The organism is uncultured Kushneria sp., assembly GCF_947497025.1.
Classification (GTDB): domain Bacteria; phylum Pseudomonadota; class Gammaproteobacteria; order Pseudomonadales; family Halomonadaceae; genus Kushneria.
This window is the reverse complement of sequence record NZ_CANMFC010000006.1, coordinates 1-56,824: the sequence shown is the minus strand read 5'-3', so window position 1 is coordinate 56,824 and position 56,824 is coordinate 1. Positions and strand designations below refer to the sequence as shown.

The window sequence follows — 56,824 nt, the reverse complement described above, 5'->3', positions numbered from 1 at the left end:
TGGTCAGTGACAACGGCCAGGTATTGCGCCGGCTGATGCTGGATCTGGCCGGTGAGCATTACGCCGATGATGCCTTCACGAGCTGGCTCAAAACTCGCTGTCTGTGGGTGGACACCCTGGTGGACCGCATCGTCTCCGAGGCCATCGAACCGGTTGGTGCCGTGGCCGAGCCCTACGCGCTGTGGGCGGTGCGCCGCACGCCGGGGCTGGAAATGCCCTGCTGCCATCCGGATGTGAACCTGGTGGATGACATCGAGCCATTCGAAAAACAAAAGCTTCATATCCTCAATCTTTCCCACACCTTTCTGGTGCATCAGTGGCAGTCGCTGTCACTGACTGACGAGATCGCGTTCGTGCGTGAAGCGATTGTTGAACCTCGACTGCGTGCACCACTTGAAGCGCTGCTGGATGAGGTCGTCGTACTGCTGGCACGCGCCTTCCCGATGCTGGAACCGGCGGCGTATCGCACCACCACCCTCGAGCGTTTTGAAAACCCCTTTCTGGACCATCGGTTGGCAGATATCGCCGAAAACCACGAAGCCAAGTGCCAGCGTCGCGTTATCCCGCTGCTGGCGCTGGCCGAGCATCACGACATGAATATTCCGCTGCTGCGTGCCTGGGCTGCGGAGATTGACGGCCGCCGGTAACTGCCTGCGCCTTCACCGACAAGGAGTCAGCATCATGCGTCATTTCATTCTGGGCTGTGTTGCCGTGGCATCGCTGGGCATGAGTGCCACGTCACTGGCGGCAACGGAAATCAAGGTGGCCTACGGCAATCAGCCGGGGGAGCCGATCGATGTGGCCGTGAAACAGTGGGCCGAATGGGTCAAGGAGGAGAGCAACGGGGATCTGGTGCTGCAGCCGTTTCCGGCCAGTCAGCTGGGCTCTGAAACCGAGGTCATGGAGCAGGCACGCTTTGGCTCGGCACTGATCGGCATTAATGCCTACAGCAACTTCATGGACTCGGTGCCGGATCTGAGCGTGCTTGATGCGCCTTATCTGTCGGAAACCTTCGACGACAAGCTCAAGGTGTTTGATTCGCCATGGTTTGCCGAGCAGAACCAGAAGCTCAATGCTCAGGGCTATCACATTGTGGTCCCCAACGTGGTCTACGGTGAGCGCCAGCTGCTGTCGAAAAACGCCGTGAAAACGCCCGAAGATCTGCAGGGCGTGAAGGTACGGGTCCAGAACTCGCCCATGTATGTGGCCGCCATTCGCGCCATGGGTGGCATCCCTACCCCGATGTCGCTGGGGGATGTCTATCCGGCGCTGGCCCAGGGCATGGTCTCCGGGGTCGAGAATCCGCCGTCGGTGCTCTATGGCGGCAAGTTTTATGAAGTGGTCAAGCAGCTCAACCTGACGCGTCACATGCAGACCGTGACCCCGTTTGTGACCGGGGAGGCCTTCTGGCAACAGCTTGATGACGACCAGCGTCGCATTCTGACCGAGACGGGTAAGCGCTTTGCCGACCACGCCAGCGAACTGGTCATGGCGCAAAACGACAAGGATATCGAGCGTCTGAAAGAAGCCGGTGTTCAGGTCAATGAAGTGGATATCGCCCCTTTCCAGGAACGTGCCCGCAAGGAAATTCCCGAGGCTTTCCCGCAGTGGTCGCCGGGTCTTTATGATCGTATCAGCGAGATCATCAATGGCTGAGGCCGTGTCGGGGTTGAAAGGCACCGCGCGCGCGGTGTCCCTTGACCACACCTGTTGCATCGCACAAGTACCGGGGGCTCAGCGCTCCCGGCCGGGAGAGAGAGGATGAAGACCATCATGGCCGGGCTGGATCGTCTGATGCATCTGGATGAGGTGCTGGGCAGTCTCGCCCTCTTTGCCCTTTTCGTGATTGTACTGGCCAATGCGCTGATGCGCTACTTCCTCAACACGCCGCTGGCCTGGGCGGAAGAGGTACTGCAGCTGCTGCTGGTCTGGGCGACCTTTCTGGGCGCCAGTGCGCTGGTACGGCGCAACGAGCACGTGTTGATCGATCTTTTCGGCGAGCGACTGCCCGGGCCGCTCGAGCGCTGGCGTGAGCGGATCTTCAACGTCGTCATGATCATGATGGCCGCCGGCGTCATGCTCTATTGGGGGCTCAAGCTTCTGCCCTTTGCCGCCTTTCGCAGTACCCCCATGCTTCAGATCCCCTATTTCTGGGTGTATCTCGTCATTCCATTGAGTGCCGCCATGATGCTCTATCACGGTGCGCGTCGGCTGTTCACGCGATAGGAGAGAGACGCTTATGGCAGTCCTTGCAGCCCTTGGCGCCCTGATGGTGCTGTTTTTCATGGGCACCCCGGTGGCCTTTTCCCTGTTTCTCTCGACATTTCTGTACTTTCTGATCGGCGCCGATCAACCGCTGGTGCTACTGATTCAGCGCCTGGCCGGCGGTCTTGAGTCGGTGTCGCTGCTGGCCATCCCCTTTTTCATCATGGCCGGCGTGTTCATGAACTATTCCGGCATTACCACCCGGCTTTTGAATCTGGCCGAGCTGTGTACCCGCCGCTTTCACGGTGGGCTGGCCCAGTCCAACGTGCTGCTGAGTACCTTCATGGGCGGGCTGTCCGGTTCCAACATTGCCGATGCCGCCATGAACGCCAAGCTGCTGGTGCCGCAGATGAACGCGCGCGGTTATCCCACGCCCTTTTCAGCGGCCATTACCGCGGCGTCGTCACTGATTACCTCAACCATTCCGCCCGGCATTGCGCTGATCATCTACGGCTATGTGAATAACGTCTCGATCGGGCGGCTGTTCATGGCCGGGGTGGTGCCCGGCATCGGGATGGCACTGGCCATGATGGTCATGGTGTCGATCATGTGTCGGCGTCATGGCTATCAGCCGCCGCGACGCGAACGGGTTTCACGTCAGGAGTGGATCAGCGTGACCCGTGCCGGACTGATTGCGCTGGCGCTGCCGGTGCTGGTGATTGGCGGCATTCGCATCGGTGTCTTTACGCCAACCGAAGCCGGGGCGATGGCGGTGGCCTACGCGCTGATCGTGGGGGTGTTTGTCTATCGCGAACTGCGCCCGACCACCATCGCGCTGGCCACGCGTGAATCGCTGCTGTCAGCGGTGAACGTTTTGTTCATCATCTGTGTGGCTTAGGGGTTTGCCCGTTTTCTCACCTGGGAGCAGGTGCCGCAAACCATCACCACTTTCCTGTCGGCGGAGGTGAGCAGTGCAGTGGCCTTTTTGTTACTGGCCAATGCCATTTTGCTGGTGCTGGGCATGTTTCTGGAGGGCAATGCCATCCTGATCGTGCTGTCACCGCTGCTGGCCCCGGTCGCTGCGCAGTTTGGTATTGATCCGGTGCACTTTGGCATCATTTTCATCTTCAATGCCGCCATCGGTACCATCACGCCGCCGCTGGGCACGGTCATGTTCACCACGTGCAGCATTACCGGGGTAAAACTGCCCGACTTTATTCGGGCGATGGTGCCTTTCTGGCTGCTGCTGGTGGCCATGCTGTTGCTGGTGACGTTTATTCCGGCGCTGTCACTGGCCCTGCCGGCGATGGTGTTCTGAACACATGGTGTTGTGAACAGTGTACCCCTGCATCGCTGAACGTGATGCAGGGGCACCGCGACACCGATCAACTCGAATGATGTGACCAGTCGTACTCGAGCCAGTGCTTGAGCTGTTCGTCAAACGAGCCGCTCTCCCTGAGCTGGCGCAGCCACTGATCGACAAAAAGCTTGAGGTCCATGTCCCTTGGCAGCAGAACGGCCTTTTCGGAAAAATTGAACGGCCGGTCGGGATGGATGGCGCACAGCTCGGGATGGAGATTGGCCTGCAGGCGCGTTTCGATGGCATCGGTCATCATCAGATCCGCCTTGCCCTGCACAATCTGGTCGAAAATGGTGACGTTGTCGTCGTAGTCGACAATCGTGGCCCTGTTCAGGTGCTCGCGCGCAAACCGCTCGTTGGTGCCACCGGGATTGACGATGACCCGCACGCCGGGCTGGTCGATCTGTTCAAGGGTCTGATAGTCGTCCTGGTGCTCACACAGGGCAATGGGGGTCTTGCCATCGCGTTGATAGGGCGCCGAGAACCAGGCCGCCTTCTGGCGATCAAGATTGACCGAGATACCGCTCATGGCGATGTCAAAACGGTGGTTTTGATAGTCCTGCATCAGGGTGAGCCAGCTGGTGGGCACCAGCTCGAGCTTCACGCCCAGTGCTCGGGCCAGGTCGGCCGCCAGGTCCGGATCAAGGCCGATGAAACGATCGTCTGTGGCGCGATAGCTGAAGGGCTTGTAGTCGCCGGTGGTGCCGACCCTGAGCGTGCCGCGCTCGATGATCCGGTCCAGTGCCGAGGCTTGCGGCGCGACAGCGGCTTCGGCATGCGGGGCCAGGCAGACGCCCAGCATCAGGGCCAGCGCCGCGAGCCACAGAATGGCGGCCACCAGAGCCGAAGAAAGACGACGCGCCGGCAGAGTGCGGGCATGGGTGCGCAGCAGTCGAACCATGAGATGTTCCATCGCAGAGGAAATCCGGTCACAAATACCGGACAGGCAGTGTGTTGACGCGGGAGGGTACGCTGATTACGCGCCGATGGCGACCCTGTTTGAGCCAATGGCAAATGTCTCACTCACTGGCGTTTTCAAAAGACATGACGGGCGAGGGCGGGCGTTATTTCGCGACACTTCATGGTCTGATCGGCAACGACTACAGCCCCTCGAATTCCACCGGGCGTTTGCCTGTCGGTTTATCCACCGTCACTGATCTACAAAAGGAGAGGCTCCATGCAGGATGTTGATATCTCACAGTGTCTGCCGAAGGATCACGAGGCGGCGGCCCTAGTCGGGCGTGTCTGGCGCGGTGACGGCCCACGAATCGTCGCCCTGCGCGGCGGCGAACTTGTCGATATCACTGCCCACGTGGGCACCATGAGCGCGCTGCTGGACCGCGATGATCGACTGACGTTGGCACGCGAGGCCAGCGGAATATCGCTGGGTGCCGTCAAGCCCTGGTTGACCCAGTCGCTGGCCGACAGCGCCACCACCCCCGATGAGCACGGCAACCGGCTGCTGGCTCCCTGCGATCTGCAGGTGGTGAAGGCGTGTGGGGTGACCTTTGCCGTCAGCCTGCTGGAGCGGGTGATCGAGGAGCAGGCCGCCGGTGATGCCTCGAAGGCCGGCGATATTCGTGCCCGCCTGCGCGAGCTGATCGGTCAGGATCTCTCCCGCATCGTGCCCGGCTCCGAGGCCGCCATGGCCCTGCGCAAAGAGCTGATGGCGCGCGGTCAGTGGTCGCCCTATCTGGAAGTCGGCATCGGGGCGGATGCCGAGGTGTTCAGCAAGGCGGCGCCCATGTCCTCAATAGGCTTTGGCGCCAACGTGGGCGTCCACGCCGCCTCGAACTGGAACAACCCGGAGCCCGAGGTAGTACTGGCCATGGACGGGCAGGGGCAGCCGCGAGGCGCCACGCTGGGCAATGACGTCAATCTGCGCGATGTCGAAGGGCGCAGTGCGCTGTTGCTGGGCAAGGCCAAGGACAATAACGGTGCTTGTGCCATCGGCCCGTTCATTCGATTGTTTGATGACCGCTTCACCATGGACACGATCCGTCAGGCGCAGGTCACGATGCGCATCGAGGGCAGCGACGATGACTTCGTGCTGGAAGGGCGCAGTGATATGCGCGAGATCAGCCGTGACCCGCTGGATCTCGTCCGCCAGACCTGCGGCAGCCATCACCAGTATCCTGATGGTTTCATGCTGTTTCTGGGGACCATGTTTTCCCCCGGGGAGGACCGTGACCTTCCCGGGCAGGGCTTTACCCACCATGTGGGGGATCGGGTCAGTATTCACACCCCGGCGCTGGGCACCCTGATCAATCGGGTCGACCGCAGTGATGCCATTGCCCCCTGGCAGTTCGGCCTCGGCGCCCTGATGCGCTATCTGGCGCGTTGAGCCGAAGGGATCAGCATCAATGAAAAGCGCCCCGCTACCAGCGGGGCGCTGTCGGTGGAGCCATCACGCCACCCGGAACTCGATCTCCTCCCCGCTTTCCGAGCAGCTGCCGATCTGTACCCGAAACAGCCCCGGCTCCTGCACGCGTTCAAGCTCGGCGTTCAAAAAGCAGCGCATGTCAGGGGTAATGCAGAAGGTCACCTCACGGCGCTCTTTTGGGGACAGCCGGAGGCGCTGAAAGTCCTTGAGCTCATAAAGCGGGCGCACGACGCTGGCGTGGACATCCTGCAGGTAGAGCTGGACCACCTCGGTACCCTCGCGCTCGCCGGTGTTGGTGAGTGTGAGGCTCACCTCGAGGGTGTCATCGAGCGCAATCTCCGTGCACGCCGGCTCGAGCGACCCATACTCAAACGTGGTGTAGGACAGCCCGAAGCCGAAGGGGTAGAGCGGGGCGTTGGGGATATCCAGATACTGCGAGGCGTATTTGGGATCAACGCCCTTTGGACGGCCAGTGTTGAAGGCGTTGTAGTAGACCGGGATCTGGCCGACGCTTGCCGGGAAGCTCATCGGCAGTTTCCCGGCGGGATTCACGTCGCCAAACAGCACATCAGAAACGGCATTGCCGGCCTCGGTGCCCGGCCACCAGGCTTCCAGAATGGCCGGCGCCATGTCATCGAGTTCGGTCAGCGCCAGCGGCCGACCGTTGAACAGCACCGTGGCGACCGGCGTATCACCGGCGATTTCCAGCACCCGGCGGGCCAGTTCGAGCTGCGCGCCGGGCAGGCCGATATCGGCGCGGCTGGCGGCCTCGTCGGCATCATCCTCATCTTCGCCCAGAGCCAGCACCACGGCGTCGGCCTGACGCACCAGCTCCAGCGCCTCCTCGATACCGGATGTGTCATTTTCACCGATCTGGTTGGAAGCGCCCTCGGCGTAGAGGATCACCGCGTCCTCGCCGAGCCGGTTGGCCAGACCTTCACGCAGGGTCACGGTGTCGTCGTGATCGCCGTTACCGTGCCAGGAGCCGAGCAGGCGCGGCGTGTTGCCCAGCGGGCCGATCAGGGCGATCTTTTGATGCTGATCGGACAGCGGCAGTACGTGGCCGTCGTTTTTCAGCAGCACCATGGACTCTGCGGCCTGTTCGCGGGCGGCGCGACGGTGTTCATCGGTCAAAAGACACTGTGCCTCGCGCGCCTCATCGGCGTAGCGATACGGGTCCTCGAACAGCCCGAGCGCGGCCTTGAGCCACAGGATGCGTCGCACCGCCTCGTCAATGCGCGCTTCCTCGACCTGACCGTCGTGGACCAGCGCTTCCAGAGTGTCGATGAAGTAGCCGGACTGCATGTCCATGTCGACACCGGCGTTGACCGCCTTGCATGAGGCCTCCGAGGCGTCGGCCGCCACGCCGTGCTGCTCAAGCTCCATGATGGCGGTGTAGTCGGTCACCACCATGCCCTCAAAGCACCATTCGCGGCGCAGGATCTGATCGAGCAGCAGCGGATGGCAGGTGGCCGGCAGGGCATTGAGGGTGTTGAATGCCGTCATGACGCTGGCGCAGCCTTCACTCAGTGCGGCCAGAAAGGGCGGTAGATAGATCGAGCGCAGGCGCCACTCGGACATGTCGACGGTGTTGTATTCTCGCCCGGCCTCCACCGCGCCGTAGGCGGCGTAGTGCTTGACGCAGGCGGCCAGCGTATCGGTGGCGCCCGGGTCACTGCCCTGAATGCCGCGGACCTGGGCACGCGCGATCAGCGACGTCAGATGCGTATCTTCTCCGGCGCCTTCCATCACCCGGCCCCAGCGCGGGTCGCGGGCGATGTCCACCATGGGGGCAAACGTCCAATGCACGCCGGAGGCCGCGCCTTCCACTGCCATGATGCGAGCGGCACGCTCGATGCCCTCCATGTGCCAGCTGGCTGCCTGAGCGAGCGGGATCGGAAAGATCGTTCGAAAGCCGTGAATGATGTCGTAACCAAAGAGCAGCGGAATGCCGAGCCTTGAATGCTCGACCGCCTGTCTTTGCAGCTCGCGGGTAAACTCGACGCCAAAGGCGTTAAACACCGAGCCGACCCGGCCTGTGCGCACGTCCTCCTCGATCTCGGTATTGGCAGGGGCCCCTGTGGTGTCACGACTGCCGGCCACCTGATTCATCTGACCGATCTTCTCTTCCAGCGTCATCTGCCCTAGCAGCACCTCTACCTGCCGGCACAGTGCCTGGTAGCGTGCCGGGCGGGTGCCGAAGGGCAGCAGGGCTCTCTGGTCTGACAACATCAACGACATCCTTCCCTCCTTCAGGCCGGGCGTTCGAAGTAGTGCACGTCAAAGAGTTCTTCCTCATCACACCAGTGCGCGCGGGTTTGAAAACCCGCGTGGCCGGCGAGCTTTTCAAAGCCTTCGCGGCTGTACTTCCAGGAGTTTTCGGTATGAATGTGCTCGCCGGCCGTCAGGGTGATGGTCTGACCGTCGAGGCTGAAGGTCTGATCGCGCTGGCTGACCAAGTGCATCTCGATGCGCGAGGCGGCCTCGTTGTAAAAGGCCAGATGCTCGAAATCGTCGGGTGACACTTCGGCACCCAGTTCATCGCGCAGGCGGTGGATCAGATTGAGGTTGAACTCGCGCGTCACGCCGGCGGCGTCGTTGTAGGCCGCCTCCAGACGGTCGCGATCCTTGATCCGATCCACTCCGATCAGGAGCCCGCCGCCGGGCGGCAGCTGATCATGAACCCGCTCCAGCAGCGCCATGGCCTCCCGCGGGGTGAAATTGCCGATCGAAGAGCCGGGAAAAAACACCACCGGATGGGCGTCGCCTTCAAGCTCGGGCAGGCTGAACGGGGCGGTGAAATCGGCACACAGGGCATGAACCGACAGCCACGGATAGTCATTGGCCAGGCGCTGGGTGCTTTCCAGCAGAAAGTCACGCGAGATATCCACACCCACATAGTGGTGCGGGCGCAGGGCATCCAGCAGCAGGCGGATCTTGTGGGAGGCGCCGCTGCCCAGCTCGATCAGGTCGATATCCCGACCGACGCAGGCGGCGATGGCGTCCACCGACTGCTCGAGAATGGCCTCCTCGGTGCGGGTAGGGTAGTACTCCGGCTGCTGGCAGATCCGGTCGAACAGCTCGGAGCCGCGGTGATCATAAAAGTGCTTGGGCGAGATCCAGCGCGGCGAATCGGTCAACCCGATCGTGAGTGCCTCCAGCAGGCTCTGCTCATCAGCAGGGTCTGCCAGCTGATCGTGAAACCATACCCGGTGACGGTTGCTCGGAGAGGAAAACGCAGAAGAGAGTGCCTGTGACATGACGGCCGGTCCTTTTTTCAGGAATTCCAGAGCTCGGGGAGCCCGGATCGGGCCGCCCGCCAGCGGGCGGCCCCTGCAGGTTCAGACATTGCGTGCCAGTCGAATGCCGGAAAAGGCCCAGCGCGCCTGAGGCGGGAAGAAGTTGCGATAGCTGGCCCGGATATGGTCACGGGGCGTGGCGCAGCAGCCCCCGCGCAGCACCATCTGGCCGGACATGAACTTGCCGTTGTACTCGCCAAGGCTGCCTTCCAGCGGCGTAAAGCCCGGGTAGGGCAGAAAGGCGCTGGCGGTCCACTCCCAGACATCACCATAAAGCTGCTGCGGGCCCTGGCCCTGTGTTCTGGAGGACGCCTGTGGTTGAAGCACCTCGTCTTCAACAAAGTGGCCCTCCAGCGGTTGATCCACCGCGGCGGTTTCCCACTCGGTCTCGGTCGGCAGACGGGCGCCGGCCCAGCGCGCGTAGGCATCGGCTTCATAGAAGCTGACGTGACACACCGGCGCGCTCGGATCGACCGGCACCAGCCCGCCCAGGGTCATGGTGTGCCAGCGCCCGTCGACCTTCTCCCAATACTCGGGGGCCTGCCAGCCGGTGTTATGGATCAGATGCCAGCCATCCGACAGCCACAGCTCGGTGCGCGAGTAGCCGCCATCCTCGATGAATTTGAGGAACTCGGCGTTGGTGACCGGGCGGTCGGCCAGTTCGAACTCGGCCACATACTGGCGATGGCGCGGTGTCTCGCTGTCAAAGACAAAACCCTTGCCGTCGTGATCAAGGGCGGACTCGGTGGGATAGTCCACGCCGATCTGGCGCACGCCGGCGGCATAGCGGTGCCAGCGTGCTTCAGGCGTTGCCGGGGCCTGGTCGGCCTGTGCCAGCAGCTGCTGGCGAATGTCGTCGCGATAGACCGGATGCAGTGGATTGCAGGAGAGAATGTGCTTGATGTCCATCACCAGCAGCTCCTGATGCTGCTGCTCGTGATGCAGGCCGATCTCGAGGCGGTCGATGATCTCGTCGAGATGCTCGGGCGGCGGGGCGCTCAAAAGCCGTTCCATCTCCTGATCGACATGGGCACGAAACTGATAGACCTGCGCCACCGTGGGGCGCGAGATGGTGCCGCGCAGGTTACGCGGAAACGGCTTGCCATGGGTTTCGTAATAGGAGTTGAACAGAAAGTCATATGCCGGGTCGGGCGTTTGATAATCCTTGAGCCAGGGGGTGAGGATAAAGGCTTCAAAGAACCAGCTGACATGGGCCAGGTGCCATTTGGGCGGACTGACATCCGCCATGCTCTGGACCATGTAATCCTCGGTCTCGAGCGGGGCACACAGGGTTTCACTGGCACGGCGCACGTGCTGGAAGCGGCGCAGCCATTCGCGGATGTGGGCGCCGTCGGCATTTTCAAGCGGCGCTCGAGTCGTCTGGGTCATGACGTGTCCTCGCGATGAGATCGCATCAAGCATTGAACAGGTGGCGGCCAGGGGCTGACATTCAACACGTGGTCCGCACGTTTCTTTAGCGTAGCAATGCCTCCACGGTGCGCTCGACTCACCACCAGAAAATTTGTGACGGTGGGTAAGGCGGTGTGACGTTCCGGGCGTGCCTGACAGTGCTAGACTGCGCCTTTCTCAAGCTTTCCTGCCGGTATTTGAGCACTCATGTCCTACACCCCACGCCTGTCCGCTTTCCTTTTGTGGCTGCTGGCCTTTGGTCTGGCCGCCCTCAATCTGCGTGCCCCCATCGTGGTCATCGGCCCGGTGCTGGAACCGATCATGGGCTCCCTGAACATCGGCGCCGGCGCTGCGAGTCTTCTCACTACCGGCATGATTCTCTGCTTCGGGCTGCTCTCGCCGTTTGCGCCGACGCTGGCGGCCCGGCTCGGGCTGGATCGGGCCATTGCGCTGGCACTTGTGGCGGTGGCGCTGGGCAGTGTGCTGCGCGGTATCGAGCATTTCCCCGTCATGCTGGTCGGGACGCTGTTGGCAGGTCTTGGCATCGCCTTTGGCAACGTCTTCATGCCGAGTCTGGTCAAGCGTGATCGCGCCGACCGTCTGGGGCAGACCATGGGGCTTTATACGGTGGTGATGGGCATCGGAGCGACGCTGGCGGCGGGCACGGCGGTGCCGCTGTTGCAGGCCAGCGGCCACTGGTCGACACCGATACAACTGTGGGCCGGACTTGCCGTGGTGGCGGCGCTTTGCTGGCTGTGGCTGGCCTTTCGACGGGCAGTGGCGCCGCCGGCGGGCGGACCGGTGCGCATGACGGCGCTGTTCACAAGCCCGGTCGCCTGGACGCTGACCATATTTATGGGCATGCAGTCGCTGGGTTTTTATACCCTGCAGACCTGGATGCCGTCGGTGGCCATCAGCGCAGGCGTCTCCAGCACGATGGCCGGCAACATGGTGTCACTGCTCAACCTGATCACCATTCCGGCCAGCTACGTGATCGCCCGCATCGCGGCGCGCATGCACCATCACAGTCTGCTGGTGCTGGGCATGTGTCTGCTGATTGGTACCGGTCTTTCGGGACTGTTACTGGCACCCACGCTGGCGCCGGCGCTGTGGGCCGTGCTGCTCGGCGCCGGGCAGGGCGGCTGTTTCAGCTTTGCGCTGACGATGATTGTCCTGCGCACCCGACAGTCGCAGCACGCCGCGATGCTCTCGGGCATGTCGCAGAGCGTGGGCTATCTGCTCGCCGCCAGCGGGCCGCTGCTGTTTGGCGCGCTCCACGGTGTGACCGGCGGCTGGGGGGTGTCGATGGGGCTGCTGCTAATACTTCTGGGCGTGCAGACCGTGACCGGCGTCATGGTCGGCCGGCCACGGATGGTGACGCTGCGCGGAGAAGGCTAGCTTGCCTGTTGCGCGCCGGTGCTCTCGGCGCACTCATCAATGCTCGTGGCAATGTGTGTGATGAGCTCGTCATACAGTGCCGGGCCGGGGGCGATGCCGGCGCCCAGCGGGTCCAGCACGATCGAGGTGTTGATCGGCATGTCGCCGAAGATGCTCTCGATCATGCGCGGATTGAACTGCGGTTCGGAAAAAACGCATTGCACGCCCAGCGATTTCACCCTGTCCTGCAATTCGCGTATCCGGGCCGGCCCCGGGCTTGAGGCGTCTCCGATCGAGATGGCGCCGACGGCGTGAACGTCAAAGCGCTCCTCAAAGTACTGATAGGCGTCGTGGAAGACGATGAAGCGGGTGTCATGGTCGTCTCTTAGGCGCTGATCGGTGTTCGCAATCAGCCGATCAAGACGCTGCTGCGCGCTTTTGGCGTTTTGGCGATAGGTGTCGGCGTGCTCGGGGTCGGCCTCGGCCAGCGCCTTCGCCATGACGTCCAGCCAGACTCGGGCGTTTTGCGGGTCGAGCCAGGCATGCGGGTTCAACCCGCTGTGGCCGTGATGGTCGTTATGGCCGTGACCGTCGTCGTGGGTGTGATTGTCATCGTGATCATGGCCGCTGTCGTGGCCATGGCCGTGATCATGGCTGTGCCCATGATCATGGGCCTCGAACGTGGCACCTTCGCGGTAGTTCAGTCGGGCCGTGCCGGGGGCGTCAAGCAGCACGACGGATTCGGCATCGCCGGCCAGGGTGTTGATGGAGTTGGCCAGCCACGGTGTCAGGGCCGGCCCGACCCAGAAGACCACGTCAGCGCTATCCAGCGTCGAGGCTTCCGACGGGCGCATTGAGTAGCCATGCGGCGAAGCGCCGGGTGGCATCACCATCTCGGGCGTGCCCAGATCGCCCATGACCTGCGCGGCCAGTGAATGAATGGGGGCGATATCCACCGCCACGCGGGGCACATCGGCCAGCGCCAGCGAGGGGGCAAACAGCAGCGGCAGCAGCCAGTAGCGAGGGTGCTTCATGAGGAGCTCTCTAAACAGGGGATGAGTCGACATTTAGTGTTATGTTATAACGTGACACATTAACGGCTGGCGTATGACCTGACAAGCGCCGTCCCTTTGTTACCGCCAGGAGGACGCATGTCCCTGTTAACGCTTGAAGATATCGGTGTGGTCCGAAATGGCAACGTCATCCTCAATGATGTGAGCCTTGCGCTCGGCCAAAGTGAGATCGTGACCATCGTGGGGCCCAACGGCTCGGGGAAATCCACCCTGCTGCGCATCATCATCGGCGCGCTTGAACCTTCCCGCGGGCGGATCACACGAGGCGAGCATCTGACTATCGGCTATGTACCTCAGCGTCTGCAGATCGATCCGACTCTGCCCATGACGGTCGCTCGGTTCATGGCGCTGCCGCATCGTCGCCGTCGTGGCGAGATCGAGGCGGCGCTTTCCAGTGCCGGCGCCAATGATCTGGCCAGGCAGCAGCTCTCGGCACTTTCGGGCGGACAGCTGCAGAAGGTGCTGCTGGCTCGGGCGCTGTTGGAGCGCCCCGGACTTTTGGTGCTCGATGAAGCCAACCAGGGGCTGGATCACCGCGCCACGGCGGAGTTTTACCGTCATATTGACCGGGTGCGCACTGAGCTGGGGTGTGCGGTCCTGATGGTCAGTCACGAGCTGCATGTTGTCATGAAGGCCTCGGATCGCGTGATCTGTCTTAACGGCACCATCTGCTGTCAGGGGCGCCCTGAAAATGTGGCCACATCGCCCGCCTGGCAGTCGCTGTTTGGCATCGAAGAGCGCGATGCGGTGGCGTTTTACCGTCACAGTGAATCGGGTCATGCCGAGCCGGACAACGACGCCCGGGAAACCCCGCAGGAAAAAAGGGCCTGCCACCATGCTGGATGATTTCATGATACGGGCGGCGCTGGCCGGCACCGGTGTGGCGCTGGCGGCGGCCCCGCTGGGCTGCTTCGTGGTGTGGCGGCGTATGGCCTATTTCGGTGATGCCACCGCTCATGCCGCGATGCTGGGTGTGGCGCTGTCGCTGGTGCTGTCGGTATCGCTGCTGGCAAGCGTTCTGGTGGTGGCGCTGATCATGGCGCTGGTGGTGTCGCTGCTCAGCGACCGCGGCTACACCATGGATACGCTGCTGGGGGTGATGGCGCATGCCGCACTCGCCTTCGGGCTGGTAGCAGTATCGCTGGTGCAGGTGGCCCGGCTGGATCTGATGAGTTACCTGATCGGCGACATTCTTGCCGTCGGCCGCCAGGACTTGATCCTGATCTGGGGCGGGGCGCTGCTGGTGGTGCTGATTGTCGCCCTGCGCTGGTCGGGCCTGCTGATATCGACGCTCAATCCTGATCTTGCCCGCGCCAGCGGCGTCGACCCGCGTCGCGAGCAGCTGTTGCTGACCCTGTCACTGGCCGTGGTAGTGGCCGTGGCGCTCAAGGTGGTCGGCGTGCTGTTGATCGCGGCCTTTTTGATCATTCCGGCTGCCGCCGCGCGCCCCTTCAGTCGCACACCGGAAGGCATGGCGGTGCTGGCCGCGGCGGTGGCCATCGTCTCCGCCAATGGCGGGTTGGCCATCGCCTGGCATTTCGATACGCCGGCCGGCCCGTCCATGGTCAGCCTGGCCGCCATCTGTTTTGTGCTCATGACGCTGGCGGGGCTGGTGCATCGCCGCCTCGGTGAGCGCCACACTCGCCCTGCCTGGCCGGAGAGACTTATGCCCCCGTTGAGTACTGTTGAAACGTCTGGGCCGGCCATGACGATGGCCCGCGAGCTTGCCACCATTTTTGACGCCGACCGGGATATCGCGATCGCCCCGCGCACGTTGCCCGCCGATCTGGAAGCCAGCGTGCTGGCGCAGTGTCAGGGCGTGCGCGGCTGGAGCCTTTCGCTGGAGGGCCCACCGGACAATGCGTTTGAACACGAGCTGCGCACACGGCTGCCGGTGCCTGCCGCCGCCGAGGCCCTCGTCGAGGATGTCATGACGCTGGCCCGGCTGATGGCTTCGATGCTGGAAGTGACCGAACTGCGGGTACGACTGCGGCGGCTGGAAGACACCATGTGCCCGCGCTTTCACTGCGACAACGTCACCGTGCGGCTGGTGACCAGCTGGCTGGGGCCGGGCAGCGAGTGGCTGCCTGAGCAGGCGCTGGATCGACGCGGACTGGGGGCGCCGTCACCGCACAAGCCCGAGATCGTGATGGATTCAAGTGCCGTTGAGCGTCTGGGCACCGGCGATGTGGCCCTGATCAAGGGCAGTGGCTGGCGCGGAAACGGTCGTGGCGGCCTGGTGCATCGAAGCCCGGCACTTGATTCCGGTCAGCGCCGCCTCATGATGAGCATCGATCCGCTCTGAGGGCGTGTGACACACGACCAAAGACCAGGCGCTATTGGTGGCGTAATTGATCACGATCAAGTTGAGCCGGTCCGCGTTGCGCCATGCTGATCGCCTCCGATGGTGCCTCCCGGCGCCGTCGATGCCACTGGAGGATGCGCCATGTTCACCTCACTGCTCGTACCCGTGGATGGTTCGGTCCATGCCCTGAAGGCACTCAGCATTGCGGCACAGCTGGCGTCCCCCGACGCTACCCTGCACCTTTTGCATGTGCGTGAACTGCTGCCGCATCTGCACTACGGCAGTCTGCTCAGTATTCAGGAGGCCATTCAGGCCTCCCCACCCGACACCGCCGAAAAAGAAATCAGGGAGATCCTCGATAAAGCGCAGGCGCATCTTCGCAGCCGCTTTACCGGCCGGATCGAAACCCACGGTCGTCATGGCGATGCGGCACGGATCATCGCTTATGAGGCCGAGTCGCTCGAGGTCGAGGTCATTGTCATCGGCAGCCGCGGCCTGAGCGACTGGAGCGGCATGCTCATGGGCAGCGTCTCCCACAAGGTCAGCCATATCGCCACCTGCATGGTCATCAGCGTGCATGATGACGAGGATGCCCCCATACCGGGCGGGGCCGTCGACAATAACCCTTACGCAGGGCTTTGACCGCAGGGCTTTGACAGCGTCGAAGAACGCCGGCTCAGTCGCGAGGTGCGCGCACCTCGCGAAGGACCATGCCGCTCTGGGGCAGGGCCGGCACCTCGCTTAAATCGATCTCGAGATTCTGCTCGGGCACCTGCCAGTGCATGCGGCCCAGCTGCCTGACCGTGTCCTCCATCAGGCGAAGGGTAATCCACTCACCGGGACAGCGATGATTGACGTGATGATCACCGCCGCCCTGCGGGATCAGCTGGAAGGCATCCACCTCACGCTGTAGAAAGCGCTCGGGATTGAAGGTCTCGGGCGCCTCCCAGCCACCGGGATCATGATTGGTACCGTAAAGATCCAGCAGCAGGCGCGTGCCGGCAGAGAGTGAGTAGCCCTGCCACTCGATATCGTGACGCAGCCGGGCGGCCGCCACCGGAAAGAAGGGATAATAGCGGCGCACTTCCTGTACGAAGCGGTGAACGGCCTCATCATCGTTGATATCCGGCCGGGTGGCCGGCCAGCAATGCAGAGCGTGGGCGATGAAGACCATGTAGCGCGATATGGCCAGCGTCGGGCGCAGCACGTTGAGAATTTCAACAGAAACCGTGTGAATCGGCAGCAGTTCCCCCTGCTCATCGCGGTGCAGTGAAAAGCGGATCAACGCGCTTTGGGTCTCACTGTCCTCGTAATCGTCGGGGGCGCGGCGAATCTTCTCCACCAGCTTCCCGATCCAGTTTTCGGCGTCATGGCGACTGCGGCGCGCCTGCCAGTGGCGCGGCCCGACAGTGCCGGCGCCGTCGATCATCGCGGCCAGCTGATGGGTGCGTCGCTCGACGTCTTCCTCCGGCAGCGGCACGCCGGCCCAGGCGCATACGGCACGACAGAGAATGAACTGACACTCCTTGAACAGCAGGACCTCCTCCATCGCTTCCCACTGTGGCAGCGCGCGCTGCCACTCGGTATTGACCCGCTCGGCCAGTTGATCGATACCCTGCGGTGACATCAGATCCATGAACATCGCCTTGCGGTGACGATGCGCACTGTCATCGAGCCCCTGAACGCCGCCCACGCCAAAGAGCGTCTTCTGCAGACGAACCGGCGCGGCGCCTTCACGTCGGCAGTTCTCGGTGTTGTAGAAAAGCCGGGCCGCCTCGGCACCGCGCAGACACAGCGTGTTTTCAAACAGGATGCGGGCCTTGAAGAGGGGGCTTTGGTGGGTCTGGCAATGATTACCGATGTAGAGATAACCCTCGCTCATCAGATCCAGCGTGCTGTCCAGACGGTGTTCGGCAGGAATGTCGGTCATGGCATGCCCCTGTGGCAACAGGTAGGGAATCAGCAGGGCGGCATCCGGGCAGCCACCCGCAGATGGCCCCGTCTGCCTTTCAGCCCCGTTTGTCTTTAAGCATAGAAAGGCTGCCTGAAAAGCGCGCCAACATGGGCCGATTTCTGCCCATGTCATGGCACAAAGGCCTGCCTCCGGCCCCTGATCCCGGCCATCAGGCAGGGCGCGACAGGCCCAGTGCTTTTAGACAGCTTGCCAGCGATCGCTCGCTGCGGTGCTCATACAGGGCGAACTCGTCCTCGACCGCCACGCCGAGTGCCGCTTCAAAATCGGCGCGGCTGTCGGTGGTGGCGTAGTGCTGTGGACCATTATCGCCCAGGTTGGAGCGAAAGATGCCCGCAGCGCTGACCGGCAGAAAATCCTCGTAGGTGATGGGCCGCGCCCGAATCACGCCCTGTGTGATCAGGGCCTCGACCAGCGCGTCCCGATCACGCGGCAGTGCCTCCACGTCGGTCACGCTCGCGCCCTCGTTTGGCTGATAATCAAACCAGGCCAGCCCTTCACGGCGCAGGGTCGCCTCGTCATCGGGGAAGTCCTGAAAGGCCTCCCTTAGCGCGCGCTGCTGATCTTCCCCTTCCAGACCGTGGGTCACCTCACGCGAGGCGGCCAGCAGCTGGTCATACAGCTTGCGTCCGCGCCGGGTGAGCGCGGCGCCGCGCTGTTCGATCTCGCCAAAGCGTGCCGTATGGGTGCCGCTTTTTTCGCCACTTTCTCCACCTTCATCGGCAGGAAAGAGAATCGGCTCCTCCAGCGCCTTGAAGCTGGTCTGGCGCAAAAGAATCGGACAGTGGCGCCGCGGCGGGCCTTCGATGGTGGCCTTCGGCGTAATGCCCCATTCCGGCATGGCCTGCTGGGTGGCATCAATGTCCAGCGTGCGCGGGGTGAGATGGTTGATATGCGGCCCGCGAAAGCACACCACATCGGCGATCAGCCGGTGCGCCTGGTGAAAGGCGTGGTAGGTCTCGGCATCCACCGTGGCGTAGCTGTGCCAGCGAAAGGTCTCCAGCGCCTCGATGACAAAGGCGGTGGCATCCTCATCATTCAGCCCGCCCTCCCTGTCAAACCGGTCCAGCAGCGTCATCAATCGATCGGTGAAGATCTGCCGGCGCTCGAGAATGTTTGCGGCCCGGGCGCGCAGGTCTTCGTCCTCGATCAGCTCCAGGCGCAGCAGCGAGGTGAATACCCGAAACGGATTGCGGGCCAGTGCCTCGTCATCCACCGGGCGAAAGGCGGTGGCGTGGACCGGCATACCGGCAGGCGCCAGATCGTAATAGCCCACCGGCGACATGCCCATGACTGCAAACACGCGTCGCATGGTGTGAAGCTCGTTTGGGGTGCCCAGGCGAATCGCGCCGTGACGCTCGATCTCGATGCGTGCCATCTCGCTGCCGCCCCGATTGGTCAGGGCATCCTCACCTCGGGTGTTGTGATAAAGCGTCTGCGCGTTGATATCAGCGACCAGCTTCAACAGCGTGCCGTACTGGGGCACCTCGGTGCGATACATGTCGGACATGGCGTGGGAAAAACGGGTGCGAATATCATCAGGACGGACGTGCCGGGCCATGAGGGTGCTCCGTGACGGCAATGAACATGTCCCGATTTAACGCCCGTCGATGGTCGGGGTTCAAGCGCCGTGATGGCACGCTGAACGTCCTTTAGTGCACAAGGGCACTGATATGCTCAATCAGCCGGCCGTGATAAAGCACGCTGCCTGCCACGGCCAGCCCCACCAGTGCGATAATCAGCGCCGTGGCGCGCATGACCCAGGTGGCCGAGGCCGTCACCGGGGCAGCACTTGTCGTGGCACTGGTCGTCATGCGCAGACGCCACCCCGCCCAGCCATACATGGCGCCGGTCGCGATCAGCAACGCCATGCCGGCCCAGGCAAGTCCGGGTTCGTGATGGACAATCCCCCCGCGCAGCAGCAGCGCCGAGAGCAACAGCGCTACAAAGGCGGTGCGTGACCAGGCAAGTGCAGTACGCTCGGGTTGAAGGCCCGGGTCACGGACAGGTTCGGTCATGCGGCTAGCCCCATACCAGCAGCAGGCCCAGCACAATAGCCACGGCCGTGACAAACAGCGCCAGAATCAGTAATAGCCGCGTATAGGGCAGGGCGGCGTCGCTTCGCATGGCGCGTTCGTTACCGGCCCAGCGGCGATAGGCCGCAAGCGACAGCAGGGCCGCGGCCAAAGAGAGCAGCACCGCCATTGCCTCGCGCGCCCAGGGCGTGGCGATATCCGGAGCGAACTGATAGATGCCCACCGCGCCGGCCATGAACGCCAGTGCGGTGCGAATCCATGCCAGGAAGGTGCGTTCATTGGCCAGCGAAAAGCGATAGTCCGGATGGCGGCCGAGGCGCTGCCAGCGTGGTCGGAAGGCGCGTCGGCGACTATGGTCTGGAGACGGTGTGGTCATGTTCGGGGCTTTGTGATCATGAGACATGGAAACCGTGCGCTGACACGGACGGTCACTGGAAAGGCGGCTGCCGGGCAGACACCCACCGCGCAATGAGTATTCATGGTAGCAGGAGACAGGCATGACCCTGGTGACAAGAAGCTGCGCCCTTGGGGCGCTGGTACTGCTGGGCGGCTATCTCTTTGGCGCCGTGCTGCAAAATGATCCGGCCTTCATGCACTGGCCGCTGCCGGTACGGCTGACGGTGATCGTGTTTGCACTCGCCGTCGTGGTGGTATGGCTGCTGGTGCATCTGTTCATTCGCGATCAGGACTGAGAGGAATAGCCCACCATGATGATCAGCGCCCCGGCCAGCGCCAGGCCCCCGCCCAGATAGTCGGTCAGCTGCAGCGGCTGACCATCCACCACACGCAGCCACCCCAGCGCCGTGATGAGGTAAACGCCGGCGTAGGCCGCATAGATGCGCCCGCTGGCGGCTGGATGCAGGGTCAAAAGCCACGCAAACAGCGCCAGTGACGCCGCCGCCGGCACCAGCCACCAGGCACTTTTCGCCAGCACCCACCAGCGATAGACCAGATAGCAGCCGACGATCTCGGCCAGCGCCGTCACGATAAAAAGCAGGGTGGTCATAACAGGGGCCATGGCGGGCTCAGCGTGATGAAAAAGGAGTCGCTACTCTGCCACAGGGACTGGGCAGGGCAAAAAGGGATAGCTAGAATAATTCTCGGGTTCGCCGGTATAGCTCAGCTGGCAGAGCAACGCATTCGTAATGCGTAGGTCGGTGGTTCGAGTCCACTTACCGGCACCCGCAGAATCTTAAAGGCCCGGCGCATAAGCGCCGGGCTTTTTTGTGGGCAAAAATGAGCGCCTCAAAGTACCAAAACGTCTTCATTCGACGTTAGGCGTACTGGTTTCAAAAGCCATCGTAACTTCGTGTAAGCGTTGATGTTGTTATCTGCTAATCAATGGCCCCGGTGCACGTCTTGGCTCGTGACGGGTCAGGTAAACGAAGCAGCGTGACGGATGAGTCCTGAAGTTAAGAAGACGAGCCGCAAGCTTAAGCCAACAAACGCGGATACTAAGTAACATAAAATATTAAAAATAAATGATATTGCAGGGGGGGTGGGAAGGCAACGGCAATTATTTTAATATTTTTTAATATAGTCGGCAAAGCTATTTTTTATAAAAGCCAAATCTTTTTTCTTTGTCTGGATTTAGCCGATAGTAGGTTTCAAAGCTGAATCCAGAAACGGTAACAATCTTTTCTCTGTCTATTGAAATGCAGTCAACGTCAGAAGGCTTATGTAAATCGAAATCATACCTTGTTGTAAATTTTAAAGCTTTGTCATTATCTCTATACCCAGACATGACAGGTATGACAGAAATAGAGTTTGCAGATATAGCCTCCTCATCAGGAGGGGGTATAGTGAGCGGGAGGCATATGTATGTTTTTCCATTTTCAAGAGTTATTAGAGCATAATTCAACGCTCTTAATTTAAGCTCCTTCTTAACCTCCCTGATAGAATTCAATCTTTCAGCACGAACAAGACTGCCTTCTTCTTTTTCTTTCTTGTTCAACGAACTAAAAGACTCAGCTAACACGTGCCGATAAAATAAAACCTCTTTATTGTAGTTGAAGTCTTCTTTATATTTTTCAGATATTCTAACCAATTGATACTCGATGGGGGCTCTTTCACAAAAGACTTTTTCAATAGCCTTGCTTTTACTAAAAAATTTGCTGAAAAACCAAGCTTGGCGCTTACTGGCCATGCACTCCATGAGCTTATTAAAAGAGAAAGCTATAATTCCGGTTACTAATGACCAAAATGATATGGATGCTATAGTCAAACTAGATTCGGTAACATTCTTTTGATCATCTTGAGCATGCAGCAAGTTCCTCAAGAAACTTGAAGTCAAATCGAAAGGCTTCTTGTTTGGCAAAATCTTTATACTAAGATGATCCCCTAGCCAGAAACCAAAAGATGGAAGAAAATACCCCCATAAAAATAAGCTTAATGCTAATATAGACATGCCAAAGCAGGCTGCTCTTAAGTAGAGCGACCATCCTTGGTATAGACTCAACCTTATTTTTTCTCTTGGGTGCGAAATGATAGCCAAGTAGCCACAGATCAGCACCGGTATTATAAGTATGCCGATCACTGAATTTACTTACTTCTGATTCTTGTAAAATTTATCTATTTTTCTCTGGATATCAGAAAAGTAGTCCTTGTCAACATTATATTCGACAACTACAGTCCCTGAGCCGATAACTTTTATATCCCTGTTCTTACGTGCTTTTTTAATAATCTCTCTTTTTTTGTGTTTTACCGATTCGATAGAAAGATCGCGAGCAAAGGTTACGTTCATAAAGGTAACTCCTTTTTAATAGTCTTAAGCTATTAGAAGGGCTGGTTTTTATTATGTCGATTGTTACTTTCATGCTTTCAATGATAGTTTGAGTGACTTATTTATGTCCACAACCTGTCAACATAGAAGCAAAGGTGTATGGTCTAAAGAGCAAAAATAAAGGAATAATCTAAATAGAAACAAGAAGTTGTGTTGATATGGTGAGTCCTGAAGCGCCCTCGTGATCCCTTGATCCATGTTCCTTTCTACTGCACCTTCTTCAAAGTAACGATGGCAAGCAGCCACACCTTAATTTACCGGGCAGAAGGCGCCAGTCCAGCCCAGCCCTACGGCATTTCTCAAGCCGCGTTACCCACATTCGTCTGTCTCGTGTCCTCACGCCTGCACGCCGCCGCCAGTTCGATCACCACGTTTCTCTGATGGGTTCTGAGGCTGGTTTCCTTGTCCCGATAGTGCGCGTTGGCCAGCCAGTTGAAGCTGCCGACGATGGCGTAGCGTTTGTCCACAATCAGACACTTTTCATGCGTGGCGCGCTTCACAATGGTCAGCCGGCCTTTGTGACTTTGCGCCCCGGTTTCCTCCAAGCTGCTTAACGCTCTGAGCGCGGTATCGGAGAGCCGGTGCTGTCTGTCCCGATCGCTCGCGCCGTAGGCAATATGCACATTGACGCCGCGCTCGAGCGCGCTCGCCAGCAGCCCACAAAACCGATCGTTCACGACTCTGTCGGATAGCCAGCCGGAGACAATCATCAATTCCTTTTTGGCGATCTGCAGGGCATGGGTCAGCTCATTGTGATGATCGCGGCCCTGTACCAGAGAACTTTTAGCCGAGGTTCTTTTGGCATTGGGTGCTGCCTTGTTGTCGGCGGTTTGAGGCGCATTGCCGGCTCGCACTTTTTGCCTGAGGGAACACCACGTGCCGTACCAGCTCGTCCAGGCGGTGAAGGTCTGTACGGCGATAAAGCCCGGCCATTTGAGCGTCAGCACCGACCACAGTGTCCAGCCAAGGGCTGCGACCGCCCCCACCCTGCGATGGAGCCGGGTCAGACACAGCACCGAGATAAAAATCACCAGCTGGTAATGCAAAAACGTCATCAAAAATACTCATAAAAACAGTATTTTATCTGGCGCTGTCGCAATGGGCCATGCCCGATGGGGGCTGGCGATACGCCAATCCCTGCCTGTCTCTTCTGGGGTGACGACTACACTCCCTTCATGTGCGGACGATACGTATTTTTCACCCAGCGTCAGAAGGCAGCCCGGCAGCTGCCGTTTGGCGTGCGCGATCAAATTGATGGCGCCGAGCGGCCCCGCTATAACGTGGCGCCGGGCACGCATGTGCCCGTGATTCTGCATCGCGAAGACGCGGATGAGGCCAGTTTCGAGAACGTCTGGTGGGGCTACCACCCCCACTGGGCGGGCGAGGATGCGCCCACGCCGATCAACGCCAGGGCCGAGAAGGTCGCGACCTCGAAATACTACTCAGGCGCGTTTTCTCATCATCGCTGCCTGGTACCGGCTGATGGCTGGTATGAATGGCTCAATACCGATGAGGGCAAGCAGCCGCACTTTATCTGCCGTAAGGACCGGGCACTGATCTGGCTGGCCGGCATCTGGTCAACGCGTCAGGATGGCGAGGCAGGGCTGGCGATCATCACGCACGATGCGCGCGGTGCCGCCCGCGACGTGCATGATCGGATGCCGCTGGCGCTGAATGATGACTGTCTGGAGGATTGGCTTGATCCGCACATGACCGATCGGGAAACCATCCGCCAGCTGATCAAGCCGGTGCCGGCCAAACTGATCACGCATTGGGCGGTGTCGAAGGACGCCAACCGGGTGGGCAATGATCACGCCGAGCTGGTTGAGCCGATCAACCCTGCCTGATTACGGGCTGGTGCTGCGCCATGACCGTGATGGTACGCATGGCCCAGCTTTCAACTTCCAGCCATGCCCGCTCGGTCTTGTCGTGACGCGGCATGGGCTCCATCCAGATCCGTTCGTCGTTCCATTCGATGGCGCCGTGCCAGCCGCGGTTGTCCGGCCGGCGGACCAGCAAAATCGCGGCACTGGCGTGCCTGTAGGTGATCGCCTGCTTGTGCGTCTCGAAGGGGCGGTAGGCGGTGGTCATTGCAGCCTCACGGTGGGCAGTTCCTCCCATCGGGTCGACCAGCGCTTTGAGCGGTGGTTGCTGCGCAGCTGCCACGCCGCGTCCGGGCGCTGGACGCCTACGGTCACCGTGCCGCGACCATACTGCGCATTCAGCTGATCCAGCGCCGACATCAGTCGGTCGCTTTTGTCCCTTTCAACCGCAGGCTGTGGGGGCTGAAAGACATCGAGCTGCTGACCGGTTACGTCGATCAGATCCATCAGCTGCACGCCGCACTTTTGATACCGAATGCCGCGATCCTTCCAGAGGCGATGCAGGGCTTTTTGTGCGGTACGCACGATCTCGAAGGTGTTGTCGGTTGGAAAGGGCAGCGCCAGCGTGATGCTGTCGTGGTCCTGCGGCAGGTGCAGCATGTGCCTGTTGGTCCTGACCGTCACCCGCAGCGCGCAGGCCAGGCTGTGCTGTCGTCGCAGTTTTTCGGCGCTGCGGGCGGCGTGGGCGCGCACGGCTTCTTCGACCTCACGGCGATCGGCCGTCATCCGGCCGAATGAGCGGCTGGTCAGGATCATCTTCTTGCTGTCGTGATCGTCGTTCATGTGAATACAGCGAATGCCGGTCAGCTCCCGCACGGTGCGCTCGACCACCACGGAAAAGCGCCGGCGTATCCATTTTGGGTTGGCACGGGCGAGATCCAGCGCGGTGTGAATGCCCATCTCATACAGTCGGGTGGTCACGCGCCCGCCAATTCCCCAGACCTCGCCGACCGGCGTGCGCTCAAGCAGGGCGAGCGTGTCGGGGCTGTCCGCCGAGTCGATCACCAGCACGCCCCGGGTGGCCGTATGCTGCTTGGCGTGGCGATTGGCCAGCTTGGCCAGCGTGCGGGTGGGGGCCACGCCTACCGAGACCGGAATGCCGGTCCACTTGTAGACGATCCGCTGCATCTCCTGACAGTGGGCGGGCAGGGTGACGCGGTCAAAGCCTTCAAACCCCAGCCAGCTTTCATCAATCTAAAGGAAAGAAGACTAACTATGGACATGGCTCTACGCCAAGTCACACCGCTATTCAAAACAGCATCAGGCTGTCCATGGAAAGAAGCCGTTTTCATGCGACATAGCCTGGTTATGTCCATGGTATATCGATTAATTTAATTGTACTCACTGACCGTTTATATTTGCTTTGTCCACAAATTGCGCTCTGCCTCACTCCTGTCGACACCAGAAAGGCGATGGCCAGAGAAAATGACCAAGATCAGCCTCGAACCTTTCGCAATAGACGACGATTTGGAAACGGCAGTGGCCTACTGGGTCTACATTGATATACAGACTAGGTCGACTCGCGGAGTGTTCATTATTGGCGTGCATGTTTTAGATCAAACGTTCTATCTCATGGAGTTCCAATGCCGATTTGAGCACTGGTTGCGCCAGGTACTCTCTAGCGTGCGGCACGTTCAAGGGGGCGTCCAAAAGTTGGTGGGACGCTGCCTAGGCGGCGCTGATACTTTCAAGCACCCTAAATCCAAAAATGAACAGATATCCTGCGAAACCTCTGTACTGAATGTTTTTCGCAAGCTCGGTATTGCGCGCAGTGACTGGTGTAGGTGCTATATGCTTTTCTGACGATAAGCCAATGCTGCCAGCCTTCAGTGACGGACGAGGATCTTCGCTGCGATGGGCGAGGTGATCATCTGAATTACAGCAAAAAAGGCAGCTGGGATCGCGATTTCAGATGGTAAGCCAGAAGCAGCTACAAATGCTGCGGCAATGCTGAATTCCTTTTTGCTGACAGTGAAAAGATAAGTAATTATCTCTTTGCGATCGGAGGTAAGTAACCTTGAGGCCATGCCTACCAGGTACCCAATCAAATTAAGGCACAGCGCCACGCCCGCAATCACAAATGCATACCAGCCATAACCAATGATCGTGGTGGCATTCGGTCCTACCATGGCGAGCAGGATCAGCAGATACAGAATCGACCCTATACCTGCATACGCTGAATCATGCCATGCAAAAAAAGTCGTAAACCTTGTTCGCAAGCTCACACCGATAATGGTTGGGACAAGCACGATCAGCGTTAATTCGAGAATAATTGAGCCAAGCGGAACGTCTAGCTGGATACCGGTGAGCCATAAAAACAAGAACGGAACAATAAACGGACATAACGCGGTGTTAACCGCATTGAAAACAGCGGCAAGTGCCACATTGCCTCTCGCCATCAGTACCAGAAGAGGAGATGACACATCCGTAGGCAGAGTGCCGAGCAAGGTTTGGCCAGCAGCCAGCGAGCCGCTTCCAAAAAATAGACGGCCAGTCAGCCACCCGGCAATCGACATCGGCCCATAGACTAGTCCCAGGGCCAACAACTGGCGCGATGGCTTACGGAACACGATGCGAACTGCATGTGCGTCGAACGTGAGGCTGATGATCAACATCAGTAACGCCAGCAATGGCCCAATCGCGGACTCAAGCATTATTCCGGTGGCTGGAAAGAATAAGCCTACCCCCGCGACAGCCATCACAAACCAGACAAGGTGTGCCTCGACAAAATAAATGAATCTGCTCATGGTGGCTTTGACGTTACCGGTTGAAGTGAATGGTGCTCCCAAAACAAGGTCACTTTCTGCACCGCAAGCCCAAGGCGCTGCATAGCCGTCGCTTAACCAGGCTCTAGCAGAAGCCTCAATGATTACTATCTGCCCAGCATGCCATGACTCGTTTGGGAGCTGGGGCCGCTCCTCCTGATCAAGCAGTTCAAATAGACAATGCTCAAGGGTTGAAGCTTTAGTTGCTAGAGGTTTTATAGTAACAAGAACGGATAATTCGAGAGAGGGTAATAGATGGGACATCATCATGATCATCCCCACATTGATCCTGCTTCTGGCGACCGGCGCGTTAGCATCTCCATTTGGGCCAATGGACTCTTAACCATCGCTCAAATCGTCGGTGGTATTATGGCTGGAAGCCTATCGCTGATCGCTGATGCGTTACATAACTTTTCTGACATGGCAGCGTTGGTCATTGCCTTTGCCGCTCGTAAAATCGCCAGACGGCCTGCCGATGCGCACATGACCTTTGGCTATGGCCGCATCGAGATAGTGGCAGCACTTATCAACTACACCACTCTGATTATTGTTGGCGCCTACTTGATTTACGAAGGCGCTATGCGGATGATCAATCCCCCTGAGATAGAAGGTTGGACGATCGTTATTATTGGTGGCATCGCGCTTGTCATCGACGCCCTCACTGCGGTGCTTACTTGGTCAATGCAAAAAGAGAGTGTCAATATCCGTGCCCTTTTTCTGCATAACTTATCGGATGCGTTTGCCTCCATTGCCGTGATTATCGGTGGATCACTTATTTTACTGTACGACATGCGCTGGGTAGACCCCGCGATTACGATAGGGATTGCGCTATATATCCTTTACCTTGCTTTCTCTGAAATTGGTGGCCCTATCCGTACGCTAATGCTGGGGTCTCCCCCGGACATTGACGGTCAGTCAGTCATTGAGACCGTAAAAGATGTCGAGGGTGTCCAGAATATTCACCATGTGCATCTATGGCAGATGCAGGAAAACACGGCAGCCCTTGACTGCCACGTGGTCCTGACAGAAATAGGCTGGCATCAGATTGAATCAGTCAAGGCAGAGATCAAGGAACAGCTAAAAATGCGCTTCAATATTGCTCATTCCAGTCTGGAGTTTGAGCATAGTGACCACGCTCATCAAAATGCCAGCTTATATGGACATGAGTGACAGACAGAGGCTTGTTCTCCAGATCATATTTTTAGAGATTGGCTTCATCCCATAGCGATTGGCCTATTTTTCAACTCGGATTTTCCAACCATGGCTGAAAAAAGCTCGCCAAAATCGATAGGCCTCACAAGGCGATTTTGATGAATCCGCTATCCTCGATATTGCTTACCAGGGGGGGTTGATCGAATGGCCGCCGAAAAACAACTGACTTCTGCTAAGGTGCAAACAGTGATCGACCAAAACATGACGGATGTCAGTACCAATCAGATTCGCCAAACACCAACCTTTTTCATCAATAGCGAACCTTTAGATCCCTTTGGTATGCAAGAGCTCATTGATACCGTCGAGAGTAAAGTAGAAAAGATCTCTACGAAAAAGGATAGCCAGTGATACAGCGCTGGTGGTTAATAGGTTTGGTGGGCTTATACCCCGTGCTAGCCGAAGCCAATTGGCAAACGCATCTTTCGTTGCCGCCGGCTGAATCAGTATCCCTCGGGTTACCGGCGGCTGGCGAGCAAGAAGGCACCACGATGCAGGCTGGCGTTGACACCCTGATCATTGGGCGCGATGTCGTCATTGAGACTACCCTTTATGAAGCCTTTTCAGCAGAAGAAGTTCCCACGCGTTTCGCCACCAAACTGGAAACATTGCTAAGCGAATTTATGGAGGCTCCGGTGGAGTTTTCCGCCAGTGAGCGTATCCAGTTAGTGTGGGAGGAAGATCGACGCCAGGATGGCACTCGCATTGGGCCACCGCGCCTCAATTATGTGGCTCTGCCTGATCAGGCAGAGCCTGTAGAGATCATATGGCCGGTCGCCAGAAAGGGAGGCGTAGCATTCTTTCAGGATGACATCCTGCTAGACACATTGCGATTACCGGTTCCTGGTGCCCGCTTAACGTCTCGCTTCGGGAATCGGCGACATCCTGTGTATGGAGGGGTTCGTCCTCATAATGGAATTGACCTGGCTGCGCCGGCTGGAACACCGGTCATCGCCACCGCACCCGGGCGCGTATCCTTCCTGGGTCGCCAGGGAGGGTATGGGCAGGTGATAGAGGTGGAGCACGACACGGGGGCGATCAGTCGCTATACACACCTTAGCCGATTTTCCCCACAGCTAGTGGTTGGGGATTTAGTCAACGCGGGGGAGTCGCTAGGAAAGGTAGGTTCATCTGGGCTCACCACGGGCCCCAACCTGCATTACGAAGTGAGGGTCAATAACCAGCCTTTTGACCCTCTTGATCAAGGCCAACGCATCATGCTGGGTGAACAGCCGACTCAAAAGGAGTATGAGGCTTCACTTTATGAGGCAAGAGTTCGCCTGGAACAGGCTATAGGTACTGCATCCATTTATGACTTGATCTCGCTCAACCAGCAATAACCACCCGTGTTCAACGGCTTTGCATGAAGTGTGGATAATGTGAAGATATGGTTTTGTCTTTATCGAGCCTGAGCTTTTTGATCAGCTATCCATCATTGTACAGGTAACATTTATGGAGGATGTTTCTCCCGTTACCATGGGTGTATTGGCAAGCCTTGCGGCGGGCCTGATGACGGCCATTGGTGCGTTTCCTGTCTTGTTCACCAAAACACCCAATCGCGGTGTCCAGGATTTAGCGCTGGGGTTCGCCGCTGGTGTCATGCTGGCGGCCTCTTTCTTTTCGTTGATCATACCTTCCCTGGAAGCCTCGGAGCTGCGCTATGGAGGTAGCGTTGTACCTGCGGCAATTGCCTGCGCTGCCATCTTGCTGGGAATGGGAACGGTAGCACTACTGAACGAGTTTTTGCCTCATGAGCACTTCGATCAGGGTCGAGAAGGGCCGGAGGCTGCCTCACTACGCCGTATATGGTTGTTTATTATTGCGATTACGATACACAACCTGCCAGAAGGACTCGCCGTTGGCGTGGCTTTTGGCGCAGGAGGTAGCGAAGGAGGCATGCCACTTGCGATTGGCATTGGACTTCAGAATGCACCGGAGGGGCTGGCCGTAGCAGTATCGCTGCTAGGCGTGGGCTATTCACGTTGGCGGGCATGGACGATTGCAGCCCTTACGGGGCTTGTTGAGCCATTGGGTGGCTTGTTGGGCACTGGCGTCGTCAGCATGTCACAAACGTTACTGCCCTGGGGATTGGCCTTTGCTGCCGGAGCGATGCTGTACGTGATCAGTCACGAGATTATTCCCGAAACTCATCGGAGCGGGCACCAAAAAAAGGCCACGCTGGGCCTTTCCATCGGATTGGTGCTCATGCTGTTTTTGGATGTCTCGCTGGTCTGACGCGTTGGAAGAGGAAAATAGCGTGGGCTCTAACCCAGGTCTTGAGCCCCTCCATGTGAGTTTTCAGTGATACAGAGCTGATGATCACTGATGACTTCAATGATTCGGCAGCTTTCCACTTTGCCTCCGGCACAATGCGTGACCATGCGTTGCAGCTCCTCACGCAGTGCAGACAGTCGTTGAAGACGAGACTCTACTTTTTTCAAATGATGTGTGGCAATGGCATCGACTTCCTGGCAAGACATGTCAGGCTGATCTGACATTGCCAAAAGCTCTCGCACTGAGGCCACCGAAAAGCCAAAGTCTCGGGCATGGCGGATGAAACTCAAACGCCGAACTGTGTCATCTCCATAACGGCGCTGCCCTCCGTCGGTTCGTGACGCATCGCGCAACAGCCCGATACGCTCGTAGTAGCGAACCGTTTCAGGTTTGCAATCGGCCCGCCTTGCCAACTCACCAATGCTGATACTTTGCCCCCTCATCGACATGGTAAAACTCCTTCCGAAGAGCTTGAAGCTGTAGTTGCTACAAGGTTTACACTTCGAAACCATAGTTCATATGGGAGGGGCGATTCCATGAAAACATCAACGCAGACAGCAGAGCCTACCGTCTTGACGCTGCGTGTCGAAGGCATGGACTGCGGCGGTTGTGAGCGCAAGGTAGTGTCTGCGCTGGAACGACTGGACGGCATTGAGGAGGTGACGGCAAGCTCTGTCACGGGGTCGGTGAAGATTCACCACCACGATCACAGGCCCCCCTCGCAAAAAACCATTGAAGGCACTCTGAACGAGCTAGGCTACCAAGTGGTCTCCGATGATGACCACAAACAGGCGTCCAGCTCTTCAATTCCCTGGTGGCAAACCGCCAAAGGGCGCCTGGTCATTATCACAGGAAATCTGCTGGTAGTGGCCTTCGTGCTTGGTTTGGCATGGCCTTCGTTGGGTAATATCCCTTTCATTCTGGCCACGCTGGTCGGCTTGATGCCCATCGCGAAGAGTGCCTGGGGCGCACTCAAGATGCGCAACCCTTTTACCATCGAGATGCTGATGTGCATTGCGGCGCTTGGCGCATTGGCCATCAATGCCGCTGCTGAAGCAGCAATGGTCGTGTTCTTGTTCGCCGTGGGAGAGCTGCTCGAAGGAGTAGCCGCTTCACGGGCGCGACGCAGTATCTCAGCCTTGGCAAACTTGACGCCGTCAACCGCAAGACTGATGGACAATGGCGATCTGCGTGACGTCTCGGCAGAATCGCTTGAACCCGGTCAGCGCGTGCTGGTGCGTCCCGGGGATCGCGTCCCCTGTGATGGACGTATCTTGGTGGGGACGTCAGACCTGGACGAATCGCCGGTAAACGGTGAGTCCATACCCCGTTCGCGCGCACCAGGTGATGACATTTTTGCTGGCACAGTGAACCTTGATGCCGCCCTGGAGGTGGAGGTAACACGAGGCGCAGATGACAACACCATTGCGCGTGTCATCCGTCTGGTTGAGGAAGCGCAGGCTGCCAAGGCGCCCATAGCCCGCTTCATAGATCGTTTTGCTTATTACTATATGCCCGCCGTCGTCTTGCTCGCGCTACTGATGGCGATAGTGCCACCGCTGGTATCGACCATGGCATGGTCGGAGTCGATTTACCGGGCGTTAGCATTGCTGTTGATCGCATGCCCCTGCGCACTGGTGATTTCAACCCCTGCCGCCATTGCCGCAGGGCTCTCGGCGGGCGCTCGGCGCGGCCTGCTGATCAAAGGCGGTGTCGTTCTTGAACAGTTAGGCAAGCTTCGCCTGGTAGCGCTAGACAAGACGGGCACTCTCACTGCGGGTACCCCAAAAGTCACGGATGTTGAGTCCTGGGCTATCGAGGAAGGCGATAAAAACGTATTACGGCTTGCCGCCGCGATAGAGCGAGATTCCAGTCATCCTATCGCTACGGCGATCGTCGATCATGCCCATCAGTCGGGCCTGACCCTCCCCCTGGCCACCGGCAGCCGCGCTCTGGCGGGACGCGGCGTTTCAGGCCGGGTGGAGGATCGCGAGCTAAGCTTGGTAACGCCTCGTCACCTTCATGGGCAAGTCATGCTTGATGAAAGTATCAGTGCGCGGATTGTCGAGTTGGAAGAAGCCGGCAAGAGCCTTGCTATCCTCGTCGAAGGCGAACGTCTACTGGGCTTGATCGCTGTTCGCGATGAACCACGCGAAGATGCCCTTGAGGGCCTGGCGGCGCTATCGCGGTTGGGTGTGCAAGCCGTGATGCTCAGCGGTGATAACACACGGACCGTCGCTGCCACTGGAGACCGCCTGGGCATTGAAGCGCATGGCGAACTGATGCCTGAAGACAAGGCAGAGTATATTCGTGACTGGCAAGCGACGGGCCGTGGCCCCGTCGGTAAAGTAGGCGATGGCATCAACGATGCCCCGGCCCTCGCGGCAGCCGATGTCGGTATCGCCATGGGCGGCGGCACGGATGTGGCGCTGGAAACGGCAGATGCGGCCTTGCTAAAGAATCGCGTTACCGGCATCGCCGAGCTGATAGACCTCTCTCGAACCACGCTGCGCAACGTCAAAACCAACGTCGTTCTCGCCCTTGGCCTAAAAGCCATTTTTCTAGTCACCACGGCTCTGGGTATTACCGGCATGTGGATTGCGGTGATGGCCGATACCGGTGCAACCGTCCTGGTTACGCTGAATGCCATGCGACTGCTAGGTTACCGATTTTCGCCCGATAACTCGTTGACAGGCCTGTCTCAAGGGAAAACAACGTCATGAAAGCAGCGCAAAACGACGGCCCTTCACATCGTTGGCCATGATTCACCCTCGCTGGCTTGATTGGTAGTGCAGCCATGCAAACCCCTACCACAGTCGAAAGCCTGTACGTACAGCCTGATGCTCGGCCGCGCGCTTGGTAATACCGTTAATCATTTGGCGCGAGGGCGCGTCGTCGACTATCGGGACGTTTACCGGGCGAATGGCATTGGCCCGCCTTTAACATGGCCGATATAGCGTTATTGACAAGTGTATTGATGTACGCAATGACGTTATGGCGTGAGCGTCCTGCTTTTAAGCTCTTTGAGTAACAGTATGGACTCGGTCAAGCAAGAGAAGAGAGATTCATTTTTTACTGGGCGACTCTCACCAATAGTCGATTGCCTTGTAGCGCTAGCCGCCGGGGTGTTGACCACCTTGAGTGCTGCCCCTTTCTTCCTGTGGTGGCTTGGCCCAGTGGCCGTGGCACTGGTCTATTGGAAGATACAGACACTAACGCCCGCGATGGCCACCCTGCGCGGGTGGTGCTATGGAGTAGGCCTGTTCGGCTCCGGCACGTCATGGGTCTTCGTTGCTATTCACGATTTCAGTGGCACGGGGGCCCTTGGAGCGATACTCCTTACCTCTCTTTTTGTCAGCGCCCTGGCGCTCTTTTTTGCAATCCCCTTTGGGCTCTATCGACGCATAACGGGGCCACGGTTAGCCTTTCTCAGCTTTGCCGGTGTCTGGGTGATTAGCGAATGGCTACGCACCTGGTTGTTTACCGGCTTTCCCTGGTTATTGCTGGGCACCTCTCAGATAGATTCTCCACTAGCCCCCTGGGCGCCCGTTGGGGGTGTGTACTTGCTGTCACTCTTTACTGCGCTGACAGGCACGTTAGGGGTAGAGATGCTACGCCGCCGCTGGGGTTGCCTTGTCCCGATTGCCGTGCTGTGGCTCGTTCCTTTCCTGTTGCCTACCCAATGGACAACCCCGGCTGGCGACCCCGTACGTGTGACGTTGTTGCAAGGGAATCTTGACCAGCGCATCAAATGGAGTGCCAAAGGCCAGCGTGAGGCGATCAATATCTACACAAAGATGACGCAGGAGCAATCAGGGCAGACTGATCTCATCGTTTGGCCTGAGGCAGCACTTCCCATGTTTGAGCAGGAAGCGCAAAGAATACTCGAGCAAGTATCGTCTGATCTCGGGCCGGGTACCCCGTTACTTACCGGTATCTTGCAGCGCGACAATGAAGGGCGCTCCTACAACAGCGTTATCGGTCTAAATAACGTACAAGGCCAATACCAAAAAGCCCACCTGGTACCGTTTGGCGAGTACCTGCCGCTAGAAAGCCTCCTCGCCGACACCCTCGCTTTTTTTGACCTGCCAGCACCAGGCATGGCCCCAGGATCAGACAAACAGGCACCGTTACACGTAGCCGGGACAATCATTGGCAATGCCATCTGCTATGAGATCATTTTTGCCGATCATGTAGCCCGGCAGGCACGTAATGCAGAACTGCTATTGACGGTTTCCAACGATACGTGGTTCGGGCGTTCCATTGGCCCACTCCAACATCTTCAAATGGCGCGTCTACGCGCCTTGGAAAATGGCCGTCACCTGATTCGTGCCACCAGTAATGGCGTAACGGCCATGATCGACTCCCAGGGCCATGTCACTGCCCGCGCCCCACAGTTTGAACAGACCAGTTTAACTGGCGAGGTAACCCCTATGCAGGGCCTGACCCCGTTCACTCGCACCGGTAGCTGGCCCGCCTGGATACTCGCTGCCCTGCTGATGCTGCCTGGATTATTACCACTGAACCTGTTCAAGCAGAAGAGGCACACTGAGCGCCCACAGCATTAAAGCATCACTTCCATAATGCCATGGGTTGGCCGCACCCGGGATTTACTCTGAATAATGCGCTCCGGCCCAGACAGCATGGACAACCGTCTATCAGCGCTTTCCACAGTGGCGTGATGACGGCATCTTCGATCGGATTCTGGCACGCCTACACCTTCGTCTTTGTGAAGACGGCATCATGGATATCGACACCTGAATGATGAATTCAACATCCATCAGAGCGGCTCGATCAGCCAGCGGTGCCGGTAAAAAAGGCATCGGTATAACCACCGGATCATACCCTCGGCCGTAGCCGTGGCGGTCTGGGCACGAAGATACATCTTCTGTGTGACAGCCGCGGCTTTCCTCTTGTCTTCTCCCTTTCCACAGGCCAGTGCGCCGATTCGATACACCTGACCGAACTGCTGTAGAAGGTTCGATTACCGGGGCATTCGGGTCGACCTCGCAAATGCGGCCGTTACATCGTGGCGGACAAGGGCTACAACAGCGATGTGCTGCGACGCTACTGTACACGTTACGACATGCGTCCGATCTCATCCCGCGATGCCGCATGCATCGACGCCCGCGGTCGGGTCTGCCGCATAAGTTCGACCGGCCAAAATACCGTCAGCGCAACGTGGTGGAACGCCTGTTTGGCTGGCTGAAGGAAAACGTCGGTTGAATACCCGTTACGACAAACCGGCCAGCAGCCTCAGGGCCATGGTGTCGCTGGACTGCCGAGCGATGCATGAGAGCCGACTTTTCAGACAGAACCTGATCACTGTGCTTCCATTGGACGGATCTATCACCGTTTCCGACATGTTGGTTTTGGTTCGATTGATGCTGGCTGGAACCGGCATGAAGCGGCGATTCTTTGGCTGCCATGCCTCTTTCATCGAAGGATCGGTGTGGAGAGTAGTTAATGCCAATGCGACTGGATGGCCTGACGAGCGCAATGGCACATAAAACTATCCCGTAAAGAGCTTTCCGAACGCTCTAAAGTGCGACTTCTTCTGAAATACTACCGAGTGTCAGATTCAAAGTTTTTTGCGTCCTCGTGGATCGATAGGTAAGACATTTGATGTAGGTAGTTGCCGTTCTAGCTCATCAATGCGGTCATACAGCTCAAGCATGTTGGCATCGGCCTCACTTAACAGGCTTGCAAGGTGATCTCGTTGCCGTGTAATTTCCTCGATCCGCTCCCGAAAGCCACGATTTTTCTTGCGAGTCAATAAACTGACCTGACGCGCAGATTTTGGGTATTCCTCAGCATGCACTTCAATGTACTTTTGGATTTCATCAACCAAGAGAGGAAATCGCGTTTTTTTCAAGGCAGAGGGGTCACTGCCGGCCTCTTTGGCAACGTTGTTCTGACTTAAAGGAGTACCCTTTGGCAGTCGTTCGGACTTGTTGTTTTTTAGGCGCTCGAACGCCGCGCGATACTGCTCTTCGGCGCTCGTACGCTTGGTTGAACCAGTAGAGTTACATTTGCTGGATGGCATGGCGATAGTTCTCCACACTACGTTTCTGGGCTTCGAGTGAAGCTCTCAGAGGACTTTCTGCTTCGGCAGTAGCCAGGCGCTCGTCCAGAATTGCCTCCAACGCTTCAACTTCATTGAGTTGCGCGGGGTCATACAGCACGTCCGCACATGGCTTGGGCTGCTCAAGAGAATCGCCTCCACCGCAATGTGCGATATTGTCGATACCGCCATAGGGACAAGGGGCTCTACTGGTGCAAATGCCAAGCAATACAGAACGATAAGATGCTATACCTTTCTTGGCCAGATTGATCACTTTCCTGGCATCAGTAGCTGAGATTAGCCGCACGATCTCGGATTTCCGCTTCTCACCGTGCGGGCTGACAAAACGGTCACTCGCAAGCTGTTGCAGTTGTCGTCCCAAAACTTCGTACATGGTACGGACATAAAGCGTATGGGCTTTCTCGTCCAGCCGCACTCGTGAGTGGTTCTGACCATAATAGAGGCTCATCGCTCTGGTGACATGCTTGAGCTGAAACTGCAGGGAGGCGTCGCTGACCAGCCCCGAGGCCTGCATATTAACTGCCCCGGTTCGCCTCAGCTGGTGCCAGGCCAACGGCCATATTTTGCCAACTGCGAACTCATCAGATAACGTTGGTGTAACCATACGTGCCAACTCAAAATCTTTCTGGGTAATACGCATCTGCTCAGGGTCGAATAGCTGAAGTGCTCTTGCCAAGTATGGAATCCCGGGACGAAGAGAGTGATTGGCTTTACTCCCTCTTTTGCTCCACGGTTCAGTTGCATAGCCAATTAGATAGCGCGATTCTGAGGCTGTAGCTTTTGTTTCTGGGTGTGCGTTGGGCTCAGACAAAGCACTTTCTGTACGGAGGTTAGCGACAACCTGCATGGCTTTAACCGCTACCCTGGCTGAGGGAGAGGTTACCCAAAGGGCTTGGGAGTCAGACATGGTTTTAGTCGTGCAGCCTTGCAAGATATAAATATCACCAAAGGACGGATCCTTCTCTATTTGCAGGCAATTCGTTCGGAGGTTCCAGGCCTCTTCGACTCGCATAAGACTGAAGTTCAACAAATAGCCCAGTCCGGCTCTGCTTACGAGATTTAAGTAGCTGGTCAGTGTCTGGACACGGATCTCTCTGTCGCTCCGGCCTGTCCAGCGTTCCAGAAGGTCCGCGATACCAAACCGGCGGGCCGTATCGATGAATTGACCGTAATACTGACGTCCAGTCTGTTGGCCGTTAGCTTCGTCAGTTGGCCACCTAAGCGGATAAAACGACTTGGGCTTTTTTTGCCCTTGAGGGGTTATGAAGTTGGACCTATAGGCGTTCACACAGAAGCGGAAGCACTCCTCTACAGACTCTTGATGAGCCAGAAAGTCGTCCAGGCATGCGCGTAAGCGTGTAACTTGGTAATGCCAGATGCGAGGTGGGATATACGGGGTCTGGTTAACCTGATGTTCAGGTAAGGATGCTGCAAGGCGCGCCAGTCCTGCGCGATCAAGGACAGTGAACCCTATAGTATTGCGGCGTTCATAAAGTTCACTTAATAGTGCTAAAAATTCGCCTGATCGGGATATTTGAAGCACTTTTGATAGTTGATCTGAAACTCGAGGAAACTGACTTAGCTCAGACGCTAGAATGCCTTCTTGAGTACATAGAACAAACAGCTTACGCATCTGATCGAAACGGGTTTTCAGACCTCGGACACCGCGTGCTCCATTCGGGCCATACAACCACCAACCGATAATGGTTCGCAGCAAATCTGCATTCGCAGGACTAATCACGGCTGCATATTTTTTTATCGGGCCGTCACCGAAGTTGAGGATAATCGCTTTTCCTGCCCACGGATCAAGCCGCCAAATAGGATCACCCCAACGACTCACTATGTGACCAGCTGCATCAATGATGACCGGCCAATCTCGTTGCGGTGGCCAACACGGTGGACGATAGTTGGGCGCGTCAGGAACTGCCAGAGGCGAGTCAATGGAAAGGCCAAATTGCGAAAGAGGATTTTGCATTATATTGATTGTTGTCGTAGTTCTGCCAATCGAATGAACCCTGCCCAGACCGGATGATAATCACCCTCTGTGATACGGGCACTCATCTCTTCCACCCAAAGCTTTCGTATATTGTTACTTTCTTCAAAAAAACGCAGTTTGGCCGTCAGACGCTTGATCGTAAGCAAGGCTGGATGTTCTGTCGCCACCTGACTTCCTGCACTAGGCGGGTGGTAGCATGCCAGCTCGAGTGATTTAAGGTGACGCAGGCTGCCGAGAGACCAGACATGATCTTCACTTTCGATATCCCGATGTTGCACACAAAACAGACAGCCAGCTGCATTTATGCAATCAGGACGCGGTGCATTCCGCGGAGTTTCACTTAGCAGTTCAGGTTTGGCCGATATACATTGACCTGGGGCGGGAGAAGAAAGGGATGGGTCGGTTTTTTGATGGAAGCGTGTAATCTCCGCCATGGCGGTCTGTGGATGCGGGTCGGAATATACCCTTATTAGCGTTTCAACCGTGTGTTGAGCCATCTCTGCAACCTGTTCCGGATTCTGAGACTCACGAAGCAACCAGTTGATACGCGTTCCGCGCATTTTTCTTGGCCTTACAAGTTGTATGCCGATTTTGCTGCAAACATTCATAAGACTCGTGAATTGAGGCGGCTCTACTGTGATTCGTCCTCCAATGCGCACAAGTGGAAATAGCAAATCATCTGGCTCGGTGGAAAACCATTCAGAGCGCCACACGAGATAATTTTCGAACCAGTTTCGGTAATTGGCATAAATTTCGAACAGTACTTCACCGTCGCGGCGCTTTTTAAAGGTGCGTACCTGATAGCCGTCTAGGTGACTGGCGTAATGGAAATGCTCGACTCGCATGGTATGGGCTTGCTGCAGGTTCATGCCGGTCTGAGCAATGAATATCAGCAGCTCGCTTTCAATGCGTAAATTGACAAGAGGATAACGAGTTCGCAGGGTTCGATCTTCCTGCCAGGCAGCACGAGCTGCCGCTGACGCTTCTATCTGCGCCCGGGATTGGGGTCTGGTACGTCGAGCCGCTGCTTTCTCCGGTTGCGGCAGTCCTGACCATTGTTCCAAGACTTGTCCGGTGCGTAACGGGATACAAACCGGCAGCGCTCCCTTTATTGTTTCTGACGTCAATGCGTTGCATATATCAGCTAGTAAATGTCCGAACTCGAAGGTGCTTTGCAGATTCTGTTTATCTGCTCTAGCAGTATGCACCTTGCCTTTGCTGCGTGGCTTGCGAATACGAGTGCTTTTGCTCAAGCTCGCCTGGCGGTCCAGCGCACGGTCAAGCATTGTCGCGGTGAGCCTGGTAAGGTCATATAGGGTGCCTTCACTAAAGCTGCGCTCGACTCGATAACGGTGTAGTAAGTGATCAGTCCAACGAATGAAGGTATCGGACACCGTTTCGAGATCAAGTTTTTCTCCTGTCGCATCGCTCCAGGCAAAGAAGCGTCGCAACGCAGCAATTTTATTTTGCGCCGAGTAGCGGCTTCCGCCACCAGCAAGGTCGGCAGCCATGTGTTCGTGTAGCCGCATTACCAACTCGATGCGCTCTGGTAATAGTTGACCGAGCTCGCCCTGATCGATCTGACTGTCAACTTTCTTCGTTTTTGCAGCAGCACCGCCTCTGTATAGCAGCGGTCGGAGATCCCATGGTCTCTCATGAATCCCGTACTCAAGTATCGTAAATGTAAGATCAACGGTGCAGCTACTCATGATGCGGTACCCCGGAGCCGATGCCACTGAATGCCGCCATAAAGCTATTTGAGAGCGCTTGCTTGACTGGCAATGCCTGTAAAAATCGAATGTATTTAAAAGTAGTCGCTTCCGAACTGGGACTATGAAGTAGTGCGTCTCTGACCATCGAAATTACGATAGCGACATCGGTACAACTGGAAAGGCCCAGACGTGCCAATTCGGTACCGAAGGTGCAACGTGACTGGTGGAAACGAAATTTACGAAGCGCTTGTAAACCTGCTTTTGATCCTCGCTCCCGAAACGCTGACATCTCAACATTTACTGCAGATGACTGATCGGTGCTACGTCTGCCGTAAGCATTGCCAAATCGAGTCAGGAACAGCAGATCACGCTGTTCGGGTGATGCTTTCGCCTCTCTTCTTAGCCGCCGCAATCCATTGCCATATTCAAGCAACTGATCAAGCAACGCTTCGGGAATCCAGATTTGGCCAGTCACACCAAACTTGGTGTGCACCGATGGAGAGGCGCCTGGACCTATCGCAAGGCGCAGTAGCCCTTCAGCGGAAGGGTCTGGGATAGCGTGCTTAAGGGTTTGGATCTTGAGATCACAGATACTCCCAAGCCGCATTCCAGTGAAAAAACCGAGTGCCAGCATGAGATAAAGCTCAGGCGTAGCATGCAGTGCAGCAAAATTCATGATCGCGTCGCGATCAGCCTCTGAAACTGGAAGTAATCCATCCTCAAGTGTCTGCCCAAACCGTTTACGATTCGGGATGCCAAGATCGGTCGTGATTCCACTTATTGTTCTTTCGAACCCGATCTGATCGAAGTATTTAACCAGGTAGGGCTTATCCCGCCATAAGGTAAGGGAAGGAGATAGAAGCTCCTTGTGTTTCACCCATCGATAGAACATGACGCAATTGCGCATGTACTCGGACGCTGTTGATGGACTGATCTGGCCCGCATCGCGCGTCCTTATCAACGCTCCCCGATACAACACCAAGCATCGATCAGCTTTGCGAACAGGAAACTCAAACCAATGTAGATGATGAGATTCCAAGAACTTGGCGTAATTGAGCAGGCCATTCATGTTGCTGACAACAGTCTTTAGAGAAGCATTGCCAGTTGTTGCTCGTTCTACTGCCCACAGGTTTGCTTCCCTCCAGGGCATGCAGTCTGCCCAGAAAAGCTGAGGCAAGCCTTCAATAGATGGTTGACTGTTACTGGGCGAGTAAGTGGTAGATTTATCGCCGCATACAACGTGGTGGGGTACGAAGTGAATGCGTTCTAACGTCGCCATTCATTGCTCCGAGTTAGCTTGGCCATGTCCATGGCACTAACTTCATGGTTTGGGTGTCACTACTATATAACTTACTCTTATCGATCGAATAGGGTTCAAGGTGGGGCGTGAATTCACGCAGGGTGGCCATCACCCGCGCGCTCATGTCGCCGTACAGCTCGTAGTTGCTGGAGCAGAGCACCAGCCCGCGATCAAACGCTTCACGCGGGAGGTGATGCATCGGCGTGCCCATGGCAATGCCGAGATCCTTCACCTCCTGCGAGCGGGCAATCACGCAGCCATCATTGTTGGACAGCACCGCCAGCGGCAGGCCGTGCAGCCAAGGCCTGAACACCCGCTCGCAGCTGGCATAGAAGTTGTTGCAGTCGACCAGCGCGATCAGGCCGTTCATCGCCGCACCCGACGCAGGATATCGGTGACCACACCCCAGATCTGGTACTGCGCGTCGCGCAGGGGAATAGGCGTATAGTGCGGGTTGGCCGAGTGCAGCGCCGGCGGGCAGTGCCGGCAGCGCAGTTCCTTGACGATCATTTCGCCATCCACCAGCGCAATGACGATATCGCCGTGGTCGGCATCGATCGAGCGATCCACCAGCAGCCGGTCACCGGCATAGATGCCCGAGCCATCCGGGCACTGCATCGAATCGCCATCGGCCGTGACCATGAACGTCGAGGTCGGCCGCGGGATCAACTGCTCGTTGAGATCGATGTGCCGGCCCTCATGATCCTGCGCGGGAGAGGGAAAGCCGCTGATCCCGCCGCGAACGTGGTAGATGGCCCAGGGGATGCTGCGCCGCGGCGGGTCGATCGCCAGTGACTGCATACGGGTGACATGAAGCATGTCGGTTGCCTGCATTGGTGGAGGTTAAATGACTGTATATATATACAGCATAATGAGCAGGCGGTTCCATTACGGAATAGGCGTTATTCGACCAAACGATGAGGTGAGGTAGTACCCTCCGGCAGGTCGCCATGTAGGGATGCCTGCCAGGGCTACACTTCATGCATGCGCGTAGACGCCCTGCGCAGTGGCTTGATGCAGGCCACCTGTCGTCATGCTTGCCGTTCAATGTCAGTGAGGATGAATCATGCGCGTGGCGTATCGAATGCCCATGCCCACCATGGTGCCCAAGGGCGAGCAGGACCTGACCTGGAATCCGGCCGCCCACCGCTGGCAACAGTTTTTTGCCCCGCATGCGCACGTCTCCTTTCTGGCCGAAGTGGTTCAGGATGATGACGCTATTGATCCGTGGCAGGAGGGCGACTGGCTGGTCGTCGATCGGTCGCTGTCACTGCGTGATGGCGTGCTGGTGGTGGTGAATGCCGATGAGGCACTGTACGTCTATCGGTATGCCCACCGCATCAATGTGCCGGTGCTGGAAGGCCTCGATGGGCAGCTGTGGACGGGGGATCTCACCAACGTGGAGATGGTGGGCGTGGTGTCGCATCAGGTGCGGCCGGTATATTGAGCCGTCGATATGATGGTCAGGTATGGATTGATGGTCAGCAGCTGTTTAAACCTGTCGGAATGCACCAGGTCATGCTTGAAACGCAATGGCATGTCTTTCCTGATGTTCTCTGTCCATTATTTTGTGGTGTCCATTAATAATGGACAGCCACATTAAATGGACATCAACGCAATATCACTTTGCGAGGACCTGACAACATTCTTCACTGCGCCGGCATCACCCGCAGCACCCGCCCTTCAGCGTTATCCGTCAGCAGATACACCGCGCCCTCCGGACCGGTGCGCACATCGCGAATGCGCTCATCCAGCTCGCCAAAAAGCCCTTCGACGTCTTCGGCCTGCGTGGCATCTGCCGAGAGCGCGACGCGGCGCACTTCGCGATCCACCAGCGACCCAATCAGCAGGTCACCCTGCCACCGGGGAAACAGCGTGCCGTTATAGCGGGTCATGCCGGAAGGGGCGATGGAGGGCGTCCACTCAAGGATGGGTGGCTGTGTGCCGGGGTAGGTTTCAAAGGGCGTCACACGGGCGCCGGTGTAATCCAGCCCGGTGGTCGCGATCGGCCAGCCGTAATTGGTGCCCGCCGTAATGAGGTTGATTTCGTCGCCGCCTTTCGGGCCGTGCTCGTGAATGATGATGTGGTCTTTTCCATCCACCACCAGGCCCTGCACGTTGCGGTGGCCATAGCTCAGGATTTCGGGCCGGGCGGTGTCGTCATTCACGAAGGGGTTGTCTACGGGCACGCTGCCATCCGGGTTCAGGCGCACGATCGCGCCGATATGGTTGGCGGTGTTCTGGGCCTGCTCGCGATAGTCAAAGCCATCTCCCAGCGTGAGGATCAGTGTGCCATCCGACAGCCATGCCAGGCGCCCGCCAGAGTGGGCGTCGCCACGCTTGGCCATATCCACCCGAAAGATCTCCTCGACCTGCTCAAGCCCCGCGTCACTGAAACGCGCTCTGGAGAGGCAGGCGCGATTGGCGCTCGGCGTGCCGCATGAATAGCTGAGATACAGCATCCGGTCCTGCTCGAAATCCGGTGACAGCAGCACGTCGAAAAGCCCGGACTGGCCCGAGGCAAACACCTTTGGCACGCCCTTAAGCGAGGCGGTGAGCGTCTCGCCTTCAGCGCTTAAAAGCCGTAGTCGCCCCGGCCGCTCGGTAACGAGCATTCGCCCGTCAGGCAAAAAGGCCAGCGACCAGGGGTGTTCCAGCCCTTCGGCCACGGTCTCGATGCGGTAGTCGGTAGCCTCTGTCAGGGGCTGTGCCAGCGCTTCTGAAGCGGGCGCCATGCCCCCAACCCCTGCGGCGAGCAGGGTCATTGCCATCGTATTGGCGGCCCTGTCCAGGGAGCGCTGGCGATCAGGGCTTCTCAACAGCGCCAGCACCACGCCGGCGATCCCGGCACTTGATAGCATCGCCACCATCCCGGCCGTGGTGCGGGTCGCCGCGATCAGTGTGGGCATGGACGCGAAGAAATTGACCAGCTGGAAGGTCAGCCACAGTGCCACGATGGCCGACAGTGCGCAGACGATGGGTCGATGGTGACCGTTCCAGCGATGGCGCGAGATCCAGAGTGCCACCACCTGCGAGACGATGAACCCGCCCGAGAAGAGGGCGGCGTAGACGGGGGAAAACGTGACCAGATCGCCCAGCGTGGTGACAAGGCGCTGGCTGATTGAGATATCCACATCCATTTGCTGCAGCGCGGCCAGGTTTATCTGGGTCTGGACGATGCTGCCCAGCAGCGTGCCCGTAAGCAGGGCGATGACGAAATGCATCACCGTGATGGGCCGGGCGGGCCGGTTGTGCATGGGAGTCACCCTTGAGCCGAGAGGAGGGCAGAGCAGAAGTGCCTCTGCCGTGAATGGGCTCAAGCGTACCCTGCGTTCCTCAGTTCGGGTTTAAGGCGGTAGATATCGAAAGAGGCCGCCTCGGTCGACGGCCTTCGGGTGAGCGCTCAGTGCGCCAGCATTTCCTCAACGATCTGCCGGTCGCTCAAATCGGCAGGGTAGTAGGTCGGCCAGTTGACCACGTTGTTCAACAGCGCCTGGCGGTCATCGCCCATATAGAGGTGATAGTGATGGGCGTCGGTGGGAGCAATGTCGTGATCACTGAACTGGATGAATTCCGGCGCCCGGTCGTCGCCTTCAGTCTTTTTAAAGATAAAGCGCACACCGCGATTCCCGGCCTTGTACTCGAGTATTTCGTACCCGTCATCGGCATACTGACCCGTATAGGTGTCGCCATCGGCGTGGAAGGTGGCGTCCTGACCGTGAATCTCGATGCGCTCGACGTCAGTGCGATAGCCCTCGCGATAGTATGCCTTGTACTGCTCGGCGCTCTTGTCGCCTTCCTGCGCCTTGTGGGCAAAAACCTCGTCCAGCGCGCCGTTTTGCAGCAGCGGGTACACCGACTGCCAGTCGCCCTCCCAGTCGGAGAGGGCGCGCGCCCTGACCTGATCATCATCAAAGTAACCGCTGTGAATGTCCTTTTCCTTTTCCTTGTCCTGTCCATGGGCATGCCCGTGGTCATGTTCGTGCCCATGGGAATGGTCGTGGTCATGCGACTCCGAGGCGAATACGTTCTGAGTACTGGCCGTCGCAAGCAGGCCGGCGGTCAGCAGGGCAGTGGCAGTATAACGGGTGAAGGCAGGTGTCATGATGGGTGGCTCCCGGTAATGAACAAACCATTTTTATTTAATGTTATAACGTATCATTTTTGGTGATGGCAACGCTAGTCAGTGTCAGCAGGATCATGCCGGGCAGAGAGACGAGCGGATATATCAGTGAAACCAGTCAGGGCCGGGAGGTAGCATGATATTTTGGCGATTTTGCCGGCAGTGAACGAAAGACTGCCGGACCAGGTGTCATTCAGGGCGACAGCGGCAAGTGAGGCGTCGGCCCACCGTCAAAACCAACAGGAAAATGCCATGGGTCTGGATCGGATCGGACGTCGCTCGGAATATCTTTTCATGGTGGCCGAGTGTGGCAGCGTGCGGGCGGCGGCCGAGCACATGGGCATCAATCCTTCAGTGGTCAGTCGTCAGCTTCGGGAGCTCGAACGCGATGTCGGCATGCCGATCATGGAGCGTAACGGTCGCTATCTGTCACTGACCGAGGCAGGGCGCACGGTGGTGGACAATCACATGACGCGTCGCCAGCTGGACAAGGAGCTTGAGCACTCTCTGGAGCGGTTGCGTCATCGCCGGGCCGGCAAGGTCGTCGTGGCCGTGGGTGAAGGCTTTGTGGAGAGTCTGGTCGATTCGGTACTGACCCGAGTGGCTGCTCAGTACCCGGAGGTCTTCATCGAACTGCTCAGCGGTATTTACTATCCGCGTGAGCCGCATGAAATGGTGTTGGCGGATGAGGTGGACATCGCCATCACTTACGGGCCTGAAACCGACCCGCGACTCGTGCGTCACACCTTCTCGCGCGGGCCGCTTTGTGCCCTGATGTCGCCCCGGCATCCGCTGGCTTCGCAGAGCTGCGTATCCCTTGAAGCGCTGTCGTCACAGAAGCTGATCTTCCTGCCGCCGGGGTCGGGGTCACAGATGTTTGTGGAGAGCCTGTTTCGATCGGAACAGCGTATCGTGACGCCGGCCTATCGCTGCAATCTGCACTCTACGGCCAGACGCATGGCGATTGCCGGTATCGGTATCGCGTTCATGACGAAAATGGCCGCCGGACAGGATGTTGAAACCGGAAAACTGTGCGCCCTGCCGGTGGATCATCCTGTCGCTCAGGACACCTGTGGCAATCTGATCCGGCGCGCCGGCCGCCGCCTGTCGCCGGCGGCCGACTATCTGTGGAAGCTGATGACCTCGATGCGCTGAAAGCGAGGGTCAGGACGACATCATGTAGATTCCGGGTCCGAAAGGCAGACCCATCCACATCCAGAACATCAAAAACAGCGTCCAGATCAGCAGAAAGCCCATGGACAGCGGCAGCATGGTGGCCATCAGCGTGCCCAGCCCCAGATCCGGCTTGTAGCGCTGCATATAAACCAGCGCCACTGAAAAGTAGGGGCTCATGGGGGAGATGATGTTGGTGGAGGAATCGCCAATACGAAACATGGCCAGCACAAAGGCCGGATTGAAATCCAGCAGCATCAGCATGGGAACAAACACGGGCGCCATGAGGGCCCACTGCGCCGAGCCGCTGGTCATGAAGATATTGAGCGTGGTGGCCATCAGAATAAAGGCAATGACCAGAGGCACGCCGGTAAAGCCGGTCTGTTCCAGTACATTGGAGCCCTCAATGGCGATGAACTGACCCAGCTCGGACCATTTGAAGTAGGCGATGAACTGGGAAATGGCAAAAAACAGCACCAGCGTTGGCGCCAGATCCCGCGCCGATTCGGCCATGAATCCCGGGATATCACGGGCCTTTTTGATTGCGCCGGTACACAGCCCATAGGTCAGACCGATGGCTACAAAATAGCCAAACAGCAAGGGCACGAAGGATTCGAGAAAGGGAGAAGGGATCAGCCCGCCTTCGGCATTGCGCAGCGGTGAGCCGGCCGGCAGTACGGAAAGCACGACCAGGCCGAAATAGATCAGCGTGATCAGGCCGACTCTTTTAAGCCCACGTTTCTCATCGTCACTGAGCGTCTTGAGCTGTACTTCGCTCATGCGCAGGGTTTCCAGCGGCTGGGTACGCCGCAGGCGCGGCTCCACCACGTAATCGATCAGCAGCGTGCCGATCAGGGCCAGCACAAACACCGAGCAGGCGACGAAGTAGTAGTTATCGATCGGTGAGATATAGGCATCACTGTCGATAATGCGCGCCGCATCGGTGGTAATGCCGGCAAACAGCGCATCGCCGGCGGTCACGAACAGGCTGGCATCGAACCCGGCGCCTGCCGCGGCATAGGCTGCAGCGGCCCCGGCCAGCGGGTGACGGCCCACTGCCTGATACACCATGGCGGCCAGCGGAATCAAAATGAGGTAGTTGGCATCGGAGGCGATGCTGCCACAGATACCGGCCATGAAAACGCAAAAGGTCAGGAGGGAGGGTGGCGCCTTGGCCACGCTGACCTGCATGAGGGTCGACATCAGTCCGACCTTGTCGGCAAGGCCAATACCGAACATGACGACCAGAATCAGCCCCAGCGGTGGAAAGCCGACAAAGTTGTCCACCATGCTGGTCAGCATGAACACGATACCGTCACCGGACAGCAGACTGCGCACCGCGACCTCGGCATCGCTTTCCGGATTGACCGCCGTCACTCCCAGCCCTGACAGCAATGCCGACAGGACAATGATCAGCCCGGACAGAATCACAAAGAGAATAAAGGGGTGAGGCAGTTTGTTGCCGACGCGCTCGACCGTATTGAGCATACCTTTCATGACGTGGATCCCTTTTGTTGTTCAGTTTGTCGTAAGGGAACAGGCGTTACTGGCTTGAGGGCAGGCCGAGAATCTCGTCAACAATGGCGACATGAACACCGGCTGCCACCTCAAGAATGTCGTCATTGAAGTCGTAACGATCATTGTGCAGATAGACGCTGTCCGCGCCGTTGCCGACAAAGAAAAAGCAGCCGGGAGTGCGCTGTAAATAGAAGGCAAAGTCTTCCGCGCCCATGGTCGGCATCTCGTCGATGGCGCGAACGCGGGTACCCAGGCCACGCTGGCTGGCGATCTCCACGACACGCTGGCTCCAGTGGGCATCGTTGACGAGCGGAGGAATCTGATGGATGGGCGTCAGCGTATATGTGGCGCCGGCCGCGCTGCAAAGGCCTTCAATCGTGGCCTGCATTTGCTGGATCAGCACCTGGCGTGAGGCGTCCCGGTCGCTGCGAATATTGGGTATACGGATTTAATGGTTGATGGGGCACCTTCACCCCATCAACCATTAAATCCGTATACCCCTTTTGTGGATGACGCTTCGAATTCAAGTTCATTTCGACCTTTTCACTTACTATCTCCACCTCTACCTACCTTGTCATGGGCGTCTCGCCCCCATGAATTGTGGCTAACAACCCCTTCGGGAGAAAGTCGATGAAGGCAAGCAAGCACTCGCCCAGGGCGTTGCTGTGTTCAGTACTATTGTCTATTCCTCTGTTCGGTCAAGCGGAGACTGTGAATTGGACAAATTGGCTCACTGGCCAGATAAGCAAGCATCCGGATGTCATGGCGGCGACAGAGCAGGCGGCAGCCCGGGATGCGGATGCTGAGGCAAGCGAACAACCGCTGTATAACCCGGAGCTGTCTGTTGGAGCAGACAGAACGGGCAGTGAAAACAACTTTGAGGCAGGGCTATCACAAACGATCGATTGGTCTGATCAACAGGGTGCGCTAAAGGACAAGGCAAAGCTGATCAGGCTTTCCGCTGAAGCTGATTTGAACGAGGCGGTTTTGGCACAAACGTCCGAGTCGCTGTTTGCGCTTGTCGAGTGGCGCGCGGCGACGCGTGCCGAAGAAATTGCGGAATCCCAGCAACACCGTCTGGATGCCTTGCTGGAGCAGGTTGAGCAACGCCAGCAGGCGGGCGACCTGGGGCGTGCCGATGCAGAGCTTCTGTTTCTAAATCTATCCCGTCAGTTGAGCGAAGTCGCCCAGGCAAAGGCCGCAGTTGATCGGGCAGAAACTCAGGTTCAAGAACGTCTGCCGGACTGGAGGCCTCAGGATGGGGGAATCCCCGAGTATATATGGCCAGCGCTGGAGTCCCAGATTGGTGAGGCTGATCTGCTGTCACACCCGTCAATTGCAGTCGCTCGAGCCGAGTGGCAGGTGCTGAAAAGTGAGGCAGAGGTTGCGAGACGCAAAGCCACAGCATCGCCGACAGTAGGGCTGAGCGGAGGGCGTGACGGCGGCGAGAACGTGGTTGGCCTGACATTCTCGATCCCTCTGAACGTCCGTAATAACTACCGTGCCGAAATCCGGGCCGCGAATCGACGGGCTCTGGAGGCCGAAGCGCGGTTTCAGGCGCTCTACCGGAAACAACAATATGACCTGGCAGGCGCCCGAGCTGCCTGGAAGCGATACGACAAGCAACTTCGTCGATGGAAAGAACTCTCCCAGGGGCGTGTACAGCGAAGTGCCGATTTGCTTGAGAAGCAGTGGCAGGTCGGCGACCTCTCCACCTCTGAGTATCTCCAGGCGTTAGGCCAGCGCGCGGAGAGCCTGAAAACCGGTATTGAACTGGAAAAGCTGGCGCAGCTGGGCCTGATTGAACTGTTGAGCCAGTCTGGCGAACTGATCACCCCCTTCCAATACTAGTCTGGAAACTGGATAGTCATCATGAAAAAAACTCTGATTTCAGTATTTGTATTGACGCTGTTTATAGCTCCCCCTTCATTGGTGCAGGCCGAGGAAGATGCGCATAACGAGGCGGGCCATGATCATGCCGCCGGTGGCGACGATCATCGAGAAGGTACCGGTGAAGAGGATGAGCATGAGGGCGGGCATGCTGAAGAACGTGAGCATGAAGAGGAAGAAGGTCATGGCCACGAAGAGGAGAGCGATGGTGGTCATGAAGAATCAACTACCGCAAGCATCAATGCCAAACAGAAAGAGCTCGCCGGCATTGAGGTAGCAACCCTCGAGAGCAAGCGCGTTGACTATGAAATCTACGCTCCCGGTGAGCTGCTGACCAACGGCTATACCAGCTATCACGTGTCCCCCCGGGTTGCCTCAGTGGTGCTGCGGCGTCACGTGGAACTGGGTGAGCACGTAACCAAGGGCCAGCCGCTGGTAACCCTGTTCAGTGAGACGGTGGCACAGGCGCAGGCGGATTACAGGAAAGCTTTTCCTGAATGGAAGCGAATCAGCGGGCTGGGTCGTTCCGTGGTTGGCGATCAGCGGTTCAATACAGCGAAAGCCAACATTGAAGCAGCAAGGGCGACTCTGCTTGCTTACGGGCTGAACGATGATGACATTGGTGCGTTGAAGGCCAGCGGGGTGGATAGTCTCGGTGAATACATGCTCAGGGCTCGCGTGGATGGTGCAGTACTGACCGATGAGTTTGAGCAAGGACAAAGAGTTGAGGCTGGCCAGCCGCTGGTGACTCTTGCTGATGAGAGTGAGCTTTGGGTAGAAGCCCATCTGCCAGCAAGCTCCGACATTGTTCTAGAGAAGGGCGCGGAAGCCGAAGTCAGGGCAGCGGGTCGTGTGGGCGTGGCAACGGTGTCCCAGGAAGCCCACACCATTGATCCTGTGACCCGCACGCGGATTGTCAGGCTTGAGCTGGACAATCCTGAAGATCGTTTTCATCCAGGAATGTTCGCAGATGTGTATTTTCGTTTTAAGACCAGCGAGCCGGTGCTTGCCGTGCCGGAGACTGCATTGATGCGTGGCGCGGACGGCGACTGGACGGTCTATGTGGAAGAGGCCGAAGGCGAGTATGAACCCGTGGAAGTGGAACTGGGCCGCTCAATTGGCGGGCTCCGTGAGGTTTCCGGCCTGGCTGCGGGCCAACGAGTCGTTTTGCGGGGCGCATTTTTTGTGGCCTCTGAGATTGCCAAAGGCGGCTTTGATCCGCACAACCACTGATTCCGGGAGCCATTATGTTCAACCGAGTAGTCGACTTGGCGGTTCAGAACCGCCTGTTGGTTCTTATTGCGCTTGCAGTGCTTATCGCCACGGCCGCGTTTCAGATACCAAAACTGAATCTTGATGCTTTCCCCGACGTTACAAACGTCCAGGTCGCTGTTAATACAGAGGCGCCCGGACTTGCGGCTGAGGAAGTCGAGCAGCTGATCACCTATCCCATTGAAGCGGTGATGTATGCGTTGCCGGATGTTGAGGAGGTTCGGTCCATCTCCAAAACCGGGTTGTCTGGTGTCACCGTGGTCTTTAAAGAGGGCACGGATATCTATTTCGCGCGCCAACTGGTTTTCGAGCGGTTGCAGGCCGCGCGGGAGCTGATTCCGGACGGGGTCGGGGTGCCTGAAATGGGGCCGAATACGTCCGGTCTTGGCCAGGTCTACCAGTACTTGCTGATAGCGGACCCGGATTCGGGGTACGACGCAATGGAATTGCGCAGCTTGCACGACTGGCTGGTCAAACTGTTGCTGATACCGGCTGAAGGGGTTACGGAAATCCTGTCGTTTGGCGGAGAGGTCCGCCAGTACCAGGTTAACCTGAACCCGGCGCGAATGCTGTCCTATGACTTATCACAGAACGATGTCATGGAAGCCCTGGAGAACAACAACTCCAATGTTGGGGGCTGGTATATGGGCCGCGGGCAGGAGCAGTTGGTTATTCGCGGTATGGGCTGGCTGGGTAATGGCGAGCAGGGGCTCGAGCAGATCCGTCAGGTGCCCGTTAAAACCAGTGATGGCATTACAGTGACAGTGAACGATGTCGCCGAGGTAGCGCTGGGCACTGAAATTCGCCAGGGTGCGGTAACCATGACCCGGAAGGATGAAGCCGGTCAGGTTGAACAACTGGGTGAAGTGGTTTCTGGCATTGTACTCAAACGAATGGGGGCCAACACAAAAGCCACCATCGACGGCATCGAGGCCCGCATTGATCGCATAAATCAGGCGCTTCCGAGTGGGGTTCGTTTTGAGCCCTATTACAACCAGGCGGATCTGGTGACCAAGGCCGTAGAGACGGTGACCAATGCGCTTTTGTTGGCTTTTGTGTTTATTGCGATTGTGCTTGCCCTGTTCCTGATGAATCTGCGGGCAACAACGCTGGTGCTGCTTTCAATACCGATTTCCATCGGTATTGCCCTGATGATCATGGCCTGGTTCGGTCTCTCGGCCAACCTGATGTCTCTGGGCGGTATTGCTGTGGCAATTGGCATGCTGGTGGATGGCTCTGTTGTTATGGTTGAGAACATTTTCAAGCATCTGACCCATCCCGATGCTGAGCATGACGCCCACCGGAATGAGTTGGCTGAAGGCGACCCCGATCCGCTGGATGCATCGCACGATGATCGTGGCATTGCACTTCGACTGCAGGAAGCGGGCCGGGAAGTGGCGCGGCCGATCTTTTTCGCGACGGCGATTATCCTGGTCGTTTTCATGCCTCTGTTCAGCTTTGAAGGTGTGGAAGCCAAGCTGTTCCAGCCAATGGCGATCAGCATCATGCTGGCCATTGTGTCCGCTGTGATCGTCGCTCTGGTGGTTGTACCCGCGCTGGCGTCATACATGTTCCGTAAGGGTATCCGGGAGCGGGAAAGCTTCATTCTAAAACCCCTGGAAAAGCTCTATCGCATGGGGCTTGCCTGGTCACTGAAGCATAGCCGCGTGGTTGTTGGCGCGGCGGCGGTTCTTGTTGTACTGGCGGCGCTGATTGTTCCACGACTGGGCACGGAGTTCGTGCCTGAACTGGAAGAGGGCACGATTAACCTCCGGGTGACCCTGGCCCCTTCATCAAGCCTCGATACGGCGCTTGAAGTGGCGCCGAAACTGGAGGCCATGCTGATGGAGTTTCCAGAGGTGACCTACGCGCTGTCCCGGGCGGGGCGGGCGGAAATAGGCGGCGATCCGGAGCCCGTCAACAACATCGAAATCTACATTGGCCTCAAGCCAACAGCCGAGTGGACCAGCGCCAGTAATCGCTATGAATTGCAGGCCCTGTTTGAGGCGAAGCTCGAACAGCACCCGGGGCTACTGTTTAACTTTTCTCAGCCTATTGCAACTCGGGTTGACGAATTGTTGTCTGGTGTCCGCGCGCAGTTGGCCATCAAACTCTTTGGCCCGGATCTCAAGGTGCTGGCCGAGAAAGGCCAACAGATCGAAGCGGCGGTCCGAACTGTTCAGGGGACCCGGGACGTGGCCATGGAGCAGATTGCCGGTGAAGCGCAGTTGGTGGTTCAGCCAGACCGTCAGGCACTTTCCCGGTACGGACTCGCCGTGTCTGATGTGATGAGTGTCGTCCGGGACGGACTGGGTGGTGCCGCCGCGGGCCAGATCATCAACGGAAATGAGCGGTACGATATCTATGTGCGCCTGGCCAAACGTTTCCGGGAAGACCGGGATGCCATTGCTGATCTCAGGTTGCAGGCGCCTTCCGGAGCCTGGGTGAGACTCGGCGATGTGGCCGATGTGTCTATTGAGTCCGGCCCGCCCCAGGTGCGCCGCGACGACGTTCAGCGCCGTGTGGTCATTCAGTCTAATGTGCAGGGTCGTGACATGGGCAGTGTGGTTGCCGATATTCAGGATACCATCGCGACAGAAGTGAACCTTCCCCCCGGCTATTCGGTGGATATTGGTGGTCAGTTTGAAAACCAGCAACGAGCTCAGAAGCGATTGACCATTGTGGTACCTGTATCTCTGGGCCTGATCGCGCTGTTGCTGTACTTTGCTTTCAGTTCGGTTGGTCAAGCGCTGTTGATTCTGGTCAACGTGCCGCTTGCCGTTATTGGTGGCGTCTTTTCACTCTGGATCTCCGGCCAGTATCTTTCGGTGCCCAGTTCCGTTGGATTTATCACACTGTTTGGTGTGGCGGTGCTTAACGGGGTCGTAATGGTCGAAAGCATCAATCAGCGAATACAGGATGGGTTGAACGTGGATACTGCGGTGTTTGAAGGTGCCGTCTCCCGTTTGCGTCCTGTCTTGATGACAGCAATAACCTCGGCACTCGGTTTGATACCGATGCTATTGTCGACGGGCGTGGGTGCGGAAATCCAGAAGCCATTGGCCAGCGTGATTGTAGGTGGTCTCGTGACTGCAACTTTCCTGACACTCTTTGTTTTGCCGGTTCTGTTCGGTCGCTTTTCAAGAGCCAAGGTGAGTGATATCCAACGGTAAAAAATGGGAGAAGCCGCGCTGCGTCATCGACGGTTGCCTTTCTGGAGGTTTTCTAATCCGGAAGTGGCAGTAGAATGACAATGCTGGCTCCTCCGTTTTTTGAGGTACCCATGTTCATCTGTCCGAGGTTGTCTTCGACAATCTCGGACACGATGGACAATCCGAGCCCAAAACCGGCGACCGTTTCATCCAGCCTGGTACCCCTGTTCATGACAGTGGCTGCCGCCTCGGGAGAAATTCCGGGGCCATCGTCCGCTACTTCTATGGAGAGTCCTGATGACGTGCGGGCGATTGTAACGTCGACGGTTGTCTGGCACCACTTCCCGCCATTTTCGAGTAAATTGCCAAGTAGCTCTGAAAGATCCTGTCGCTCCATTGGCCAGCTGAAGTTTTCAGGTAAGTTGGTGTGGAGGCGAAAAACCGTGTCAGGGAAGATTTTTTCCATAACGGTGATGACACTTGCCGTGATTTCAACCGGCATGCACGTCCGTCCCATCTGTCTGCCTGATATGTCTGCTTTGCTCATCCGGTATTTCAGGGATTTGTCAAGCTCCCGCAAGTTAGAGGCCATAAACACAACATCCTCCCGGGACGGAGGCAAGGTATCGATATCCGACAAAATGGCAAGATTGGCAGAAATGGAGGTTTTGACCAGGTGAGAGAGGTCGGAGTTCAGGCGGCGGTGGCGGTCCAGCCGCCGGTTTGACAGCTCGAGCAAATCATTGAGCTGCCGGATCAGCGGACGAAACTCTTCCGGCACGTGAGGGTTCAGACGACTTTGTTTCCCGGATTGGAGCCGTCTCAGGTCCTCTTTTATCTTACTGATGGGCTTTAACGTCAGATGTGTGGTGGTTCCAATCAGAGCCAGCAGTATCGCCAGAAGAACGGCCGAGGCACCGAGCAATGTCAGGTGGGCCTTCAGCGGTCGTTCAGAGAGCGCCCCCTCGGTTTCAAGAACGGTGATTGAGGCCAGCTTTCCAGTAGCAGTGAACGTACGTCTAAGCCCAAAAAGCGTGTTCGCGCCCTGCGCTATGTGAATAAAACCCTCGGGCTTATCCACAACGCCCTGCATTTGGCTCAGGTCAAAGTTGTTGCTCGTCAGGACGCTCCCGCCTGCCGTTTCGATGATGATGGCATGCCCCAGAAGCATTTCAAACTGATTGATCATGTTGCTGAGGTCGTCGGTTGTGGGGGATTCAGCCTCAATGATTGCCTGAAAGTTTTCCAGCTCTTTACTCAGGTGTTGTTTCCTGGACTCGTCCGATAGTTGTTTTATCACGTAGGCATGTGAAAAGAATATCAGGGTGAAATAGACGAGGCTGAAAACAGCCCCATACTGAATGGCTGTTCTTCGGATACTCTTTGGAGCTGGCATATGTTGACCTGGTTCGTTCGGGCGTTCAGCCAGTAGGATCTTTTTCGAAGAAGTAGCCCTGGCCACGCAAAGTCTTGATTTTATTGCCCCCTATTATTTTTCTGAGCCTGGCTATATAGACCTGAACAACATTCCTGGTGGGACATCTTTCAATGTTGTAGAGGGTTTCAACCAGTTCATCCTGTGAAAATACCCTGTCTGGTGAACGCAGGAAACACTGCAAAAGGCGGAATTCAGTGGCTGTCAGTCTGAACTCTTTCTGGTCGGGCGTGGTCAGCGTTCGGTAGCTGGCGTTGAGACGAAATCCGTCGACACTGATTTGATCTGTTGTTCTGCCATCCTTCCTTCGGATAATTGCATTGAGCCGGGCTTTCAGTTCATCAAACTCAAACGGTTTGGGAAGGTAATCGTCGGCACCCGCGTTCAACCCTTCTACTCTCTCAGTCCAGTTGGAGCGTGCGGTCAGAATAAGGATGGCCTCTTTTTTCCCGTTTTTTCTCCATCTTTGCATTAAAGACAGTCCATTTTCATCGGGCAGTCCGATATCGAGAATAACGGCCTGGTAGGAGCTTGTTTCAATCAACGAGTCCGCTTCTTTGCCGGTTTTGGCGATATCGACTGTGTAGTGCGCCTGCGCAAGCCAGTCCGATATTCTTTTGGCAAGTACCGCATTGTCCTCAACAATCAGAATTTTCATTTGTAAGCGCCGTTTTTCGAGGTGGGAAAGTTTCGCCAGTCTGCCATGGATTGTACCAGTAACGGCAACTCCCCAGAAAAACAGCAACCCGTTAAAAATGGGTTCTTCGTCACTTCATGTGGATTTGGCCTGATCGAGCAGGCGGCCCACCGGACTGCCGATCAGGTAGATCATCGC

General features: G+C 57.6%; 50 protein-coding genes, 1 tRNA gene and 2 pseudogenes (1 of these 53 cut by a window edge). 24 read left to right on the top strand and 29 right to left on the bottom strand.

Features of this window, described 5'->3' with window-relative positions; translation table 11 throughout:
- The 4 genes and pseudogenes from Q0931_RS12005 to Q0931_RS11990 all read left to right on the top strand — a co-directional run.
- Positions 1-647, top strand: the 3' portion of a protein-coding gene (locus Q0931_RS12005) for a mannitol dehydrogenase (RefSeq protein WP_299260600.1). 490 nt of this gene lie to the left of the window's left edge; 647 of the gene's 1,137 nt are visible here — the last part of the coding sequence; its start codon lies beyond the left edge, outside the window; it ends in the stop codon at positions 645-647.
- Positions 648-681: 34 nt separating this feature from the next.
- Entirely contained in the window at positions 682-1,656 is a 975-nt protein-coding gene (locus tag Q0931_RS12000) for a C4-dicarboxylate TRAP transporter substrate-binding protein (RefSeq protein WP_299260598.1), read from the top strand.
- Between the two features lie 105 nt (positions 1,657-1,761).
- The gene (locus Q0931_RS11995; RefSeq protein WP_299260596.1) at positions 1,762-2,226 is read left to right on the top strand and encodes a TRAP transporter small permease; all 465 of its coding nucleotides are present in this window, start codon (positions 1,762-1,764) and stop codon (positions 2,224-2,226) included.
- Between the two features lie 13 nt (positions 2,227-2,239).
- Positions 2,240-3,523, top strand: a pseudogene (locus Q0931_RS11990) (TRAP transporter large permease).
- Positions 3,524-3,590: 67 nt separating this feature from the next.
- On the opposite strand, the gene Q0931_RS11985 reads toward Q0931_RS11990, so the two are convergent.
- Positions 3,591-4,466, bottom strand: coding sequence for a transporter substrate-binding domain-containing protein (locus Q0931_RS11985; protein WP_299260594.1), 876 nt, complete (start codon positions 4,464-4,466; stop codon positions 3,591-3,593).
- A 276-nt stretch (positions 4,467-4,742) separates the two neighbouring features.
- Between Q0931_RS11985 and Q0931_RS11980 the strand changes: the two genes are divergently transcribed.
- On the top strand, positions 4,743-5,909 hold the full coding sequence (locus tag Q0931_RS11980; RefSeq protein ID WP_299260592.1) for a fumarylacetoacetate hydrolase family protein: 1,167 nt from the start codon (positions 4,743-4,745) through the stop codon (positions 5,907-5,909).
- A 63-nt stretch (positions 5,910-5,972) separates the two neighbouring features.
- Here Q0931_RS11980 and bglX read toward each other — a convergent pair whose 3' ends face one another.
- From bglX to egtB, 3 genes are all read right to left on the bottom strand, one after another.
- Positions 5,973-8,189 carry a beta-glucosidase BglX gene (gene bglX, locus Q0931_RS11975; RefSeq protein ID WP_299260591.1) on the bottom strand — a complete coding sequence of 739 codons (2,217 nt, stop codon included), beginning with the start codon at positions 8,187-8,189 and terminating at the stop codon, positions 5,973-5,975.
- A gap of 11 nt (positions 8,190-8,200) precedes the next feature.
- Positions 8,201-9,208: an L-histidine N(alpha)-methyltransferase gene (gene egtD, locus Q0931_RS11970; protein ID WP_299260589.1), complete on the bottom strand. Its 1,008-nt coding sequence runs from the start codon at positions 9,206-9,208 to the stop codon at positions 8,201-8,203.
- An 81-nt stretch (positions 9,209-9,289) separates the two neighbouring features.
- Positions 9,290-10,636 (bottom strand): ergothioneine biosynthesis protein EgtB, encoded by a 1,347-nt coding sequence (gene egtB, locus Q0931_RS11965; protein ID WP_299260587.1) that lies wholly within the window; start codon positions 10,634-10,636, stop codon positions 9,290-9,292.
- 228 nt (positions 10,637-10,864) lie between these two features.
- Here egtB and Q0931_RS11960 point away from each other — a divergent pair, with 228 nt between their 5' ends.
- On the top strand, positions 10,865-12,055 hold the full coding sequence (locus tag Q0931_RS11960; RefSeq protein ID WP_299260585.1) for an MFS transporter: 1,191 nt from the start codon (positions 10,865-10,867) through the stop codon (positions 12,053-12,055).
- Here Q0931_RS11960 and Q0931_RS11955 read toward each other — a convergent pair.
- Positions 12,052-13,068, bottom strand: a complete 1,017-nt coding sequence (locus tag Q0931_RS11955) for a zinc ABC transporter substrate-binding protein (protein WP_299260583.1) — start codon at positions 13,066-13,068, stop codon at positions 12,052-12,054. The genes Q0931_RS11960 and Q0931_RS11955 overlap by 4 nt on opposite strands.
- A 117-nt stretch (positions 13,069-13,185) precedes the next feature.
- On the opposite strand from Q0931_RS11955, the gene Q0931_RS11950 reads away from it, so the two are divergent.
- The 3 genes from Q0931_RS11950 (at position 13,186) to Q0931_RS11935 (ending at position 16,054) form a co-directional block, all read left to right on the top strand.
- On the top strand, positions 13,186-13,953 hold the full coding sequence (locus tag Q0931_RS11950; RefSeq protein ID WP_299260581.1) for a metal ABC transporter ATP-binding protein: 768 nt from the start codon (positions 13,186-13,188) through the stop codon (positions 13,951-13,953).
- Positions 13,943-15,412 (top strand): DUF1826 domain-containing protein, encoded by a 1,470-nt coding sequence (locus Q0931_RS16760; protein ID WP_366941612.1) that lies wholly within the window; start codon positions 13,943-13,945, stop codon positions 15,410-15,412. The genes Q0931_RS11950 and Q0931_RS16760 overlap by 11 nt, the downstream gene beginning before the upstream one ends.
- A gap of 141 nt (positions 15,413-15,553) precedes the next feature.
- Positions 15,554-16,054, top strand: a complete 501-nt coding sequence (locus tag Q0931_RS11935) for a universal stress protein (RefSeq protein ID WP_299260579.1) — start codon at positions 15,554-15,556, stop codon at positions 16,052-16,054.
- A gap of 34 nt (positions 16,055-16,088) precedes the next feature.
- On the opposite strand, the gene Q0931_RS11930 is transcribed toward Q0931_RS11935, so the two are convergent.
- From Q0931_RS11930 to Q0931_RS11915, 4 genes are all read right to left on the bottom strand, one after another.
- Positions 16,089-17,342 carry a cytochrome P450 gene (locus tag Q0931_RS11930; protein WP_299260577.1) on the bottom strand — a complete coding sequence of 418 codons (1,254 nt, stop codon included), beginning with the start codon at positions 17,340-17,342 and terminating at the stop codon, positions 16,089-16,091.
- Between the two features lie 193 nt (positions 17,343-17,535).
- Positions 17,536-18,945, bottom strand: coding sequence for a DUF1338 family protein (locus Q0931_RS11925; RefSeq protein WP_299260575.1), 1,410 nt, complete (start codon positions 18,943-18,945; stop codon positions 17,536-17,538).
- Between the two features lie 91 nt (positions 18,946-19,036).
- Positions 19,037-19,402, bottom strand: a complete 366-nt coding sequence (locus Q0931_RS11920; RefSeq protein ID WP_299260573.1) for a DUF202 domain-containing protein — start codon at positions 19,400-19,402, stop codon at positions 19,037-19,039.
- 4 nt (positions 19,403-19,406) lie between these two features.
- Positions 19,407-19,796, bottom strand: coding sequence for a DUF202 domain-containing protein (locus tag Q0931_RS11915; RefSeq protein ID WP_299260571.1), 390 nt, complete (start codon positions 19,794-19,796; stop codon positions 19,407-19,409).
- A 121-nt stretch (positions 19,797-19,917) separates the two neighbouring features.
- On the opposite strand from Q0931_RS11915, the gene Q0931_RS11910 reads away from it, so the two are divergent.
- Positions 19,918-20,112: a hypothetical protein gene (locus tag Q0931_RS11910; RefSeq protein ID WP_299260569.1), complete on the top strand. Its 195-nt coding sequence runs from the start codon at positions 19,918-19,920 to the stop codon at positions 20,110-20,112.
- Here Q0931_RS11910 and Q0931_RS11905 read toward each other — a convergent pair.
- On the bottom strand, positions 20,103-20,438 hold the full coding sequence (locus tag Q0931_RS11905) for a YnfA family protein (RefSeq protein ID WP_299260567.1): 336 nt from the start codon (positions 20,436-20,438) through the stop codon (positions 20,103-20,105). The two genes, Q0931_RS11910 and Q0931_RS11905, sit on opposite strands and share 10 nt — an antisense overlap.
- A 90-nt stretch (positions 20,439-20,528) precedes the next feature.
- Here Q0931_RS11905 and Q0931_RS11900 point away from each other — a divergent pair.
- Positions 20,529-20,601, top strand: a tRNA-Thr gene (locus tag Q0931_RS11900).
- Between the two features lie 368 nt (positions 20,602-20,969).
- Here Q0931_RS11900 and Q0931_RS11895 read toward each other — a convergent pair.
- From Q0931_RS11895 to Q0931_RS11885, 3 genes are all read right to left on the bottom strand, one after another.
- Positions 20,970-21,878, bottom strand: a complete 909-nt coding sequence (locus tag Q0931_RS11895) for a hypothetical protein (protein ID WP_299260566.1) — start codon at positions 21,876-21,878, stop codon at positions 20,970-20,972.
- 87 nt (positions 21,879-21,965) lie between these two features.
- A complete protein-coding gene (locus Q0931_RS11890) occupies positions 21,966-22,163 on the bottom strand; it encodes a hypothetical protein (RefSeq protein WP_299260564.1) in 198 nt (65 codons plus the stop codon).
- Positions 22,164-22,501: 338 nt separating this feature from the next.
- On the bottom strand, positions 22,502-23,257 hold the full coding sequence (locus Q0931_RS11885; RefSeq protein ID WP_299260562.1) for a phospholipase D-like domain-containing protein: 756 nt from the start codon (positions 23,255-23,257) through the stop codon (positions 22,502-22,504).
- Between the two features lie 120 nt (positions 23,258-23,377).
- Between Q0931_RS11885 and Q0931_RS11880 the strand changes: the two genes are divergently transcribed.
- The gene (locus Q0931_RS11880) at positions 23,378-24,049 is read left to right on the top strand and encodes an SOS response-associated peptidase (protein WP_299260561.1); all 672 of its coding nucleotides are present in this window, start codon (positions 23,378-23,380) and stop codon (positions 24,047-24,049) included.
- Here Q0931_RS11880 and Q0931_RS11875 read toward each other — a convergent pair.
- The 3 genes from Q0931_RS11875 to Q0931_RS11865 all read right to left on the bottom strand — a co-directional run bounded on the left by Q0931_RS11875 (position 24,036) and on the right by Q0931_RS11865 (position 27,126).
- A complete protein-coding gene (locus Q0931_RS11875) occupies positions 24,036-24,293 on the bottom strand; it encodes a hypothetical protein (RefSeq protein ID WP_299260559.1) in 258 nt (85 codons plus the stop codon). The genes Q0931_RS11880 and Q0931_RS11875 overlap by 14 nt on opposite strands.
- Positions 24,290-25,279: a DUF4113 domain-containing protein gene (locus Q0931_RS11870; RefSeq protein WP_366941617.1), complete on the bottom strand. Its 990-nt coding sequence runs from the start codon at positions 25,277-25,279 to the stop codon at positions 24,290-24,292. The genes Q0931_RS11875 and Q0931_RS11870 overlap by 4 nt, the downstream gene beginning before the upstream one ends.
- A gap of 632 nt (positions 25,280-25,911) precedes the next feature.
- Complete coding sequence (locus Q0931_RS11865; protein WP_227875986.1) at positions 25,912-27,126, bottom strand: bile acid:sodium symporter family protein; 1,215 nt, start codon at positions 27,124-27,126, stop codon at positions 25,912-25,914.
- On the opposite strand from Q0931_RS11865, the gene Q0931_RS11860 reads away from it, so the two are divergent.
- The 4 genes from Q0931_RS11860 (at position 27,106) to Q0931_RS11845 (ending at position 30,294) form a co-directional block, all read left to right on the top strand.
- Positions 27,106-28,020 (top strand): cation diffusion facilitator family transporter, encoded by a 915-nt coding sequence (locus tag Q0931_RS11860; RefSeq protein ID WP_086621610.1) that lies wholly within the window; start codon positions 27,106-27,108, stop codon positions 28,018-28,020. The two genes, Q0931_RS11865 and Q0931_RS11860, sit on opposite strands and share 21 nt — an antisense overlap.
- A gap of 186 nt (positions 28,021-28,206) precedes the next feature.
- Positions 28,207-28,410 carry a thioredoxin domain-containing protein gene (locus Q0931_RS11855; protein ID WP_086621611.1) on the top strand — a complete coding sequence of 68 codons (204 nt, stop codon included), beginning with the start codon at positions 28,207-28,209 and terminating at the stop codon, positions 28,408-28,410.
- Entirely contained in the window at positions 28,407-29,399 is a 993-nt protein-coding gene (locus tag Q0931_RS11850; RefSeq protein WP_086621612.1) for a M23 family metallopeptidase, read from the top strand. The genes Q0931_RS11855 and Q0931_RS11850 overlap by 4 nt, the downstream gene beginning before the upstream one ends.
- A 112-nt stretch (positions 29,400-29,511) precedes the next feature.
- On the top strand, positions 29,512-30,294 hold the full coding sequence (locus Q0931_RS11845) for a ZIP family metal transporter (RefSeq protein WP_086621613.1): 783 nt from the start codon (positions 29,512-29,514) through the stop codon (positions 30,292-30,294).
- Positions 30,295-30,323: 29 nt separating this feature from the next.
- Here Q0931_RS11845 and Q0931_RS11840 read toward each other — a convergent pair whose 3' ends face one another.
- Positions 30,324-30,782 (bottom strand): helix-turn-helix domain-containing protein, encoded by a 459-nt coding sequence (locus Q0931_RS11840; protein WP_086621614.1) that lies wholly within the window; start codon positions 30,780-30,782, stop codon positions 30,324-30,326.
- An 87-nt stretch (positions 30,783-30,869) separates the two neighbouring features.
- On the opposite strand from Q0931_RS11840, the gene Q0931_RS11835 reads away from it, so the two are divergent.
- The 3 genes and pseudogenes from Q0931_RS11835 to Q0931_RS11825 all read left to right on the top strand — a co-directional run.
- Positions 30,870-33,056 (top strand): heavy metal translocating P-type ATPase, encoded by a 2,187-nt coding sequence (locus Q0931_RS11835; protein WP_086621615.1) that lies wholly within the window; start codon positions 30,870-30,872, stop codon positions 33,054-33,056.
- A 312-nt stretch (positions 33,057-33,368) separates the two neighbouring features.
- The gene (gene lnt, locus Q0931_RS11830) at positions 33,369-34,901 is read left to right on the top strand and encodes an apolipoprotein N-acyltransferase (protein ID WP_086621616.1); all 1,533 of its coding nucleotides are present in this window, start codon (positions 33,369-33,371) and stop codon (positions 34,899-34,901) included.
- A 76-nt stretch (positions 34,902-34,977) separates the two neighbouring features.
- Positions 34,978-35,615 (top strand): annotated as a pseudogene (locus Q0931_RS11825) (IS5 family transposase); the annotation flags it as partial.
- Between the two features lie 299 nt (positions 35,616-35,914).
- On the opposite strand, the gene Q0931_RS11820 reads toward Q0931_RS11825, so the two are convergent.
- From Q0931_RS11820 to umuD, 6 genes are read right to left on the bottom strand one after another with little or no spacing between them, the layout of a single operon-like run.
- Complete coding sequence (locus tag Q0931_RS11820) at positions 35,915-36,379, bottom strand: hypothetical protein (RefSeq protein WP_086621618.1); 465 nt, start codon at positions 36,377-36,379, stop codon at positions 35,915-35,917.
- Positions 36,360-38,393: a hypothetical protein gene (locus tag Q0931_RS11815; protein ID WP_211329640.1), complete on the bottom strand. Its 2,034-nt coding sequence runs from the start codon at positions 38,391-38,393 to the stop codon at positions 36,360-36,362. Before Q0931_RS11815 ends, Q0931_RS11820 begins: the two co-directional genes overlap by 20 nt.
- Positions 38,393-40,123 (bottom strand): integrase, encoded by a 1,731-nt coding sequence (locus tag Q0931_RS11810; RefSeq protein ID WP_086621619.1) that lies wholly within the window; start codon positions 40,121-40,123, stop codon positions 38,393-38,395. Before Q0931_RS11810 ends, Q0931_RS11815 begins: the two co-directional genes overlap by 1 nt.
- The gene (locus Q0931_RS11805; protein WP_086621620.1) at positions 40,116-41,405 is read right to left on the bottom strand and encodes a site-specific integrase; all 1,290 of its coding nucleotides are present in this window, start codon (positions 41,403-41,405) and stop codon (positions 40,116-40,118) included. The genes Q0931_RS11810 and Q0931_RS11805 overlap by 8 nt, the downstream gene beginning before the upstream one ends.
- Positions 41,406-41,418: 13 nt before the next feature.
- Entirely contained in the window at positions 41,419-41,796 is a 378-nt protein-coding gene (locus tag Q0931_RS11800; protein ID WP_366941610.1) for a hypothetical protein, read from the bottom strand.
- The gene (umuD, locus tag Q0931_RS11795; protein WP_299260538.1) at positions 41,793-42,245 is read right to left on the bottom strand and encodes a translesion error-prone DNA polymerase V autoproteolytic subunit; all 453 of its coding nucleotides are present in this window, start codon (positions 42,243-42,245) and stop codon (positions 41,793-41,795) included. The genes Q0931_RS11800 and umuD overlap by 4 nt, the downstream gene beginning before the upstream one ends.
- Positions 42,246-42,492: 247 nt before the next feature.
- On the opposite strand from umuD, the gene Q0931_RS11790 reads away from it, so the two are divergent.
- Entirely contained in the window at positions 42,493-42,873 is a 381-nt protein-coding gene (locus Q0931_RS11790; protein WP_299260536.1) for a S24 family peptidase, read from the top strand.
- A 202-nt stretch (positions 42,874-43,075) separates the two neighbouring features.
- Here Q0931_RS11790 and Q0931_RS11785 read toward each other — a convergent pair whose 3' ends face one another.
- Both Q0931_RS11785 and Q0931_RS11780 read right to left on the bottom strand, forming a co-directional pair.
- The gene (locus Q0931_RS11785; RefSeq protein WP_299260534.1) at positions 43,076-44,683 is read right to left on the bottom strand and encodes a PQQ-dependent sugar dehydrogenase; all 1,608 of its coding nucleotides are present in this window, start codon (positions 44,681-44,683) and stop codon (positions 43,076-43,078) included.
- Positions 44,684-44,829: 146 nt separating this feature from the next.
- The gene (locus tag Q0931_RS11780; protein ID WP_299260532.1) at positions 44,830-45,531 is read right to left on the bottom strand and encodes a metal-binding protein ZinT; all 702 of its coding nucleotides are present in this window, start codon (positions 45,529-45,531) and stop codon (positions 44,830-44,832) included.
- 270 nt (positions 45,532-45,801) lie between these two features.
- Here Q0931_RS11780 and Q0931_RS11775 point away from each other — a divergent pair, with 270 nt between their 5' ends.
- On the top strand, positions 45,802-46,704 hold the full coding sequence (locus Q0931_RS11775) for a LysR family transcriptional regulator (protein WP_299260530.1): 903 nt from the start codon (positions 45,802-45,804) through the stop codon (positions 46,702-46,704).
- A 9-nt stretch (positions 46,705-46,713) separates the two neighbouring features.
- On the opposite strand, the gene Q0931_RS11770 is transcribed toward Q0931_RS11775, so the two are convergent.
- Together Q0931_RS11770 and Q0931_RS11765 are read right to left on the bottom strand one after the other, a co-directional pair.
- A complete protein-coding gene (locus Q0931_RS11770) occupies positions 46,714-48,219 on the bottom strand; it encodes an AbgT family transporter (RefSeq protein ID WP_086621588.1) in 1,506 nt (501 codons plus the stop codon).
- Positions 48,220-48,265: 46 nt separating this feature from the next.
- The gene (locus Q0931_RS11765; RefSeq protein ID WP_299260527.1) at positions 48,266-48,628 is read right to left on the bottom strand and encodes a M20/M25/M40 family metallo-hydrolase; all 363 of its coding nucleotides are present in this window, start codon (positions 48,626-48,628) and stop codon (positions 48,266-48,268) included.
- Between the two features lie 242 nt (positions 48,629-48,870).
- On the opposite strand from Q0931_RS11765, the gene Q0931_RS11760 reads away from it, so the two are divergent.
- The 3 genes from Q0931_RS11760 to Q0931_RS11750 are packed head-to-tail and all read left to right on the top strand — an operon-like array spanning position 48,871 to position 54,575.
- Positions 48,871-50,091, top strand: coding sequence for a TolC family protein (locus tag Q0931_RS11760; protein WP_251929386.1), 1,221 nt, complete (start codon positions 48,871-48,873; stop codon positions 50,089-50,091).
- Between the two features lie 21 nt (positions 50,092-50,112).
- Positions 50,113-51,363: an efflux RND transporter periplasmic adaptor subunit gene (locus Q0931_RS11755; protein ID WP_251929385.1), complete on the top strand. Its 1,251-nt coding sequence runs from the start codon at positions 50,113-50,115 to the stop codon at positions 51,361-51,363.
- 14 nt (positions 51,364-51,377) lie between these two features.
- Positions 51,378-54,575: a CusA/CzcA family heavy metal efflux RND transporter gene (locus Q0931_RS11750; protein ID WP_074210781.1), complete on the top strand. Its 3,198-nt coding sequence runs from the start codon at positions 51,378-51,380 to the stop codon at positions 54,573-54,575.
- 52 nt (positions 54,576-54,627) lie between these two features.
- Here the strand turns inward: Q0931_RS11750 and Q0931_RS11745 are convergent, their stop codons facing one another.
- Positions 54,628-56,016 carry an ATP-binding protein gene (locus Q0931_RS11745; protein WP_299260521.1) on the bottom strand — a complete coding sequence of 463 codons (1,389 nt, stop codon included), beginning with the start codon at positions 56,014-56,016 and terminating at the stop codon, positions 54,628-54,630.
- Positions 55,976-56,647, bottom strand: coding sequence for a response regulator transcription factor (locus Q0931_RS11740; RefSeq protein ID WP_127062896.1), 672 nt, complete (start codon positions 56,645-56,647; stop codon positions 55,976-55,978). The genes Q0931_RS11745 and Q0931_RS11740 overlap by 41 nt, the downstream gene beginning before the upstream one ends.
- Between the last annotated feature and the right edge of the window lie 177 nt (positions 56,648-56,824).

Coding starts and splice junctions, on each gene's coding strand:
- Q0931_RS12000 (WP_299260598.1), top strand. CDS start 682: ATGCGTCATTTCATTCTGGGCTGTGTTGCCGTGGCATCGCTGGGCATG.
- Q0931_RS11995 (WP_299260596.1), top strand. CDS start 1,762: ATGAAGACCATCATGGCCGGGCTGGATCGTCTGATGCATCTGGATGAG.
- Q0931_RS11985 (WP_299260594.1), bottom strand. CDS start 4,466: ATGGTTCGACTGCTGCGCACCCATGCCCGCACTCTGCCGGCGCGTCGT.
- Q0931_RS11980 (WP_299260592.1), top strand. CDS start 4,743: ATGCAGGATGTTGATATCTCACAGTGTCTGCCGAAGGATCACGAGGCG.
- bglX (WP_299260591.1), bottom strand. CDS start 8,189: ATGTCGTTGATGTTGTCAGACCAGAGAGCCCTGCTGCCCTTCGGCACC.
- egtD (WP_299260589.1), bottom strand. CDS start 9,208: ATGTCACAGGCACTCTCTTCTGCGTTTTCCTCTCCGAGCAACCGTCAC.
- egtB (WP_299260587.1), bottom strand. CDS start 10,636: ATGACCCAGACGACTCGAGCGCCGCTTGAAAATGCCGACGGCGCCCAC.
- Q0931_RS11960 (WP_299260585.1), top strand. CDS start 10,865: ATGTCCTACACCCCACGCCTGTCCGCTTTCCTTTTGTGGCTGCTGGCC.
- Q0931_RS11955 (WP_299260583.1), bottom strand. CDS start 13,068: ATGAAGCACCCTCGCTACTGGCTGCTGCCGCTGCTGTTTGCCCCCTCG.
- Q0931_RS11950 (WP_299260581.1), top strand. CDS start 13,186: ATGTCCCTGTTAACGCTTGAAGATATCGGTGTGGTCCGAAATGGCAAC.
- Q0931_RS16760 (WP_366941612.1), top strand. CDS start 13,943: ATGCTGGATGATTTCATGATACGGGCGGCGCTGGCCGGCACCGGTGTG.
- Q0931_RS11935 (WP_299260579.1), top strand. CDS start 15,554: ATGTTCACCTCACTGCTCGTACCCGTGGATGGTTCGGTCCATGCCCTG.
- Q0931_RS11930 (WP_299260577.1), bottom strand. CDS start 17,342: ATGACCGACATTCCTGCCGAACACCGTCTGGACAGCACGCTGGATCTG.
- Q0931_RS11925 (WP_299260575.1), bottom strand. CDS start 18,945: ATGGCCCGGCACGTCCGTCCTGATGATATTCGCACCCGTTTTTCCCAC.
- Q0931_RS11920 (WP_299260573.1), bottom strand. CDS start 19,402: ATGACCGAACCTGTCCGTGACCCGGGCCTTCAACCCGAGCGTACTGCA.
- Q0931_RS11915 (WP_299260571.1), bottom strand. CDS start 19,796: ATGACCACACCGTCTCCAGACCATAGTCGCCGACGCGCCTTCCGACCA.
- Q0931_RS11910 (WP_299260569.1), top strand. CDS start 19,918: ATGACCCTGGTGACAAGAAGCTGCGCCCTTGGGGCGCTGGTACTGCTG.
- Q0931_RS11905 (WP_299260567.1), bottom strand. CDS start 20,438: ATGGCCCCTGTTATGACCACCCTGCTTTTTATCGTGACGGCGCTGGCC.
- Q0931_RS11890 (WP_299260564.1), bottom strand. CDS start 22,163: ATGAACGTAACCTTTGCTCGCGATCTTTCTATCGAATCGGTAAAACAC.
- Q0931_RS11885 (WP_299260562.1), bottom strand. CDS start 23,257: ATGACGTTTTTGCATTACCAGCTGGTGATTTTTATCTCGGTGCTGTGT.
- Q0931_RS11880 (WP_299260561.1), top strand. CDS start 23,378: ATGTGCGGACGATACGTATTTTTCACCCAGCGTCAGAAGGCAGCCCGG.
- Q0931_RS11875 (WP_299260559.1), bottom strand. CDS start 24,293: ATGACCACCGCCTACCGCCCCTTCGAGACGCACAAGCAGGCGATCACC.
- Q0931_RS11860 (WP_086621610.1), top strand. CDS start 27,106: ATGGGACATCATCATGATCATCCCCACATTGATCCTGCTTCTGGCGAC.
- Q0931_RS11865 (WP_227875986.1), bottom strand. CDS start 27,126: ATGATCATGATGATGTCCCATCTATTACCCTCTCTCGAATTATCCGTT.
- Q0931_RS11855 (WP_086621611.1), top strand. CDS start 28,207: ATGGCCGCCGAAAAACAACTGACTTCTGCTAAGGTGCAAACAGTGATC.
- Q0931_RS11845 (WP_086621613.1), top strand. CDS start 29,512: ATGGAGGATGTTTCTCCCGTTACCATGGGTGTATTGGCAAGCCTTGCG.
- Q0931_RS11840 (WP_086621614.1), bottom strand. CDS start 30,782: ATGTCGATGAGGGGGCAAAGTATCAGCATTGGTGAGTTGGCAAGGCGG.
- Q0931_RS11835 (WP_086621615.1), top strand. CDS start 30,870: ATGAAAACATCAACGCAGACAGCAGAGCCTACCGTCTTGACGCTGCGT.
- lnt (WP_086621616.1), top strand. CDS start 33,369: ATGGACTCGGTCAAGCAAGAGAAGAGAGATTCATTTTTTACTGGGCGA.
- Q0931_RS11820 (WP_086621618.1), bottom strand. CDS start 36,379: ATGCCATCCAGCAAATGTAACTCTACTGGTTCAACCAAGCGTACGAGC.
- Q0931_RS11815 (WP_211329640.1), bottom strand. CDS start 38,393: ATGCAAAATCCTCTTTCGCAATTTGGCCTTTCCATTGACTCGCCTCTG.
- Q0931_RS11810 (WP_086621619.1), bottom strand. CDS start 40,123: ATGAGTAGCTGCACCGTTGATCTTACATTTACGATACTTGAGTACGGG.
- Q0931_RS11805 (WP_086621620.1), bottom strand. CDS start 41,405: ATGGCGACGTTAGAACGCATTCACTTCGTACCCCACCACGTTGTATGC.
- Q0931_RS11800 (WP_366941610.1), bottom strand. CDS start 41,796: ATGAACGGCCTGATCGCGCTGGTCGACTGCAACAACTTCTATGCCAGC.
- umuD (WP_299260538.1), bottom strand. CDS start 42,245: ATGCTTCATGTCACCCGTATGCAGTCACTGGCGATCGACCCGCCGCGG.
- Q0931_RS11790 (WP_299260536.1), top strand. CDS start 42,493: ATGCGCGTGGCGTATCGAATGCCCATGCCCACCATGGTGCCCAAGGGC.
- Q0931_RS11785 (WP_299260534.1), bottom strand. CDS start 44,683: ATGCACAACCGGCCCGCCCGGCCCATCACGGTGATGCATTTCGTCATC.
- Q0931_RS11780 (WP_299260532.1), bottom strand. CDS start 45,531: ATGACACCTGCCTTCACCCGTTATACTGCCACTGCCCTGCTGACCGCC.
- Q0931_RS11775 (WP_299260530.1), top strand. CDS start 45,802: ATGGGTCTGGATCGGATCGGACGTCGCTCGGAATATCTTTTCATGGTG.
- Q0931_RS11770 (WP_086621588.1), bottom strand. CDS start 48,219: ATGAAAGGTATGCTCAATACGGTCGAGCGCGTCGGCAACAAACTGCCT.
- Q0931_RS11765 (WP_299260527.1), bottom strand. CDS start 48,628: ATGCAGGCCACGATTGAAGGCCTTTGCAGCGCGGCCGGCGCCACATAT.
- Q0931_RS11760 (WP_251929386.1), top strand. CDS start 48,871: ATGAAGGCAAGCAAGCACTCGCCCAGGGCGTTGCTGTGTTCAGTACTA.
- Q0931_RS11755 (WP_251929385.1), top strand. CDS start 50,113: ATGAAAAAAACTCTGATTTCAGTATTTGTATTGACGCTGTTTATAGCT.
- Q0931_RS11750 (WP_074210781.1), top strand. CDS start 51,378: ATGTTCAACCGAGTAGTCGACTTGGCGGTTCAGAACCGCCTGTTGGTT.
- Q0931_RS11740 (WP_127062896.1), bottom strand. CDS start 56,647: ATGAAAATTCTGATTGTTGAGGACAATGCGGTACTTGCCAAAAGAATA.